Raw genomic sequence first — 57,671 nt, 5'->3', positions numbered from 1 at the left:
CGCTACAGGACAAACAGGAGCCACAGGACAAACAGGTGCAACAGGACAGACAGGAGCTACGGGACAGACAGGAGCGACGGGTCAAACAGGTGCAACAGGACAAACAGGAGCGACGGGTCAAACAGGTGCTACAGGACAAACCGGAGCTACAGGACAAACTGGTGCTACGGGTCAGACAGGAGCGACAGGTCAAACTGGAGCCACCGGACAAACAGGTGCTACAGGACAGACAGGAGCGACTGGTCAAACAGGCGCTACAGGACAAACCGGAGCGACTGGACAGACTGGCGCGACGGGTCAAACCGGAGCGACTGGACAGACTGGCGCTACAGGACAAACTGGTGCGACGGGTCAAACCGGAGCCACAGGACAAACAGGAGCCACAGGTCAAACCGGAGCTACGGGTCAGACAGGCGCTACCGGACAGACTGGCGCTACAGGACAAACAGGAGCGACGGGACAAACTGGAGCCACAGGTCAAACAGGTGCGACTGGACAGACTGGTGCTACGGGTCAAACTGGAGCTACAGGACAAACAGGTGCGACAGGACAGACTGGTGCGACAGGACAAACTGGAGCGACAGGTCAAACTGGTGCAACAGGACAGACTGGTGCTACAGGACAGACAGGAGCGACGGGTCAAACAGGCGCTACAGGACAAACAGGAGCCACAGGACAAACAGGTGCAACAGGACAGACAGGAGCCACTGGACAGACAGGAGCGACGGGTCAAACAGGTGCAACAGGACAAACAGGAGCGACGGGTCAAACAGGTGCTACAGGACAAACCGGAGCTACAGGTCAAACAGGAGCTACAGGTCAGACTGGAGCCACAGGACAAACAGGAGCAACAGGACAAACAGGAGCAACAGGACAAACCGGAGCTACGGGTCAGACAGGCGCTACCGGACAGACTGGCGCTACAGGACAAACAGGAGCGACGGGACAAACTGGTGCTACGGGTCAGACAGGAGCGACAGGTCAAACTGGTGCAACAGGACAAACAGGTGCGACGGGTCAAACTGGTGCAACAGGACAAACAGGTGCGACAGGACAGACTGGTGCTACAGGACAGACTGGTGCTACAGGACAGACTGGTGCTACAGGACAAACTGGTGCTACGGGTCAGACAGGAGCGACAGGTCAAACTGGTGCAACAGGACAAACAGGAGCCACTGGACAGACTGGTGCGACGGGTCAAACAGGTGCTACAGGACAAACCGGAGCTACAGGTCAAACAGGTGCGACAGGACAGACAGGTGCTACAGGACAAACTGGAGCCACCGGACAAACAGGAGCTACAGGACAAACCGGAGCTACCGGACAAACAGGAGCTACAGGTCAAACCGGAGCTACGGGTCAGACAGGAGCTACCGGACAAACAGGAGCGACCGGACAGACAGGCGCTACAGGACAAACCGGAGCTACGGGTCAGACAGGAGCTACCGGACAAACAGGTGCGACGGGTCAAACTGGTGCCACTGGACAAACAGGTGCGACAGGACAGACTGGTGCTACAGGACAAACAGGAGCTACAGGACAGACTGGCGCTACGGGTCAAACCGGAGCTACAGGTCAAACCGGAGCTACGGGTCAAACTGGTGCTACGGGTCAGACAGGAGCGACAGGTCAAACTGGTGCAACAGGACAAACAGGAGCCACTGGACAGACTGGTGCGACGGGTCAAACAGGTGCTACAGGACAAACCGGAGCTACAGGTCAAACAGGTGCGACAGGACAAACTGGAGCCACCGGACAAACAGGAGCTACAGGACAAACCGGAGCTACAGGACAGACTGGTGCTACAGGACAGACTGGTGCTACAGGACAAACTGGAGCCACCGGACAAACCGGTGCGACTGGACAGACTGGTGCTACGGGTCAAACTGGAGCTACAGGACAAACAGGTGCGACAGGACAGACAGGTGCTACAGGACAAACCGGAGCTACAGGACAAACTGGTGCAACAGGACAAACCGGAGCTACAGGACAAACCGGAGCTACAGGACAAACTGGTGCTACGGGTCAAACCGGAGCTACGGGTCAAACTGGTGCGACGGGTCAAACAGGTGCTACAGGACAAACCGGAGCGACAGGACAAACTGGCGCTACAGGACAAACCGGAGCTACAGGACAAACTGGTGCTACAGGACAAACCGGAGCTACAGGACAAACAGGAGCCACTGGACAAACAGGAGCAACAGGACAAACTGGTGCTACGGGTCAGACAGGAGCGACAGGTCAAACTGGTGCAACAGGACAAACAGGTGCGACGGGTCAAACAGGTGCGACGGGACAGACTGGAGCCACCGGACAAACAGGTGCTACGGGTCAGACAGGAGCGACAGGTCAAACTGGTGCAACAGGACAAACAGGAGCCATTGGACAGACTGGTGCGACGGGTCAGACAGGAGCTACAGGACAAACAGGTGCTACAGGACAAACTGGTGCTACAGGACAAACAGGTGCGACAGGACAGACTGGCGCTACAGGACAAACAGGTGCGACAGGACAAACTGGAGCCACCGGACAAACAGGTGCGACAGGACAAACAGGTGCGACAGGACAGACTGGCGCTATAGGACAAACAGGAGCTACAGGACAAACCGGAGCTACAGGTCAAACAGGAGCTACAGGTCAAACCGGAGCTACAGGTCAAACAGGAGCCACAGGACAAACCGGAGCTACAGGTCAAACAGGAGCCACAGGACAAACCGGAGCTACAGGTCAAACCGGAGCTACAGGTCAAACAGGAGCTACAGGTCAAACCGGAGCTACAGGTCAAACAGGAGCGACTGGACAGACAGGTGCTACAGGACAAACAGGTGCGACAGGACAGACTGGCGCTACAGGACAAACAGGAGCCACTGGACAGACTGGCGCTACGGGTCAAACTGGTGCCACTGGACAAACAGGAGCTACAGGTCAAACAGGTGCGACAGGTCAAACCGGAGCTACGGGTCAGACAGGAGCTACCGGACAAACAGGTGCCACTGGACAAACAGGAGCTACAGGACAGACTGGCGCTACGGGTCAAACAGGAGCTACAGGTCAGACTGGAGCTACAGGACAAACCGGTGCGACTGGTCAGACTGGAGCGACAGGTGCTACAGGACCAACAGGACCTACTTATATAGAAAGCGTAACAAATACTATTGCTGGTAATAGAATCGCTACAGTGAACCTATTTGATGGAAGCACAGTAGATATTGATGAGACAATAACAACATTATCTCAAAATGACGCTAGTGCGACAGGAGAAATCACTTATACTAATGAAGCTGGAACGGCAACTACAGCACAAGTAGTAAGTGCAGATACAGATAACGAAATCTCATCAGGAACTGATGGTGGGGCATTCTTTGTTAGCCCTGTAAAAGCAATGGGTAAAGTCGCTGGCAATGGAGTAGCAGTAGCTGGAAAAATAACTGGTGCCACTGTTTCAAGAATTGATGAAGGGGATTATCAAATATCATTCCCTGTCGGATCACCAATGCCAGACGCAAATTACATTATCCAGCTTTCAATACTAGATTGTGGTGGTGATTGCCCTGGTAATACTGGTCAAGACTATGATGATCCTGGTATTACATACTATGATCAAACGACTACAGGATTTAAAGTTAATATTGGTGATAGTGATAATGGAGCGAATCAAAAAGATGATATAGATTTAGAGTTTATGTTTACTGTTCTTGACTTTTAAAAAAGTACGTATATTGAACTTAACATATGGAACACCTTTAAGAAAGTAAGATAGTTCAAAAGCAAATAATATTGAAAATGAAAAAATTACCCCTATACATATTATTTATAGCATTGATGAATCAAGCCTATTCACAAATAGGTCCAAATGATGCAAATGCATTAATGGGGTTACCAACGGCTACAGATTTAACAGAAATAAATGCTATACTTAATCCACAAATTGGTTCTGTAGTATTTAACTTGGCCGATGAAGAAATCTATAGATATACAGGTCTTGCTAATGGTTGGCAAATAGCAACAGATGATCAAACAGATGCTGAAGTAAGTTTAACAACACCTATCGATGTAGATGAAGCTGGTGCCACATCGACAACAAACGAGACCAATCTCCAGGAAGTGATTGAAGCTATTGCTCCAATAACTTCTGGTGCTGCTAGAGTGTTCTACCCGCCTTCAATTGCTATTGATGCTACCTCAACCGGGGCTAAAACACCTATTGATTTATATCAACTTTATGTGGATCAGTTTGGAACACCTATTGCAGCCAGCGATCCTGTTAATGCTCCTACGATACCCGTCTATAATAGAAACGAATTGTATTATTATGTAACCTTTGCAGATGAGAATGTCTTTGGAAACCCCACAACCATTTCCCTTGATAGTAATGGAAACATGAGCTATAGTATTGTAAACCTTCCAACCGATTTTAACACGATCATTAATGTAGTTTTTGTAGTTAGATAACATAACATATGAAATCTAAACACTACATATCATATTTTTTATTCATCCTACTAATATTAGTATCGTATGGCAATTCTTATGCCCAAGATACGTATGCCGATAATTTTGGTACTGTAGCGTATACTAATAATGATGGAAACCAAAATTGGGCTAATAATTGGACAGAAGCCAACGATGATAACAGCGCCAATAGTGGTTTCATTCAAATTACAGGTGGAAGGCTTTTCTTTGATTTTTTATTTTTCGAAAATATTAGACGTACTGCTGATTTATCGGCAGCAACTTCTGCCACATTATCCTTTGATTGGGAAACTGTAAGTCTCGATGGAACAGAGGCATTATCTTTGTTTATTTCAGATGGAACAGGGTTTACACAAATCATCGCTTTTACAGGAACACAAACTGGAACCTTCACGCAAGATATTTCAGCATTTATATCAGCAACAACTATAATTGCATTTGGCCGTTCTGGAGGATTTTGGGAAGGAGATGATTCGGCATTTATAGACAATGTTCTAATTTCGGCAACAGGAGCAACACCTGAACTATCAATTACTGATGTTACAGTTAACGAGAATGCAGGTACAGCAGATCTAACTGTAAGTCATACAGGTGCTAATACTACAGGCGGTTTTACAGTAGAATATTCTACAGCGAACAATACAGCTTTAGCGGGCCCTACGAATGATTATATAAATCCCGCTCCCCCTACTCCTACAATTAGCTTTTCTGGAACAAGTCCAGAAAATCAAACGCTAACCGTACCCATTACCATTGTAGACGATAATTTTGCCGAAGCCACAGAATCATTTTTTGTAAATCTTGCTAATGTTAGTGACCCTTCAGTAACCATTACTGATGGGCAAGGAGAAATAACTATTACAGATAATGATCCAGCTTCTATTGCTATTAACGATATAACAGTTAATGAAGCAGCTGGTACAGCAACATTTACCGTTACATTATCTGGCGCAAGTGTTTCTGGTGGTTTTTCAGTACCCTTTACTTTTGCAGACGGTACTGCCACAGATCCTGCAGATTATATTTCTGCAACCGCGACCGGCTCCCCTATTAATTTTGCCGGAACCATTAATGAAACACAACAAATAACGGTTTCGATAGTAGACGATAATGATATTGAAGGAGATCATAACTTCTTTGTGAACCTAGGCGCTCCAAGTAACACATTAGTAACTGTAAGCGATGCAACTGGCGAAGCTACAATAGAAGATAATGATGCCGCTCTTAGTATAAATAATGTATCTGTTAATGAAAATGCAGGTACAATTACATTTACAGTAACTCATATAGGGCCAGATACTTCAGGAAGCTTTACCGTAGACTATGCTACGGCAGATAATACAGCTACAGCTGGTGTAGGTAACGATTATACCGCAGATAGTAACACGTTGAATTTCACAGGAACTAGCGGAGATACAGAAACGATCACGATCACAATACTAGATGATATTGTAGTAGAAGGGGATGAAACATTTTTTATTAACTTCTCTAACGTAAGTGATGCCTCTGTAGATATAACTGATCAAGGTATCGGAACTATAATCGATGTCGAAATAGAGAATCCAAGACCTTATGAAGAAAGAATAACCCTTAATGTTAGGGGTAATTTTGATATGATTGGCAACACAAATCTTATTTGTACTGCCAATTGCCCGGGAACACCTGTATCCAATAACCCAACTGTAGTTATGGGATATGCTAATATTGATGTAACCCGAACAAATTCTAGTAGTGCAGATCTTACACTCCCCGTAGGAGCAACAGTTGCTTGGGCCGGCTTATATTGGGGAGGTTCTTATAATTCAACATTTGGTGGTATTACCAACCCAAATCCTGCACTAAGCCTACAACAAGTACAATTTAGAGAAGCTGGAGCTGGCACATACACTACTGTAAATGCAGGTTTAACTAATATTGAAACAGGTTCATTTGCCGGTTGGAATACATTCATGTCTTATGCCGATGTTACTTCATTAGTACAAGCAGCTGGATCTGGGACATATACTGTAGCGGACATCCCTCTAATTACCGGAAGTGCGTTCACAGGGCCTTTTGGAGGTTGGACAATGGTAATAATTTACGAAAACCCCGCGGATATAACTCGAAGTGTTAGTATTTGGGATGGTTTTGATTTTTTTGGATTTGGAGCCAATGATAATTTTACAGTAACTGGATTACTTACCCCATCAACTGGTGCTTTCGATACCGATGCAGGATATTTTGGGTTTGATGGTGATTCTGGAGGGTTTACCGGAGATTTTGTTGCCATAAACGGAACAGCACTTTCTAATGGATTAAACCCCGCCAATAATACTTTAAATAGTACAATATCCAAATTTGGCGTTGATGTTGGTGGACGAAACCCTAATCAAAGTTTTAATTGGGGAATTGATATCGATATTTTTGATGCCACTGGTTTTGTACCTAATAATGCGACAACCTTAGCCGTAGATCTTGGTAGTGCAAGTGAAGGGATTTGGGGAGGAGTATTTGCCGTTTCTACAGAGGTAGCCTTTCCTGCCGTAGCTAGTAAAAACTTTTCTCCAACATCAATTGGATATGGAGAAGAATCTACAGTAACGATTGTATTAGATAACCCTTCAACTGGTGTAGATTTAACAAACTTATCCTTGACAGATAACCTACCAACCGGGATGAATATTTCGATAACACCCAATGCCACCTCTTCCTGCGGAGGAACTATAGCCGCCGTTGCTGGTAGTGATAATTTCACTATTTCTGGTGTAAATTTACTTGCTGGAAATAGTTGTACCTTTACATTTGATGTTATCGGAACCGCTGTTGGAGATATAGATAACACGGTTTCATCAGGTGATATCACTAATGATCAAGGTATTCCTTTAGCCGGTACTACAACGGGTACACTAAATGTATTTATTAGAACTGTAGTTACCAATAGAAAAATAACCTATAGAGTGAACTCAAACTAACATGATTAAAAGATTCTACATACTCGCCCTGGTAGTGCTTCTTTCCTCTTTTGGTTTGAATGCCCAAACCCTATTCTGTAACTTTGGTACTGTGCAAATACATGATCAAGGGCAAGTTGGTTTTCATATTGATGTTGTCAATAATGGAACTTTTGATCAAAATCTGGGATTGGTTGGTTTTTATAACCCAAATGGAGGTTTAAATGTCTCTGGTAGTAACCGCCCTGTATTTTATGATTTGGATATCGATGTACGAGATGAGCTTTTCCTCGATGTTGCTGTTGGTGTAACTAATTTTCAGGAATTCATTAACGGACGTGTTGAAACCCCAAGAGATAGACCTAATGTATCTTTAGATTATATTAACGACACACCCTATTTAGGAGAAAATGATGATCGTTTTGTTGATGGGTATGCTACGATTACTGGTCTTTTGGATTTTACCTTCCCAATAGGCGATGATTTTAGATTAAGGCCCATGAGTATTCAAAGTCAGGCCGCTGTTAACACTGCAAGAGGTGCCTATTTCTTTGAAGACCCAAATGCTCCAAACTTTTTCTCAGAAAATTTTAATACCGATATATTTTCAAACACCTTGTTTGGGGTAAGTCAATTCGAATTCTGGGATCTCGATGGAGATATAGAAACCCGAGTAACGCTAACCTGGGATGATAATAGTAATATCCCAACTTTGGTAGATGACCTAGAAGATCTTAGAGTAGTAGGATGGGATCCGACTCTAGAGCAGTGGGTTAACCTAGGTAATTTTGCAGCATCGGGAGATTTAAATAATGGTGCTATCACTTCAGAACTCTTTATCCCAGATAATTATGTCATCATCACTTTTGGAACTTCTGATCTTATACTCGATGGTGATCTTGAAATCTTTACTGCCGTATCACCAAATGGAGACGGATTTAATGACACTTTTATTATTCAGGGTATAGCACAATTTCCCAATAACGAGCTCTCCATTTTTAATCGATGGGGTGTAGAGATCTATAATAAAAAAGGATATGATAACTCTTGGGGCGGTATTTCTGAAGGTCGAGCTACCATTGCCAAAGGAGAAGAATTACCCGTAGGTACGTATTATTACGTTTTAAAAATTGAAGGTCAAAAAGATCGCGCCGGATATCTTTATATCAATAGATAACCTCATTCTACACTAATATTATTGTTTTTAGATATGTAAAACTATCTATAATGACATGAAAACACCCTTCAAAAATCATTTTACAGGATATAAAAGTCAAAAATAATACTATTTACCCCTTACGCAAAAAACATTATTTTTTGAAATAATCCCTGTAATTACGGTTTCCCTCAACGGTAATGACAATATATTTATTTATCTTTGAACCATAGTTGATACCTAATCGTCAAAATTGTAGTCAACAGAAATTCTTACTTACTAATTACCCCTATATTATTTAAAAATACATTAGAAAACGTGCTTTTCTATACCTTACTACTATGCATATCATCCAACCATATGTAATAGTATTGGCTATAGCAAAAGGTGCGATACAAATTGCTATACAATGTTTAGTACAAAAAGTTATATAGGGAGTATATCTAGAAAAAAAGGTCTTGTTCTGGTTCTTTTACTATTTCCTATTTTTCAAATATACTCTCAAACAGCCACCGTAAGTATAGAAGTTACATGGCCCAATTTTGCTGAAGAAAATGCTGCTCAAATTCGAAGTATAGACAATGCTACAATTTTTTATACCGATTGTGTCGGAGGGCTTGGAGCCCCAACATGTAATCAAACTACGAATCAAGATCTTTCGTATACCAATACAGGCTCTGTAGTCCTAAATTATGGAGGGTATAACTTAATTCTTTTTGATTCTTTTAACGATGGATGGAATGGAGCATCGAGTATACGCGTATTTGTAGATGGAGTTTTGGTTGTCGATGAGGATTTAGCAAATGGCGCAAGTCCAAGATTAATAGGGTTTTCGGTTTTTGACACCTCTGTGACCCAAAATCCTCCACTCACCATATTTGATCAATTTAACGGGTACTATGATTATGCAGTCTCTGGCGGAACTTTAAGAACTAGTGATACCGACCCTTGTGCAATCACTACGGCTTCATCAAATACATTAACAACTCCAATTCCTGCAGGTGCCACCATTGAAAAAGCATACTTATTCTGGGCACATTCCAACTATACTGTAGATACTAACGTTACTTTTGAAGGGCAAAATGTAACCGCAGACGTAGTTAATCAATATGCTGTGAGTCAAATATCATTTTTTGGAATGGTGAGTGATGTAACCTCGATCATACAAGGTATTCCCGATCCTTCTGCGAATACATACAACTTTAGCGATTTAAATGTGGACAACACAAACAATACAGGTTTCTTTTGTGGCTCTACTACACTAGGCGGATGGAGCCTGATGATATTTTATACAGAACCGTCACTCCCGGCTTCCCGAATTAATTTATATAACGGATTTAACGGGTTGCAAAATGCAAATACTAGTTTTACCATAGATAACTTCTTTGCTATTAGTAGTGCCGGGGCTAAAACATCTGTGCTAAGTTGGGAAGGAGATCAAGCTTTTTCTGGAGGTGAAGATATATCTATAACCACCAGTTTAAATCCAACTCCCGTTTCTTTAAAAGGTGATGGAGACAATATTGGTCTTACAGAAAATCCGTTTAATTCTACCATTTTTGACAATACCACAGGAACTACAGTAAATAACACAACTTCTTATGGTTTAGATTTAGATACTTATAATATTGCTTCTCTTATTGCAGTAGGAGATACAAGTGTAACTACAAATGTTGATGTAGGCGGTGATATTGTTATACTTAACGCTGTAGCGATAAAAGTTACCAGTAATTTGATTGTGGGCAATGTCTATGAAGATGTTAACTACCCAGGAGGATCAGGACGCGATCTTGCAACCTCTTCGGGTGCTCCTATAGAAAATGCCACAGTAGAATTATATGATAGTTCTGGAAACCTTGAGTTAATTGCTACCACAGATAGTACTGGAGAGTATGTTTTTGCTGGAATGGCCGATGGTGATTATACCGTTAGAGTAGTCAACAACACCGTTAGATCAACAAGAGGAGGAGGAACAGCTTGTACAACCTGTTTACCCATACAAACTTTTAGAAGAAATTACACAGCCAGCACATTAAGTGATGTAGCCAATGAAGTGGGTGGAGCAAACCCTTTAAATGAAGATCCCGGAGCAGTAACAACTATAGGGGACCCCTTACCTGCAGGAGCGCAAACCCTTTCTTCTGTTTCTATTAGTGGAGAAGGTGCCGTGGATTTGGATTTTGGTTTTAATTTCAACACGATCGTTAACACCAATGAAGACGGACAAGGATCACTAGAACAATTCATTCTCAATGCTAACAATCTAGATGAAACAGGATTGGATATTGAAGCACACCCAAATGATATCACCCTGGATCCTAATGCTGGAGAAGACACCTCAATATTTATGATTCCGACAAATACCGATCCTTTAGGAAGAACAACAGACCCCAGATACAATACTACCGATGGTTATTTTGATATCTTAACAACTATAAATTTATCTGCAATAACAGGTGCCAATACCAAAATAGATGGAAGAACACAGACTGCATATTCTGGAAACACAAATACTGGAACCATTGGTTCTGGCGGCACTACCGTAGGTACTACATCGGTTACTTTGCCAGCCTATGATTTACCCGAAATACAGGTACAACGAGATGGAAATGGGTATGCTATTGATATACAAGCCAACAATGCCACCGTAAGAAACATAGCAGCATTTGCCAATGGAAATAGTGGAGATGGGATACGGGTAACCTCGGGAACTGGCATAACCGTACAGGCCAATATAGTGGGCACAAATGCAATTGGTACCCTTGTAGGAAATACAAGAAATGGAATTCGAATAAATGGCGGAACTTCTACCATTACCGAAAATTATATTGCTCAAACTAGACTTAGGGGGATTAGAGTAAATAACAACGATACCCCAACCAGTTCTATAACATTAAATCATCTAACAGCTAATGGTAGTAACACATGCAATAATAGCAGCAATATTCGAGTAAGCGGTGGCACTCTGATTGAAATACAAAATAACTTAATCGAAAATGCCGGGGCTTTCGGCATTAATCACACCGCCGGAACTGTTACTATTACAGATAATACCATAACGACGTCTGGTCAAAATGCAGGATGCAATAATGATTCTGGTATTAGATTAAATGCAAGTAACTCCTCTGTTTCTAGCAATATAATTAATACCAACAATGGATCAGGAATTGTAATCACTGGTGGAACAACCTCTGGTAACTTGATCTCTCAAAATTCGATTTATAATAATGGATCGGCAACTAATTTATCGTTAGGAATTGATATTAATGATGATGGTGTTACTATAAATGACAGTGGCGATGGAGATACTGGTCCGAATGGCCGTCTCAATTTTCCGATTATAGAATCTGCCGCCGTTGCTGGAGGTAGGATACGAGTTATAGGATGGGTTGGTGCAGGTGCAATCGTTGAGTTTTTCTTAACCGATATTGATCAAGGAACAGCCGTTGCCGGAAATAATCAAATTGGGGGAGTTTCTCGAGATTATGGCGAGGGGCAAGTATTTATTGGGTCTGCAATAGAAGGATCTGGTGCAGATAATAGTGCCGCATCTTCGACATATAACGATGTTGATGGAAACACAGATACCACTAATAGGTTTGATTTCATGATTACATTACCTTCTGCAATACCAGCAGGTAGTATCATAACGGCCACAGCAACTGTATCTAATACTACTTCAGAATTTGGAAGCATCTATGCCGTTAGAGCAGGTAGTATCGTTACCAATAGAAATATTACGTTTCGGGTAAAATCAAATTAATTGAAGAACTAAAGCTTCTTCACAAAATGATGCGCCCATATTTCGTAACCTTCATTTAAATAAAATTTATGAGAAGGATAATTAGAAACATAACTATTTAATTCTGAAGTTTCGCAACCTTTACTCTTTGCATACTCATATATCCATGCAAATACCTTCTTCCCTATACCCTTTCCTTGGTAAGTATCATCGATATACACATGATCAGGCTCGCAAGAACGACCTACATAGTGCCTTGTCATAAACCATAAACCAAATATTCCAATCTGTTTTTCGTCTAGATACACTCCCCAACATTCATAATTCTGATCAAACATTTCGGCAAACCGCTCCATTAAAACTTCATCTGAAAATTGATTGTTCATTAGTTTTTGAATTAACGGAAGAGATACAGGAAAGTCCTCTTTTAAAATTTTGTGAAATGCTAAATCCATATGATGCTTTTCTGCAAAAATAATTATACATTTATCTCAAAGATGTAAAGAATTCTTAAAAAAATATAAAATCATAAGAATGAAAGAAAAATCAGGAAAAATACAGGATCTGATCGATAAAAAATTTTTAGAAGAGCGTAGTGTATTCCTTTGGGGTCAGGTAGATGATAAATCGGCGAAGCATGTTATTGACAGGCTCATGTACCTGGATATGATAAGTGATAAAGAAATTAAACTGTACATCAATAGTCCTGGTGGATATGTTACGTCTGGATTTGCGATGTATGACACCATAAAAAGCTTAAAAAGCCCCGTATCTACTATATGTACGGGACTAGCAGCTTCTATGGGGTCTATCCTTCTTAGTGTAGGCGAAAAAGGACGTAGGTTTATACAACCGCATGCTAAAGTAATGATTCATCAACCTAGTGGTGGTGCCAGAGGTCAGGCTTCGAATATTGAGATTCAGGCAGCCGAAATTCTTAAAACCAAAGAATTGAGCGCGCAGATTCTTGCAGACAACTGTGGACTGGATATGGAGAAAGTATTAAAAGATTTCAATCGTGATTATTGGATGGATGCAGATGAATCACTAGCATATGGTATTGTTGATGGAATCTTAAAATAAGATTTCGCTACCAAAAATATATTTTTAATCAAAACTTTATGTTGAGACGAGATTTCATGGAAATTAGTGCTTTGGGAGTTCTAGGACTTTCATTATCCTCATTTTCTATATCACAATCAGAATTCTCAAAAGAAGATTTAATGGGTAAAGGAAATCCCTTGCTATACGGTGAGGGATTCAAACTCAGAAAAGAAGCGTATGATGCCTTTTTAAGAATGAAAGCAGAAGCTTCGAAAAGTGGATTTAAAATAAAAGTGGTTTCGAGCTATAGAAATTATGCTCATCAAAATCGAATTTGGGAACGTAAATACAAAAAATTCACCACAGAAGGATTATCTCCTATTGACGCCATTAAAAAAATCATAGAATATTCCACAATTCCAGGGACATCAAGACATCATTGGGGTACCGATATCGATATCGTAGATGGCAATGCACCCCAACCCAAAGGGTTACTTCTTGCAGAAAATTTTGAAGGTAATGGACCATTCTGTAAATTCAAGGAATGGATGGATGTACATGCCAATTCATTTGGGTTTAAACTAGTCTATACAGACAAAAAAGATAGGAAAGGTTTTAAGTATGAACCTTGGCATTACTCCTATGCCCCACTCTCTATCCCTATGCTCAAAGCCTATCAAAAACTTGATATTACCAATGAACTCAAAGAAGTTAACTTATTAGGAAGTGATTTTTTTACCAAAGATTTCATTGATTTATACATTAAAGAAAACATTTCTGATATTAATCCAGAATTATTGTAATCTAAATACTAAAATAATTCTATTTTAGTTATATAATCGAAAACCCCATGATAATGAAAACTACTTTAACACACTATTTATGCATTTTTGTGCTATCCATTATTACATTTTCTTGTTCAAATGATGATGCACAGCCGATAATACCACAAGGCAATACCGACCAACCCGTTGATACACCGAGTGAAGTTTCTATTACCGATGAAATATTCACGTTAGTTAATGTACATCGATTAAGCCAAGGCCTACCTGTTTTAGAAAAAAATAATACTGCAGATGCATTAGCTGCAGAACATTCACGATATATGATTGGCCAAGGTCGTATTAGTCATGATAATCGTGACTCAAAATTCGCAACATTACAAGAAAATGAAAATGCCACGAGATTTGCAGAAAATGTTGCTGCAGGACAAACATCTGCACAATCGGTAATGACTGCATGGCTTAATAGTACTGGACATAGAGAAAATATTGAAGGTGATTATACACATATAGGTATTGCTGCCATAAAAGATCAAAATGGAAGTTATTACTATACACAAATTTTTTATCGCTAAACTATGCAAACTCAACTATGCTAGTTAGCACTAATTTCGTTCGATAATTAAGAACGACACCTCTAGTAGTTGCTTACTAAAAAGTGTTTTAAACATTTTATTAGTAAGCAACTTTTTTATTTCTTAACTTTAAATATTAATCCTAATTATATTTTCATGAGACGTGGTGGCTTAAAAATCCGGATATTAATTGGTTTAGCAATCGTGGCTTTTGCATTTTTTAAAAAATGCAACAATAAAACCTTGAATCCGTATACAGATCGGGTACAAAATATTAATATGACCAGTGATCAAGAAATTGCAATTGGATTGCAAAGTGCCCCACAAATGGCGCAACAACATGGAGGCCTTTACCCCGATCAAAAATTACAAAGCTATATTGATATGATCGGAAATAAGCTAGTAAATTCGAGCATGGCTAAACAGACGCCATATAAATATGAGTTTCATCTACTTGCAGATCCCAATACAATTAATGCTTTTGCATTGCCTGGCGGACAAATATTTATCACCTATGCGCTTTTATCTAAACTAGAAAACGAAGATCAGGTTGCTGGTGTATTAGGGCATGAAATTGGTCATGTTTTAGGTAGGCATTCTGCCGAAAGAATTGCCGAGCACGATTTCTGGAAAACAATATCTACGGGGGCTTCTGTAGGTGCAGATGCAGGAGGAATTGTAAACAGTATCGGGCAAAACGTTCTATTAGGGAATGGTCGCGATGATGAATTAGAGAGTGATAAACTGGGCGTGTTGTTTATGATTAATTCAGGATATAACCCAAAGGAAATGATAGGTGTGATGAAAATTTTAAAAGCTGCCGCCGGACCCAATCGTACTCCAGAATTTCAGAGTACACATCCTGATCCAGAAAATCGAATTGAAAAAATTAACGAAGCCATCAGAGAATATAGTAAATAAAAAAGCCTGATTGCTTACACAACCAGGCTTTGCGAATATAAGCTCTATATAGGGCTATCTATTACGATAATTCTTCTAGAAGTGCTATAGCTTCTTTAGCATTGGATAATTTTGCAAATTTCATTGCATTATACCCTTTGCTATCCTTAGTTTTGATATTAGCACCTTTTTCTACAAGTAGCTTAATAATATCTACACGATTATATCGTGCCGCGAACATTAAAGGAGTCATCCCATTGGATTTCTTATTAACATCGCTACCTAAATCGATTAATTTTTTAACAGTTTCTGTATCTCCTTTTACAATAGCCATACAAAATGGACTGGTTTGTACAGTGACAAGATCGTAATTGTGATTATCATAATTCACATTACTAGTTTCTGTAGCGAAGCTTACCGATGAAATAAGAACAACCGCTAGGGTAAATAACAAAGTTTTTTTCATGATGAATGAATTTAAAAATTAATTAACTTATTAGTTCATATTAAATAAGACCCATGAATCATCTGTTTTGTTACACTTAAAGACTCAAATAACAGAACTTTAACCTTTATATAACAAAATTTTTAACCAAAAACACTTCGTTAAACAGCTGATTCATTAGGAATTAAATCACTACACTTCGTATTGGCTTTTTTTTCCGTATTTTTTTACATCACAAATAAATTACATTATTCATAAAAATTACTGCGAAATCATAAGGATAACCTATTCTTAAACTTCCATACACAAATTCGTTAATAGTTTCATAAAAACCGCGTACTAATAAACTTAAGAAAACACATATACAACAGAGGAATAACCTCTCTTTTTTGCCAGCTTATTCTCGAAGTTGTAACTTTGCGCCTTATCTCATTTTGAGATTATTTTTATTAAACAACAACCAACCAAAAACTCTAATTAAGAACATTTTATGAATAAGAAAGTAATCTTGATGATCCTGGATGGATGGGGTATGTCTCCAGATCCTAAAGTCTCTGCCATAGATAATGCAAAAACTCCTTTTGTCGACAGTTTATATACCAAATATCCCAATGCTTCCTTGCGAACAGATGGTTTACATGTAGGGTTACCCGATGGGCAAATGGGAAATAGTGAAGTTGGACATATGAACCTTGGTGCCGGTAGGATTGTATATCAGGATTTGGCTAAGATTAATTTAGCTATTAAAAATGATACGCTAAAAGATGAATCTGCACTTATTGATGCATTTCAATACGCTAAAAAAAATAGTAAAAATGTTCATCTTCTTGGTTTAGTAAGTGATGGTGGTGTTCATTCGCATATCAATCATATCAAAGGGTTACTTAGCGCGGCAAATTCTGAAGGGCTAGAAAACATATTTCTTCATGCATTTACCGATGGGCGCGATGTGGACCCTAAATCTGGTAAAAAGCATATCAAAGACATCCAGGAACATATGTCAAAAACCACTGGTAAACTAGCTTCAGTTATTGGTCGATATTATGCAATGGATAGAGATAAAAGGTGGGAACGTGTAAAACTCGCATACGACCTCTTGGTTAACGGAATCGGAGAAACTACAGAAAATGCACTAGACAGTATTCAGAAAAGTTATGATGATAATGTAACCGATGAGTTTATTAAACCTCTACTACTACAAGAAAATAATACTCCGGTAGCTACCATACAGGAAGATGACGTTGTTATCTTCTTTAATTTCAGAACAGATCGTGGAAGAGAGCTTACCGAAATGCTATCACAAAACGATATGCACGAATACAATACGCACAAACTACCATTATATTATGTAACGATGACTAACTATGATGACACTTTTAAAGGCATCAAAGTGGTATATGATAAAGAAAATATAACCGAAACACTAGGAGAAGTATTATCTAAAGCCGGAAAAAAACAAATTCGTATTGCAGAAACCGAAAAATATCCGCACGTTACCTTTTTCTTTTCTGGTGGACAAGAAGAACCTTTTGAAGGTGAAACAAGAATTCTACGAAATTCTCCAAAAGTTGCCACTTACGATCTAAAACCAGAGATGAGTGCATACGAACTAAGAGATGCTTTGGTTCCTGAATTACAAAAAGGCGAGGTAGATTTTGTTTGCCTTAATTTTGCTAATGGTGATATGGTAGGACATACCGGAGTAATGGAAGCTGCCATAAAAGCATGTGAAGCTGTTGATGTTTGCGTACATGATGTAGTGAGCACAGGACTTGCAAATGGTTATTCTACTTTGTTGATTGCAGATCACGGTAATTGTGAAACTATGATTAATCCAGATGGCACTTCGCATACTGCACATACTACCAACCCTGTTCCTTTTATCTTCATAGACCATGATCAAATTAATATAAAAGATGGTGTTTTAGGAGATATTGCACCTACAATTTTAGAATTAATAGGGGTTGATAAACCAGATGCGATGACACAGGAGTCACTACTAAAAAACTAATTTTGTTAAACTACTTTTAAAGTACTACAGTTGGCTTAGTCTTTGTACTATATTCGTTTAAAAGCTATCTTTTACTGCAATGAAAAAAGTACTTTTAATTTTTGTTTCTTTGTTATTAAATGCCTTTATAAGTGCTTCGTTCACTGTAAACACTGATGGTTCTACAGAAAAAACTAATAATGAAGCTCAAGAAAAGGACTCAAATGGTGAAATAGAACAGTCAAAACCCGATATTTTGGTAGGAAAACATGACAGAAAGACTTTAGAACAAGAACCGTTTGGAAGCTGGTTTAATTCAAACTATAAAGAGTATATAGTAGATACAGAAACTGTAGAAAAAATATCGCCATATCTTAAAAATGTATCAATCAAAGCTTTTATGGGTACCTGGTGCGCAGATAGCAAAAGAGAAACTCCTGCTTTTTATAAGATTCTGGATGATGCAAAATTCGAATATCAAAACCTTGAGTTAATAACAGTAAGCAGAGCAAAAAAAACTCCCGAAAGGTTCGAAAAAGGCTTAGATATTAAACATGTACCTACATTTATATTCTACAAGGATGGGAAAGAAATAGGCCGTTATGTTGAATTTGCCAGAGAAACTCTCGAAAAAGATATGCTCGCTATTATATCAGGAACACTGTACAAACATTCGTACGAGGATTAAATTATATATCTTAATATTCTTTGTAAATTTGCCAACCTTATAATTAGGATTTTATGATCATTGTAAAGACACGTGAAGAAATAGAATTGATGCGAGAAAGTGCATTAGTTGTTTCCAAAACTTTAGGAATGTTAGCTTCTGAGGTTAAGCCAGGAGTTACTACCTTACATTTAGATAAACTTGCTGAAGAATTTATAAGAGATCATGGTGCTATCCCAGGATTTTTAGGACTGTATGATTTTCCAAACACATTATGCATGAGCCCTAACGCACAAGTGGTTCATGGGATCCCTAATAATACTCCATTAGAAGAAGGCGACATTATATCTATTGATTGTGGTGCTATCAAAAATGAATTTTACGGGGACCATGCGTATACTTTTCCAGTAGGAGAAGTATCTGAAGAAGTAGAACGTTTACTTCGTATTACCAAAGAGTCCTTATATGTAGGTATCGCTGAATTAAAAGTTGGAAAACGAGTTGGTGATGTGGGCTATGCTATCCAGAAATTTACTGAAGAAGCAGGCTATGGAGTTGTTAGAGAACTTGTTGGTCATGGTTTAGGTCGTAAAATGCATGAAGATCCAGAAATGCCTAATTATGGACGTCGCGGTAGAGGAAAAAAACTTATCGAAGGTATGGTCGTTGCTATAGAACCTATGACTAATATGGGCACGCATCGCATCAAACAATTGCGTGATGGATGGACCATTCTTACTGCCGATGGTAAACCTAGTGCACATTTTGAACACGATGTAGCTATTGTAGATGGTAAACCAGAGATTCTTTCTACTTTTAAATATATCTACCAGGCTCTGGGTATCGAATCTGATGAAGAAGATGCGTTTAGACAAGAAGCATTAACGGTTTAGTGATTTGTCATAGAATACCTCGTGTAACTTCAGATCATGAAAAAACTTTTTAAATTTATATTAAACACCATTCCCAGGCCATTATTAATTCGATTGAGTTATGTAGCCAGACCTATTATTTCTCTGTTTTTAAGAGGAAACACCTATACAGACCCCATAGACGGAAAAAGTTTTTCTAAATTCTTACCTTATGGATATGGTCAACAAAGAGACAATGTATTGTCACCTTCTACTCTATCCCTAGAACGACATCGATTACTTTGGTTATATCTAAAAGGGGAAACTAATTTTTTTATAACCCCCGCAAAGGTATTGCACTTTGCCCCAGAGCAGGCTTTTTATAAACGATTTAGAAAGCTAAAACATCTCGATTACACGACTACAGATCTTAATTCGCCTTTGGCAGATGTAAAAGCAGATATCTGTAACCTCCCATTTGAAGATGATCAATACGATATCATTTTTTGTAACCATGTGCTAGAACATATCCCAGACGATACTAAGGCTATGCAAGAGCTATTTAGAGTCTTAAAACCTGGCGGAATGGCAATTTTACAGATTCCACAGGACCTAAATCGTGAAACCACTTTTGAAGATGATTCGATTACCGACCGTGCTGAACGGGCAAAGATTTTTGGGCAATACGATCATGTAAGAGTATATGGTAGAGATTATTTCGAAAAGCTAAGATCAATAGGTTTTAAAGTTGAAGAAGTCGATTACACGAATACACTAAAGGAAGAAGAAGTAACAAAATATTGTCTCGCTCCCGGAGAAATCTTACCAGTTTGTTATAAACCTTGATTGCTCTTTTTTATCTTATTTTAAATTTACAAAAGTACCTATAACAGTTAATTTTAGTATTACCTTATCTTTTTTAGTTTCTTTGTTAGTATTTTTAATAAAAATTTTACAACTATTTATCTAGTTAAATAATGCAACTACATACAAATCTTCTATCAGTAAAAACAATAATTACAATATCATTGATTTTACTATTTAATCCCCTACAAGCTCAAACAATAAAAGATACGATATTAGCATCTCAATACTACAAAAAGGGAGATTCAATTTATAGTCTGGGAAAATACTTTGAAGCTATCGAAGACTATAAAAAAGCGATAGTTATATATCAAAAAGCTCGTGTTTGGGAAAAAGTTGCATTTGGTTACAATAGTATATCCTATGCTCAATTTTCAACTTCAGAATATAAAAAAGCCCTATCAAATGCACAAAAAGCTCTAAGAATCAGTACCACATCCATCCCTAAAAGTAATAAAGAAGAAGCTACTGCATACGATAATATAGGACGCTATTATATGTTTATCGTTTCTGATTACGATACTGCACAGCAAAAGTTTGAAAAAGCACTATCTATTAGAAAAAAAACACTTCCCAAAAACGATTATAGCTTTAAAAGGTCATATTATCACCTAGGGCACCTTTACCTGAAAAAGGCCATGTATAATAAAGCATTAAAATATTTTAAAGAAGTTTTATCTTTAGAAATACGCAATGGGAAAAGCCAAATACAAATTGCAGAGTCTTATGTAAATATTAGCAGAATTTATTATGCTATAAGTGAATATGATAAATTTCGATATTATTCAGAAAAGGTCTTAAACATTCGAATCAATACCTTAGGAAAAAATCATATAGAAGTTGGTTATGCCTATGGTAATATGGGGCTTGCTAATCATGTAGAAGGTAATTATGAAAAAGCCTTATATTATTATGAAAAAAGTTTTGCTATAGAGGTTAAATCTTCTGGAGAGAATAGTATTCAAGCAATTAATCATTACATAAATACTGGAACTCTTTATAAACGAACTGGAAATTATGATAAAGCACTGCAATATGCAAAAAAAGCACTAGCTACCAGGATCAACATACTAGGGAAAGATCATATTGATGTTGCTCAATCTTATGGACAAGTTGGAGAAATTCTTCATAAAAAAGGATTAAACAGCGATGCATTAAATTATTTCGAAAAAGGGTTAGCAATATATATCAATGCTTTTGGGAATAATCATCCAGAAATTACAGACACATATATTAGATTTGGAAATGTTTACCAAGCCCAAAAACAATATCACAAAGCATTAGAGTATTATGAAAAAGCCTTAACAATTGAAACTAACACTATTGATGTAGTCGATTTTAATATTGCAAACTTGTATAATGACATAGGCCAAGTTTATCTATTACAAAAACAATATAACAAAGCGTTAACATATTATACAAAATCCTTGGATATAAGATTAAAGATGACCTATCATGATTCTAATCTTGTGTTAAACTATAATTCTACTGGAGAAGTTTTTGAAAAGAAAAAAGCTTATAACAAGGCTTTGTTTCATTACAAAAAAGCCTTATTAGCAAATTTAAAGACTAATGCAGGTACTGTTAAAAAAAACACTTTAGATCCTAACCGATATAAAGATTTAAATTTGCTTTTAAGCACTCATAAACTAAAAGCAAGAACATTAATTAGTAAATATCAGGATAGTAAAAATCAGAATGATCTTACAACAGCAATTACAACATATCAATATGCAGATTCTTTAATCAATATAATGCGGCAAACAATAGATTATTATGAGGACAAAATAATATTTGCAAAAGAAAGTCAGGAAATTTATAGTGATGCTATAAATACAAATCTTTTAATGCATAAAACAACGCAAGACGATAAATTTCTTAACAAAGCTTTTTACTATGCCGAGAAAAATAAATCCAATACATTAAAAGAACTATTAATACAATCCAATGCCAAAAACTTTTCTGAATTTTCTACCGACATTATTACATTAGAGAAGGACCTAAAAACCAATCGTGCCTTTTACCAATCTAAAATAAGTGAAGAACAATTTAAGCAACCTTTGGATACTATAAAAATCCTAAAATATGAAAACAAATTATTTGATATAGGCAGAAGACAAGACTCTGTAAATCAAATTATAGAAAAAAACAATCCCAAGTATCATCAATTAAAACATAAAAACAATATCATATCGGTTGCAGAAATTCAAGAAAAACTTGATAAACACACTACAATGATAGAGTTTTTTACAACTGATAGCATTACCTATGCTTTTACTATTTCAAAAATTGCCATCACTGTAAATAAGTTACAAATCCCTCAGTTAGCTAAAAAAACACAGCAATTACATAATGCAATCACCTTAACAAATACAAAGGAATACAAAAGATTAGCTTATCTGTTGTACAAAGAACTTATAGCACCAATCTCTAATAAATTTATTGGAAACCAGTTGATAATTATACCAGATGGATCTCTTTGGCATCTTAATTTTGATCTATTGCTTAGTCAAAATGATACGACTGACAATGCGAAAGAGTTTTCTTATTTACTAAAAGATTATGCAATATCTTATGCTAATTCTGCTCATCTTTTGTATACTTCTTTCAAAAGCAAACAACAGGAATCAAAAATAGCAGAAGAATGTCTTGCTTTTTCTTTTTCAGATAGTACAGCTATGACAGCTACAAATGCACTTAGGCTCTCAACTCTAAGAAATTTGGCTGACGACCTACCTGGAACCCGTAAAGAAATCAAAGCAATCTCAGAGATTATAGATGGACAATATTATTTTGGATCTCAGGCGATAGAAGCCAATTTTAAAAAAAATGCATCTCAATATAACATTCTTCATTTAGCTCTACATGGGGAGTTAGACAATGAACATCCAGAGAATTCTAAACTTTTATTTAATAAAATTCAAGACTCAATAGAGGATAATTATCTATACAGCCATGAACTTTTTGCCTTGGATATCCCTGCAGAACTCACAGTACTAAGCGCATGTAATACAGGATCTGGAAAAATAGCAAAAGGAGAAGGTATTATGAGTTTAGGTAATGCTTTTCAATATGCTGGAACCAAAAGTTTGTTACTTACCAGTTGGGAAATATCAGATCGAACAACACCTGAACTGATGACCTATTTCTATACAAATCTTAAAAAAGGAATGACTAAAAGCAAAGCTTTGCAACAAGCAAAACTAAAATACATTAATACTGCTGACAGTTTTCTTTCTGCGCCTTTTTACTGGGGCGGATTTTATTTGGTTGGAGATGCTTCGCCTATTCAATTTAAAAGTAATGCTAATTTATATTGGACAATAGGATTATTTATTCTGGGAATACTAGTATTAAGTCTACTTATATATACGCGTAAATGGAAAAAGAATTAGTAAAATACTGTCTAGCACCAGGAGAAATCTTACCGGTTTGTTGTAAACCTTGACCACACTTATCTCCAAACCATAAACAATTAGTATTCTGCTTTTTAATACCTTTGCCGGTAAGAAAAGATCCTATACACAAGTTATCGTTGTACCAATTACACTAAAGAATGAAGCCAATCTTAAATAGTATGTTAGCAAAAGTAGTAGCAACCTTTTTATTACTATTTTTGTGGGAATCTACAAGTGCACAACAAACCATTGATACATTGGTAGCTTACCAAAATTACAAGATGGCAGATTCTCTTTTAGAGGCAGGTAAGTATAAACCCTCTATTACGTTCCTGAAAATTGCTCTACCAACCTACAAAAAAGCTAAAAACTGGAAAATGGTATCGAATTGCCATAGTGACCTATCATCGTGTTACTGGAGAACTTCCGATTTAAAAAAAGCTTTATATCATGCCCAAAGCGCCTTAAAAACGGCTACCCTTCACCTTAACAAAAACAGTATAGAAGAAGCTAATGCTTATGATAACCTTGGGAATTATTATGAAAATACAACGGAGTATGACAAAGTTTTTGAAAATTACAAAAAGGCCTTAACCATAAAACAACAAATATTACCCAAAAACCATCCTGAAATTGGACATTCTTACAATAATTTGGGTGTTTTTTACTTAAAAAAAGATGATCTTCAAGAGTCACTGGAATATTTAGAAAAAGCTCTTGCTATTTATTTAAAGTTTTATGGTCCGGATCATCCTAAAACAGGTACCTCATATAATAACATTGGAGTAATCTACGATGATCTTGGGAAATACAGAAAAGCGCTAGAATACTATAAGAAAGATTTATCTATAAGCCTTAAAACCCCTGAAGAAAATCCTCTCCAAATAGGATACGGTTATATCAATGTAGGTGGAATCTACTACACCCTTAAAGAATATGATAAAGCCTTGGATTATTACGAAAAAGCTTTGAAAATATGTATTAATGAAAATAATCTGTACGGAATAATCGGGGCATATACCAATTTAGGCTTATTATGGGACGATAAAGGAGAATACGATAAATCTTTAAACTACCACAAAAAAAGTTTGGAATTACAGTTTCAGCTTTATGGCAATGAACACCACGAAATACCAATAGGTTATCTCAATATTGGTCTGGGTTACTACAACAAAGGTGACTTTGAGAAAGCGAAAGAATATTACAATCAAGCTTTGCAAATGACCAGAACTTTAAATGGAGAAAACACTAGTGAGGTGGTCAATATATATCAACATTTCGGTAACCTTAATACCCAAATCAAAGAGTATGATATCGCTATGGAATATTATAAAAAAAGCTTAACCATAGATCAGAGTGTTATAAAAAAAGATAGCCCTGATATCCCATGGTCATATATAGGAATTGGGCAAGTTTATTTTGAGAAAGCAATGTACACAAAAGCATTATATTATGCTCGAAAAGGCTTAAAAGCAATCCAAAACGCTCATGGTGAACAACAGATTGAAGCTATTAGTTCTTATAATAGTATTGCGGCAATTTATAGCAAGCTAGGAAAATATGAAGAAGCCTTAAAACATTTAGACCAAGCATTGTCAATTAATACCAAAAAGAAATTCATCAATACTTCAGAAGCCACATTCAACCTGAATAAATATATAGACCGCAATGCGTTATTAGAGACCCTTCATTGTAAAGCAAACACACTACAATCTTTATATAAAGAAACTCAAGAAAAGGAATACTTTGATAACAGTATAGCCACCTATAAAAATGCAGGTATTCTAATTGATAAGACACGACAATCTTATCAAAATCACCTGGACAAAGTGACTTTTGCAAAACGCTCAAAAGAAATATATACTGATTTTATAGAAACTCTTTTGCTAGCAAAAGATGCTTTAGACCAGAAAAAGGCATTTCTTTATGCTGAAAAAAGTAGAGCCAATACTCTAAACGAACTCCTTATTGATTCTAAGGCAAAAAAAATCGCAAGGATTCCTGTAAAATTATTGGAATTGGAAAAAAAGTTAAAAACCAATCGAGCTTTTTTTCAATCTCAAATAGTTGATGAGTGGTCTTACAGTAAGACAGACACCATAAAAATTAGGGAATATGAAAATGAGCTTTTTGAAATTAACAAGAAACAAGACTCTCTATTTTTGGTACTCGAAAAAGACTATCCAAAATACTATCGCCTTAAACATCAAAATGATGTTATCTCTATATCAGAAATTCAACAACAGCTTTCTAAAAACACAACCTTACTTGAGTTTTTCACTTCAGACAGTATTACCTACGCCTTTACCATCTCAAAAAACGACATCACTATAAAGAAGCTAAAAACTCCTGGACTAACCCAACAAATTGAGCAACTTAATCAAGCTATTGTTGCCAAACAAAAGGTAGGTTTTCAAAAGAAATCTTATGCCCTTTATGAACAACTTATCGCTCCTATTGAAAATCAATTAACAGGAGATGAACTTATTATCGTTCCTGATGGCGCTTTATGGCATCTTAATTTTGAATTATTACTTACCAAAAACACCTCTTCAAAATCGATTAAAAACCTACCTTTTCTTCTTAAAAAGCATGCCATAAGCTATGCTAATTCAGCTACGCTTTTATTTAAACCGCCAAAAGATGACACAAAAAAATCAGAACTTTTAAAAGAGTGCTTAGCTTTTTCTTTTTCAGATTCTATAAACATCTCTAAAGGACAAACCCTATCACTTGCGACATTAAGAAACAGCAATATAGATCTTCCCGGCACTCGTAAAGAAATCAATGCCATCGCCAATATTATTGATGGTGAATACTACTATGGGAATCAAGCCATTGAAACTAACTTCAAACAGAACGCTAACCGATACAATATAATTCACCTCGCTTTACATGGAGAGGTAGATCATAAACATCCTGAAAACTCTAAACTTTATTTTACAAAAAGTAAAGATTCTATAGAAGATAACATCTTGTATAGTCATGAATTGTTTGCTTTAGATATTCCTGCCGAATTAACTGTACTTAGTGCTTGCAATACTGGTTCGGGTAAAATCGCAAAAGGCGAAGGAATTATGAGTTTAGGTAACGCTTTTCAATATGCAGGAACTAAAAGTTTATTGCTTACAGGTTGGGAAGTGTATGATGAAACTACACCAAAACTAATGGAGTATTTTTATATTAATCTTAAAAAAGGAATGAACAAAAGTAAAGCCTTACAACAAGCTAAACTTAAATACTTAAAAGACTCAGATAACTTCCTTGCGGCCCCGGTTTATTGGGGTGGGTTTTATTTGGTTGGAGATCCTTCACCAATTCAATTTAAAAGTAATGCTAATTTATATTGGGTAATAGGATTATTTATTCTGGGAATACTAGTATTAAGCCTACTTTTATATACACGTAAATTGAAAAAGAACCATTAAAATACTGTCTCGCTACCGGAGAAATCTAACCGGTTTGTTTTAAGTCCTAAAAAAAGTATTATACAGGGTAACATTTTGATCCCTTGTTACATTAAACATAGTTATTAATATAAATTTTTAAGCTATATAATTATGAAGTTAACAAGTTTAAAACAGTTCAAGCAACTAAATTCAAGTGAATTGAAACAATTAAAAGGTGGGGTTACCAGAAAAGAATACTGCAAAACTTTAATGACAATTATCGATAACAAAGAAACGTTCCATGAAGGAGAAGTTATCTCTTTTAGTCGAGCTTTAGCTGCAAATTGCTAGTATACTTTTTTCAATCCAGACATTTACGTTGTTCTAAAAGTCTGGAAATTGATTTACTGATAACGTCTTTAATTCTTTATTCTGATTTTCATAAATAAAAAACACCTTTAGCTCTGGATGTGTTTTTAAAAATTGCTTCGATTTCTCTAAACCCATCGACATCAATGCTGTGGCATAGGCATCGGCTTCTATACACGTATCGGTTAATACAGAAACACTTAGCAAGTTAGATTTATGAGGGTACCCCGTTTGGGTATCAATAATATGTGCGTAGCGATTTCCTTTTTCATCAATTTTATACTTTCGGTAACTTCCCGAAGTAGCCATAGCTTCATTGGTTAATGAGATCACCTTACTATACGATTGTTCTTCATCAAAATTAGGGTCTTCGACTCCTATGCGCCAAGGTTTTTGTTTTATAATATTGCTACCCTTTCCTCTTATTTCGCCTCCGATTTCTACCAGGTAATTTTCAAAACCATTATGTTCAAGAAACTCAGCAAATACATCTACAGCATACCCTTTAGCCAGGGCATTAAAGTCGATAAATGTGTTTGGATTACTTTTTACAATTTTATCGCCTTTCAAAATAATTTTATCCAGACCCACCGAAAGCAATAAACTATCTATTTTAAGGCTATCTAACGCCATTATTTTTCCTTCTGGGCCAAAATCCCATGCGTTTACCAAAACACCAATAGTAGGATCAAAAGCACCTTTAGTTTCTTTGTATGTCTTTTTTGAAGTGGTCATTACGTTTTTAAAATGATCATCAATAACCACTGTCGTATCTCCTTGGTTAATTTTAGAGATATCAGAATCTTTTATGTAGGTTGACATTGATCGATTAATCACAGTCACAAGGCTATCATAGGACTTTGAGAAATCCACCTCTTTTTCATCAATAAATTGAATAGAAAATGTAGTTCCAAAAGCTTCTCCATTCGTAAAGTTTAATTGTGGTTCTGGCTCCTTTTTGCAAGAAACCAAAAATCCAACTAGAACTATTAGAATAAATTTCTTAAACATATACTTTAATTAAGATGCGTTTCAATACTCTGCAATCCTGCGTACTCTAAAATATAATCCTCGTTTAATAGCAATGGTTTATTTGGATTTTCTACATTTTGAAGTCCCACTCCTGCATAAAACACCTTGGCCTCTTGTTCTCTAGCGTGTTTTTTGAACGATTCCATCCAAATCATATCATAATTATGAGGATTATCTGGATATGAAATAACCTTTACCAAAACAAAATAGCGTTGATTAGTTTTATCGACACAAACAAACTGTGGATGTTTACCCAGTTTGCTGTTAATGGCAATAAATTCGAAACCTTTTTTCTCTAATTCTTCACCAACAATATTCATTGCCAGGTTATGTAATTCTTGTTTAGTAAGTGTCCTTGTCATAGCGTTGCAAAGATATTATTTTGAAAGTTATAATTCAGAAAAACATAAGTAGTAAAAGTGGATTACGGCCTACGCAAGAATGGCAAAACAGATTTAGTTTTTTAAATCATTTAAATCGTATAAAACGCGCCTCATCAAAATAATAACTTGGAGTGTATACCGGTTGATTTTCTTCAAATGTATACCATGGTGAAATCGAAGTATCATCGAAATTTTTGAGAAGACACACGCTTTGCGCAGGAGTATTTCCTTGAGCCAACAAAAACATCTTATCCCCTTTTTCATTTACAACCTCATCTACAATAATCTCTATATGCCCGGGAGAACCTGGTTTAACCAGCATATCACCTATTTGTACATCATCCAATGGTATTTTTTGAAGCTCATTATGCATTGACAAGGTACCTGCATAGGTATAAATCAGATTCAGGTATTTATAAAAGTTGGTTTTAGAATGGTTTGGCGACGCTGTTTTATGAAAAGTGACTTTGTTTCCTTTTATTTTTGGGCGGTATCCTTCAGCATATTTGGTCCATGAACAGTAGTGACCCGAGGTAAAATTAAACCCAATTTCATCTTTTCTATTATGCTTCCATAAGTATTCAGATCGTATTCTCATCAAGGCATCGGCGCATTGTTGTAGCCCATTTGAAGGTACAGACACTTCTAAGATTGCTTCGTGCCAATCTTGTGCAAAATACTCGCTATCATCATAATTAATAATTTTACTTCCGTAGGGTTTTAATGGATACTGGCGCAAGTATTCCTGAAAAGAATTTGCATCATAAGCTACTCTTTTATACTCCTTTGGGACAAGTACTCTTGTAACTATAGAATCACCTTCAACACTTATATAATCAGGCTTTGTAATAATGGTAGCAACTACACCTTTAACATGATTTACAACCATTTTCCCGCTACTCATGTTTTTTAATATCAAAAATAGAAGTGCGGCTATACTAAGCGATAGAATATACTTTTTCATGCTACTAAAATAGTAATACTAAAAAGACATTACTAACTATAGCCAGTAAGTCTTCATTATTTATTTAACAAAGCATTAACAAACAACAGGATTTTACAAGTAGTCTTTTAAAACAAATCATTAATAAAATCTTAAAATGAAATTTATGAATTTAAAAACAACGTATTCACTCTTAATTCTCTTAGTCGCATTTTCAATCACCGCCTACTCTCAAGAAGACACAAGTTATGGCTTTGATAAAGGCGATTTCTACTTTTCGGGAGCTTTTAAATACAGTAGTTTAATAAGTGATCTATCCTCCCCTGACAATGAATTATTTGTAGAACCATCTGTAGGATACTTTATATCTGATAATATTTCCTTGGGAGTTCAATCAGAATTTTTATTAAGTAATACTGATAACTTCGACGGGTTTGGAGTAGGTGTTAATGGGCGCTATTTCTTTATGCCCAAAAAAAGGTTTAATGTCTTCACCGAGCTTGCTCTGGATTACTCTAGTGCTAAAACTAATTTTAGTTTTTTTAATGAAGAAACAGATGCATTTAGTGCAACTTTTTCTATGGGTTTAAACTACTTTATTACAAAGAACCTATCGTTATTTACAAAGTTTGAAATTCTGGACTATAGCTATTCTCAAACCGATACTCGCTCAGGTGGTTTCCTCCCAAACCAAGGAAATTTTGATAGGCATACAGGTAGAATAGGGCCTGAAAATCTACACCTTGGAGTGATCTACAAATTTTAATACTCCCCGGTATTCAACAAAAAACCGATACAAGTACTTGTATCGGTTTTTTTTAGTGTATTTAAATGAAGGTTATTTTTTAACCTCCAAAGTCATCAAATCTGATATTTTCATCCGGAATACCAAAATCTTCGCCCATCTTTTGAACAGCTTTATTCATTAATGGTGGTCCACAGAAGTATAGTTCGATATCTTCTGGAGATTCGTGATGATTTAAGTAGTTATCAATTACACAATTGTGTATAAATCCAACAAATCCATCACCTTCGGCATCAATATCACTTTTTACTTTCCAGTTATCTTCCTCTAATGGCTCTGATAATGCAAGGTAAAATTTGAAGTTAGGGAAGTTCTTTTCTAAGTCGTAGAAATGATCCAGATAGAACAACTCACGCTTAGAACGACCACCATACCAGTATGTAACTTTACGACCCGTTTGCAAGGTTCTGAATAAGTGATATAAGTGAGAACGCATTGGTGCCATACCTGCTCCACCACCTACATAAAGCATTTCTGCTTCAGACTCATTGATAAAGAATTCACCGTAAGGACCAGAAATTACTACTTTATCTCCTGGTTTTTGAGCAAATATATAAGATGAAGCCACCCCTGGGTTCACATCCATCCATCCATTCTTTGACCTATCCCATGGCGGAGTAGCAATACGTACATTAAGCATGATTTCTCTTCCTTCTGCAGGGTAAGAAGCCATAGAATATGCGCGCTCTACCGTTTCGGTATTTTTCATTACTAATGGCCATAGACCAAACTTATCCCATTCTGCCTGAAACTTATCTGGAGTGTCATGTTCCTCTGGGTGCGCAGTAATGTCTATATCAGAATATTTTATCTCACATTGTGGGATTTCGATCTGAATATACCCTCCTGCTTTATACCCCATATCTTCAGGGATACGCACTACAAACTCTTTAATAAAAGAAGCTACATTGTAGTTACGTACAACTTCAGCTTCCCATTTCTTGATACCAAATACCTCTTCGGGGATTTCGATATTCATGTCTTGTTTTACCTTTACCTGGCAAGCTAAACGAGCCCCGTGTTGTAATTCTTTACGAGAAAAGTGTGGAGTCTCTGTAGGCAATGCTTCTCCTCCACCTTCTAATACGTGGCACTCGCATTGTATACAGGTTCCACCGCCACCACAAGCAGAGGGTAAAAATATTTTTTCATTTCCTAAAGTGGATAATAATGTACTTCCGGAAGCTACTTCTATTTCTTTTTCACCATTAATTGTGATTTTTACAGGTCCTGAAGGCAGTAATTTATCTTTTGCAAATAATAAAATCCCTACCAAAACCAAAGTTAAAACCAAAAATGAAATAATGGTAATAGCGATTGTTCCAATTGTTGACGCTAAAAATATCATATTATTTAAGTATTGTAACGTTAGTATTTTCGGCTACTTCTTTTGTAGTCTTTTCTTCTTCAATCTGAGCAGCTTGTGTTTCTTTTTTCTCTTCTTCTTCACCACCGGTCAACATACCTCCAAAACTCATAAAACCAATCGCCATTAATCCCGTAAGGATAAATGTGATTCCTAATCCTCTCAACGGAGCAGGTACATTAGAGTATCTGATTTTTTCTCGAATAGCAGCTATCGCTAAAATGGCTAAGAACCATCCTATCCCAGATCCAATACCATAAACAGCAGCATGAGAAATCGTAGCGAACTCTTTTTGTTGCATGAATAATGACCCTCCTAAAATTGCACAGTTTACAGCAATTAATGGTAAGAAAATACCCAAAGAGTTATACAATGCGGGAGAAAATTTCTCTACAACAATTTCTACCAATTGCACCATAGTTGCAATCGTAGCAATAAAAAGTATAAACGTTAAGAAGCTTAAGTCATAATCTGCATATTCTGGGCCTAACCACACTAAAGCTCCTTCTCTAAGGATATACTTATCTAATAAGAAGTTTAGCGGAACTGTGATAGCCAATACGAATATTACTGCAGCTCCCAGACCTACCGCAGTAGATACTTTTTTGGATACTGCAAGGTATGAACACATTCCTAAAAAGAATGCGAACACCATGTTATCTATAAAGATCGATTTTAAAAATAATTCTAAATATTCCATGTTTCTTTATTTTAATGATCTTCGATTAATGCTTTATTTCTACTTCTTTGGATCCAAATAATAATCCCTACAGTAATTAAGGCCATTGGCGCTAATACCATGAAACCATTATTTTCGTATCCAATAGCATACAATCCCGTTTTTTCTATGGGATCTCCTAATACTTTAGCTCCAAATAGTGTTCCTGATCCAAGTAGTTCTCTAAAAAATGCTACAATGATCAATAACACTCCATATCCTGCTGCATTTCCTACACCATCTAAGAATGATTTCCAAGGACCGTTACCTAAAGCAAAGGCTTCAAAACGTCCCATGATAATACAGTTTGTAATGATCAGACCAATAAATACAGAAAGTTCTTTACTCAGTGTATATGCAAATGCTTTTAATACCTGATCTACTACAATTACCAGAGCAGCTACTACTACTAACTGTACAATAATTCTAATTTTAGAAGGAATAATATTTCTCATTAAAGAGATGACCACATTCCCTATTCCTAAAACAAAAATTACTGAGATTGCCATTACTATTGATGGCTTTAATTGTGCTGTAATCGCTAATGCAGAACAAATACCCAATACCTGAATAGTAATAGGGTTATTATCGGCAAGAGGATCTGTAAGTAATTTCTTGTTTTTCTTCGAAAACAAAGGCTCTTTAGGCTCTTTTACTTTCACTTTTTCTTCTGTTACTTCAGCCATCTGTTATTTTTTTAAAGTTTCGAAATAAGGTTGGTACATTTTTATTCCTTTCTTTACCATTGCAGTAACACCGTCTCCGGTAATTGTTGCTCCGGCCATCGCATCAACCTCGTTATCACTTTTATCTACATTTTTAGGATCTGCATTTCCTTTTTTTACTGTAATTCCTTTATAGTTTCCTGATGCATCTAATATGCTTTCACCTATAAAGTCATCTCTAAAGTATGCTTCCTTGATATTCGCTCCTAATCCTGGAGTTTCTCCTTTATGGTCAAAAAATGCTCCTTTTACCGTCTTGAATTCTTTATCTAAAGAAACATATCCCCAGATTGCATCCCAAAGACCGTTACCTCTCATAGGCACAACATAGTATTCTTGGCCATCTTTTTTACCAATAAACAATGGTAATTTTCTGGTATAGTTAGCATCTTGCTTTACCTTATCATTTTCTTTTTTAACTTCGATATTAAAAGCATCTGCGGTTTTCTCTGCAGTACTTCCTGTGATTATATATTGCTCATCACCCACATATTGATCAAATAACTCTTGTGCTTTTTCTGCAGGTACGAACTCATTAGGATCTTCGGTATCGGCAATACCCATTGCAAAAAGGATATTCTGTTGTTTTTCTGTACGTTTGTTTGCAGAAATTCTCTCTTTTAAAGAAGATGCAGTAAACGCTAACAATGAACCAACCACTACTACCATTGCTATGGCAAATATGATGGTATATGAATTTTTATCTGTGTTAATTGCCATGATCTACGCCGTTTTTAGTTTTAAACGTTTCATTCTTTTCTTGATATTTCCTTGAACCACATAGTGATCAATTGTTGGAGCAAATACGTTCATTAATAGAATAGCAAGCATTACTCCTTCTGGATATGCCGGGTTGAATACTCGAATTAATATTGATATAAATCCAATTAGGAATCCATACACCCATTTTCCTTTATTCGTTTGAGAAGCTGTTACAGGATCTGTAGCCATAAATACAACTCCAAATGCAAAACCACCAATAATTAGATGATGCCAGAATTCTGTACTCATCAGGCTGTAAAACTTACTACCTTGATTAATCCATTCTGCGCTTACAACACCATTAAAGATGAGTCCCATAGCTAAAGCTCCAAGAGCTGCACTTGCCATAATTCTCCAGCTTCCTATCTTAGTAAAGATTAAGAATAATGCTCCTAATATGATTAATAATGTAGAAGTTTCACCTACAGAACCAGGAATAAATCCTAAAAACATATCTGAAACGCTATAGCTAAGTTTATCAAGTTGTGCTCCTTGTGCTAAACTACCTAAAACAGTTTCTCCCGATATAGCATCTAGTTTCGCTCCTTCGGCGATTTCATTTGCTCTTTCGACTGCACCATGAACCCATACTTTATCTCCTGACATCCAGGTTGGGTATGCAAAGAATAAAAATGCTCTAATAGTAAGTGCAGGGTTAAGGATATTCATCCCCGTTCCTCCGAACACTTCTTTACCAATCACAACTCCAAAAATAACTGCAATTGCTAACATCCATAGCGGAGTATCTATTGGTACTATTAAAGGAACTAACATTCCTGTCACTAAATACCCTTCTTCTACTTCGTGTCCTTTGATTACTGCGAATAGAAATTCTACACCTAATCCAACTCCATAAGAAATGACTACCAGTGGTAATACTTTCCAAAGTCCTATAATAAGATTATCTAAAGACCAGAATCCAGCACTAAAAAACCCATTAGCAACTGCTTCAATTTCTCCTGCCGCAAGATGATGTTGATATCCTGCATTAAACATTCCGAATATTAAACATGGCAATAAAGCCATGATCACAGTATTCATGGTACGTTTTAAATCATCTGCTCCTCGAACATGAGCACCAGAATGTGTAGTTTCATTAGGTAAATACAGAAAAGTATGGATTGCATTAAATGCAGGAGCCATCTTTTTACCTTTGTATTTAAGTTTTAGTTTATGTAATTTTTGTTTTAATCCCATAGCACTATCCTATTTCTTTTAACATTAAGTCTAACCCTTCTCTTATGATTTCTTGATGTGGTTGTTTAGAAACACATATAAATTCTGTGAGGGCAAAATCTTCGGGAGCTATCTCATACATTCCCAACTGCTCCATTGCATCTAAGTCATTTACCGCACAAGCTTTAAGCAGTTGCAGTGGGTAAATATCAAAAGGAAATACACTCTCAAAATTACCAGTAACTACAAAGGCTCTATGTTCTCCATTTGTATTGGTATTAAGATCATATTTCTTTTTCGGGAATAGCCATGAAAATGTTAAGGCTCTTGAAGGTGAAATCTTATTAAAAATAGGCTTATTCCAACCAAAGAGTTCGTAGTCATCTCCTTCAGGAATTACCGTAATACTACTGTGATAGTATCCTAAATTACCATCAGGCTTTACATTTTCTCCTGTTAGTACATTTCCGCTAATCACTCTAATATTTCCTTCATCATTTACTCCAGAATCATAAACCATAGATGATACTTCAGCACCAATAGTAGTTTTATAATATTTAGGATTTTTAACTGAAGAACCCGTCAAAGCGATTGTTCTTTCTGCATTAAATTTTCCTGTCAATAGCAATTCGCCCATGATAACTAAATCTTGTGGATTTACTACCCAAACTACTTCTCCTTTATTGATAGGATCTATTTTTGCGATCTGCACACTTACATTTCCTGCCGGATGTGGGCCAGAAACAGTATGTTTCGAAATATTATTAAGACCAGACAAAGGAGAGTTACTGTTCTTACCAACAGAAACGTGTACCTCACCATCGGTTAATTTGCTTAACGCTGTTACTGCAGCCTGAAGTTCATTTTCTTTACCTTCTAATAGATAATCATAATCTGCAGCGAGCGGTGCTGTAGCATATCCTGAAACAAATATTGCCTTTGGGGCCACATCTGGATTGGCAATTACATCATAAGGTCGTTGCTTTATAAAAGGCCAACAACCCGATGCTAAAAGATGGCTTTTAATATCATCGCCATTCATTGCATTTACATCTTTTGCTCCAAAATCTGCATATTGCTGCTCTTTATCTGCAAGTATTTTGAAAGATAAAATCTTTCTTTTGGCACCACGTACAATCTCTACTACTTCTCCGCTAACTGGAGAAGGAAAAAGTATTTTTTCATTAGATTTTGAGTGAAAAAGTGGTTCGCCGGCTTTTACTTCTGTACCCTGCTTAGCAATAACTTTTGGTACTATACCGTGAAAATCGTCAGGCTTAATTGCAAAAACATTACTTCTGATGGCGTTTACAGTATTTTTTTCTGCTTCGCCAACAAGCTTAATGTCTAAGCCCTTTCTGATACGAATGTCTTTTGACATATTTGTAGTCTATGTTAATTAACTAAAAAAATCGTGCAAATTTACTAATTAAAACACGTAAGTGAAAGAGGCTTGCATTATAAAGTTTTATTAATAATGATTCTAAATAATGATTTAAACCTAAAAAAACAACTATTGTTCTTTAGGCACACTTTTTGCTTATATTTACGTCCATAACAATCCACACAATGTTTAAAAGAGGTAAACAATTCCTATTATTTTCTTTTCTTAGTATTCCAAGTGTTTTTTTTTCGCAAACTCTTATCAGTGATACTTTTCAGGCCGACCATATTAGAACGGTTCAATTGATTTCAGATTCAGAATTTGCAGGAACTCCAATACTCAAACTCGGCCAACCATTGCGGATCAATTTTGATGACATTAATGGAGATGAGGCAGATTATTATTATAGAATAACACATCATGATTTTGACTGGACACCATCTTCATTATATAAAAACGAGTATTTAGATGGTTTTGACGAAGTTAGAATCGTCAATTATGAGAATTCATTCAACACATTACAAATGTATAGTAATTATACATTGAGTATTCCTAACGAAGATACCAGAAGACTAAAGGTAAGTGGAAATTATACGATAGAAATCTATGACGATGATGATGAGATTGTAATATCAAGAAAGTTCATCGTTATCGAAAACCTGGCAACCGTAAAGGTGTACACTAAGAGATCCCGTGATTTAAATTATATCAACTCTAAACAATCTGTACAATTTGAGATAAACTCTTCTAACGAAATTTTAAGAAATCCTAAGAAAACAGTAAAAACTCTCGTAATACAGAATAATGATATAAAGCAAAGCATTACGAATCTTGCCCCTCAATTTACGATTGCAAATACACTGATGTACAAATACGATCAAGAATCTAGTTTCTGGGGAGGAAATGAATATCTATCGTTTGACAGCAAAGACATTAGAGCTTCGACAGTAAGCACGCGAAGCATTGAATTAAAAGACATCTACCACAATTATCTTTATACCAATGCAGTACGAGCGAATAGGAGATACACCTACAATCCCGACATTAATGGTAATTATGTTATTAGAAATCTTGGTGCAGAAAATAATGCTACCGAAGCAGATTATGTTTGGATGCATTTTTACTTAGAGTGTTATGAACCTTTGGATGGTGGTGAAATTCATATCTATGGTAATTTTAATAATTACACCTTAGATGATTCTACACGAATGCAATATGACAAAGAAAACGCCATATACTACACCAAAAGATTATTTAAGCAAGGGTTCTACAATTATAAATATGTTCTTTTGCGATCAGACGGAACAATGGATCCAGGATTCATAAGTGGTAATTTCGACGAAACCGAAAATGAATACACGGTAATACCTTACTACCGAGCCCCAGGCGCTCGTTATGATAGAGCTATTGGCAAAGGAACAAACAATTCTGCCAATATTACAAACTAAAAAGTGAGGTTATTAACCTCACTTTTCAAACTTCACCTTGCCCTAAAACAAATTAATTCAATTGATTTTTTAATGGCTATCCAACCTCTATTTGCAGTCTCAAAAGGAAACAAATAGTACTTTATCTTGAAGGAGGGTACTTATAAAACCCTTGATTGTAATAATACGGATTCTCTTTACAAGTATATAGGTCTGAAGTCTGGTTAAATCCATTAGTACTCAAAATAATATTACTACATTGTTTTGAAGGTATTTTTGCAGCATACCAGTCATTCCCTAGATCTGTCATCTGAATTCCTGGCCAATTGCCAAAGATCTCATTAGTACCATCCCAGGCGTATAAATGCGTATAGCCTTTTGTCACAACAAACAACTCATTTTCTTCTGAAGCCGAAGGAATCACAGAATACCAACGAGCATCATAGAAAAAAGGATACTCTTTATTTACTATAAGATCTTCTGTTTGCCCTGCACCGTTATTGCTAAAAATAATATTAGTTTCTTGTTTTCCGCCGTAAAAAGTTACATCTACCATACCCCAATTGGCACTTGTACTAAAGGCATTCAAATCGGGTGTATACGCTTCTAGATTTACTCCGGGCCATGGAGCAGGATTGGCATTACCTTCATCCCAGGTGTATACCTTATTATATTTTTGCAAATCATAGGCATACACCTGCAAATTATCATTTGGCAAAGGGGTTGGCACATTAGGATACATAATATTCGCTACTTCTATATCTGTTGCAGAAAGCTCAATCCTATTTACTGTATAAGTACTACCATCTTTTTTTGTTATTGTAGGTTCACCGTTTTTTGAGAAAAAGTAAGGCCCATACATCATGATTGAATTGAAATCCATAGCTTCAGAATAATCAAATCCATCTCTATTTCTCTCGATATATGTCATAAAATTATGAGCATATCCACTTCTAATATTGTCGAAATGAATAGTAACATAATCATCTCTATTACTTCTGCTTTGTTCGTGCCACAACCCTATAGCATGTCCGATCTCATGAATTACAGTTCCGGCACTACAACCATTTGCCAATGTAATTGATTGTCGCCCACCTGTCATCCCAACATACGAAGAACAACCACTTCCGAATCTAAAATACACATAGTTAGGTTGATTAGTTCTGGGAACAAAACGCAGGTTCGTATAGGTCTCCCAATGTGCAATGCCATCAAAAATACGTTGCTTATTAGACAAATCTTCTTGAATTTCGTAATACACTGTACTATTGGTCCAGAAATTTTGCGTAATTCCAACACCCTTGCCCGGCGTATCTGATAATTGCGACTTATTAAATACAATATCCCCTTCAAGGACATATTGACCGTCTTTTTCTTCTAAATATAACTCCTGATCACCATAATACTTCTTCACCACTCCACTAGACTCAATACCACTAGGAAGTGAATTTTCAGATTCATCTTTCTCACAAGAAACATTTAGCAGAACAGCTAATGCTAATACTAACAACCTATCAATTTTCATTATTACTTTAATTAAATTTTCACTTCTTTGAATACACAATTTTACATTTTTCAGGACTATAAAATCCTACACAACAAATGTAAAGAGTCTATCTAATAAAAACCGTGGTTACCGAGAAAGACACAAAATCCTACAAAAGACTTAAAAATTTGAAAACCAGAATTTTAGCCATTAATAAAACGATAGAGTTTGTTTCTTTTTTTTCGATCAAAAACCAATAAAAAAGTTTAAAATCATTATTTGCAACTTCAAATTGTCTTCGCAAATACCTCTCTCTAAAAATCATCTAACGTTTGAGAAAAATAAGTTCCTTGTATGAAGTATAAAAAGTTAACAATACTACCAACATCATACACTAAAAAAAAACCCCATTCATTTTGGATTACAACAAACTCCTTCTATTTTAGCAAGCAATACGACTAAACTATCTGTACTGGATGAAAGATAAGGGAAGATTCCTAAAACAATATAGAGGAAATGAATGCCTTAATTGTGGTGTTCCTTTGGATACAATTGATCGCTTTTGCCACAATTGCGGCCAAGCCAACACTACGAAAAAGTTATCCTTCAAAGATTTCTTTAATGAGTTTTTTGCTAGTATTTTTTCTTATGATTCTCGACTAAGACACACTATTGTTGCTTTACTATTTAGTCCGGGAAAAATCTCTAAACATTATATTGAAGGCAAGCGAGTTAGATATGCCAACCCTTTTCGGTTTTACCTAAGTGTTTCTATCATATTCTTCATTATTTATGGGTTATTTATTGATTTTGATGGATTTAGTGCAAAAATTGAGGATGATGTTTCTAAAGGAAAAGTAGCGTATGGCGAAATAAAAGAAAACATCTCGATGGATGATTCTTTAAAACACAAAATCAGCAATCAAATATCGGCAACTAAAGGTATTTCTAAATCGAATAAAGAAAAAATCAATCAAGAAATCCAAAAAGTAAATGGGCTTGACTTTCTGGATAAAAAAGAAAATATACCCGAAGAAATTATTTATTATTCGCAATCACAGATCGATACCATGAATGTTATTGACAAAACAATAAAGCTATGGTTTATGTACGGTGATTACTACAACAAAACAGATCAGAAATCTACTTACCATGCATTAACAGATCTAAAGCACAAAAAAAATAGATTTAATAAATACATTTATCATAGAGCTATAAAAACAAGTAGTATTGATGATAATTATGGACAAGAATTATTAGAATTTATCTTCAGTAAATTACCATTTATCATATTCTTCTTCCTTCCTTTCTTTGCCTTAGCAATATGGCTGCTGTATATTAGAAGGTCATATAATTATATGGAGCATTTAGTGTTTATATTCCACACACAAACCATTTTCTTTATATTAATCGGAATTGCAATCTTGTTTGATCAAATTACTCAAAGTACTACTACATTTGGTATTACTATGCTTGTATTTCTATTTTACCTATACAAAGCAATGCGAAAGTTTTATAATCAAGGTAGAGCGAAAACTATTGTTAAATTCCTGCTAGTAAATGTTTTATTTTTTATATTAGCAATTATAGGTTCTGTAATTACGATTGCAGGTTCAATTTTCATATTTTAAGATGGTTCAACAAATTACCCGTGGCATAAAGATTTCGGTGGATACCACCTTCGAAGGCACGTTCTACAAGAACTATAAGATACATTTTGCCTTTGGTTATCGAATTACTATAGAAAATCAAAGTAAAGACTCTGTACAACTTACCTCCCGCTATTGGGAGATCAAAGATTCATTAAACCATACAGAAATTGTTGAAGGAGAAGGTGTCATTGGCAAAAAACCTGTTTTAAAACCTGGAGAATCACACACCTATAATAGCGGATGCCTACTAAGTTCACCATTTGGATCAATGAAAGGGCATTATAACATGGTTAATTTCACTTCAACTCGAAAATTTAAAGTATTAATCCCCGGATTTAAACTAAGTGCTCCTTTTGCACTTAACTAGTAATTCTCTTTACAAGATCAAATCTTATCCTCTTTCCGTTTTGCTCTACGTGACAATATTTGCAATTTGAGTCATACACAAAGTAATGTTTTTCAGACATACTAAACGAATGCTCTTTTACCTCGAATAATCCTCTAAAATCCTCTTCTCCATATTCGGTATACCTTATTATTTCGTACAAGTTTTCTTCTAAGGATTTACGCAAGGTAAAATATGCACTGCTGCCGATACCTGAAAGAAAATGTGCATTTTTCAAGAAATCTAGTGCCACATTTTTTTTCTTTTCCTCTTGTACTGGTATTCTTTTATCAAAATAATTAGTAAGATTTTCTCTGAAGACAGAATTAGGATACTCTACAAGAACTCCTTTTTCTACCTGATATATTTTATTCTTCATAGATCCTTTTTCAACATTTCCTAAAGGACTCGGAGTAAATAATTTATTTCTCAATAAAGGTGTTCTAATTCTAGAATTATCTGTACTGTTTAAAATGGTATCTGTAACTATTCTTGAGCAATTACTACCTTCTTTTCTAAAAGTAGAGTATGGAATGCTTCCTCTATTCTGTATTTCTAGAACATATTGCTTTGCTCTATCGTAGAAAATATAATCACATACAGATGCCACCAATCGACCGCTACCATGAGTTTTTTCGGGATGTTTCTCTAACCACAACAAAAATTCATTAATGTTAGCCAATTTTCCGTCTGATGTAAACGTAGCGTTAAAAGGTATTTCTAACTCCACATCTGTAACTGCACTTCTAACCCTCCCTTTACCCTGAGGGGTTATATATCGCCCAAAATCATAATATTCTGCAACACCCGTTTTATTTTCGATAAGTACAAATGCGGCATGCCCTGCTTTTATAACTCCATTCTTACCCAAGCCAAATAATTGCAATAAACTTGAAGCGTTTTTTTCATCAGAAAAACGAACAAAAGTATCTGGAAACGCAAGCGAAATTATTTTACCTGTGTAATTCAAACCATAAAATTTAATTATGATACTTTTAGGCAGTTATAGCCTCAAAAATAACTGAACTCACTTCTTTATTTTGAAGATTCTCATATCGCATCGTAAGCTCTTCTTCATTTTTAACAATCTGAGTAATACTTATTGTTTTTAGAAACCCACGATCTATTTGCAAGTCTACATCTTTATCCCCTATACCTGCATTCTTATGAAAATTCAGCAGTGCATCAGAAGTTAAAGTGTTTTTATTTTCAAAATCGGCAAACCATTCTTCGCGCACATTCTTCATCTTTTTAGTATAAAGTGTGGATGATGACCAAATATGTGTTTCTTTCTCTAAAGAACGAAGATGTTTTTGTTGTCCGTCCCAAACAAATTCAAAAAGTAAAAGATCAGACTGCCAATTAGCAGCCACAATAGTAAATGGCTCTATACCTTTACAATCATACAACTCTATAGCTTTTTCTAATTGATCTGCTTCTAATAAATCTTTAACTACAACCCCCCTGCTTTGTCTATAAGACACTAATCTTTCATGAATTTCAAAACCTCCATTAAGCAAACAGATCATAGTACTTTTATCACTTACACCAATCCAGGTTCCTCCGGCTAATGCATCTTTAGGAAACAACATTCTGGTTTTATTTACTTCATAAAACTCTGGAAGTAGTGTTTTTCTATTAATAGCCTCATCGCGATTAGAGGTAAGAATGAAATTATTTTCTTGAGTTGGGATTAAGGTAACTGTACACATAAATTCTGGGTCGGCTAAATATGTCACAACTTACAAAAAAAAATACATACCCCGCAATGTTTATAAAAGGTTAAAATAAACATTACCCTTTTTAATTTTCTATCTTTGCAAACCTAAATGACTAACTCATTAGACAAACACATCTTACTAATTTAAATAACACATTACATTATGGGAAAAGGTTTTTTTCAAGTTCCTACAGCAATAAATGAACCTGTAAAGTCATATGCTCCCGGAACACCTGAAAGAGAAGAAGTTCTGGCAACATATAAACAAATGTACAACAGCAAAGTTGATGTTCCTTTATATATTAATGGTGAAGAAATCAGAACGGGAGATACAGCTACAATGGCACCTCCTCATGATCACAAACATGTTTTAGGAACCTACCACAAAGCTGAAAAACAGCATATTCAAAAAGCAATTGACACTGCTATTGAAGCTCGTAAAAAATGGGCTGACCTAGCCTGGGAACAACGTGCTGCTGTATTCTTGAGAGCTGCAGAACTTATTGCAGGACCATACCGTGCAAAAATCAATGCAGCTACTATGCTGGCGCAATCTAAAAACATATTCCAAGCAGAAATTGATGCTGCCTGTGAGTTCATAGATTTCTTACGATTTAATGTAGAATTTATGACCCAGATCTATGAAGATCAACCAGATTCTACATCTGATGCATGGAATAGATTAGAATACCGACCATTAGAAGGTTTTGTATATGCTATCACTCCGTTTAACTTTACTGCAATCTCTGGAAATTTACCTGCCAGTGCTGCCCTTATGGGAAATACTGTAGTTTGGAAACCAAGTGACAGCCAGATCTATTCTGCAAAAGTTATTGTTGATATCTTTAGAGAAGCTGGAGTACCAGATGGAGTAATCAATGTAGTATACGGAGATCCGGTAATGATTACAGATACCGTTTTAGCCAGTCCTGATTTTGCAGGAATCCATTTTACAGGAAGCACACACGTGTTTAAAGATATTTGGGCTAAAATTGGAACCAATATTCATAACTACAAAACCTACCCAAGAATTGTTGGAGAAACCGGAGGTAAAGATTTTATTGTTGCACATCCTAGTGCCAATGCTAAGCAAGTAGCAACAGGAATTTCTCGAGGAGCATTTGAGTTTCAAGGGCAAAAATGTAGTGCAGCATCAAGAGCCTATATTCCAAAAAGTATATGGGCAGATGTAGAAAAATATCTGAAAGAGGATGTTAAATCGTTCAAGATGGGATCTCCAGAGGATATGAGCAATTTTATCACTGCAGTAATTCATGAAGGATCGTTTGACAAGTTGGCAAAATACATAGACCAAGCCAAGAACGATAAAGACGCAGAAATCATTGCTGGTGGAGGCTACGATAAATCCAAAGGGTATTTTATTGAGCCCACTGTGATCGTTGCTAAAGACCCAAAATACACTACAATGTGTACAGAATTATTTGGTCCCGTGATCACCATTTATGTATATGATGATAATCAATGGAACGAAACTTTAGCATTAGTTGACGGAACCAGTGAATATGCATTAACTGGTGCAATATTTTCTACAGATCGTTATGCAGCAGCAGAAGCCACTAAGGCGTTAGAAAATTGTGCAGGAAACTTTTATATCAATGACAAATGCACAGGAGCCGTTGTTGGGCAACAGCCGTTTGGAGGCGCCAGAGCATCCGGAACCAATGATAAAGCCGGATCATACCTCAACTTATTACGTTGGGTATCTCCTCGTATGATCAAAGAAACTTTTGTTTCACCAAAAGATTACAGATACCCATTCTTGGGAGAATAGTTTTAAATATATAATTTTAAAAAGCGCCAATAGGCGCTTTTTTTAACCTTAATAATTAATCATGAAAATCACCACTCGTTCTGCAAAAAAAGAAGACCTACCCACACTTCTTGATTTTGAGCAAGAAATCATTGAAGCCGAACGCCCCATGGATCCAACACTTAAAACTGAAGAAAGAATAAGTTATTATGATATAGGAGAATATATCACTTCTGGCCATACCGAGGTTGTTGTTGCCGAAATTGACAATGAAATTGTAGGCAGTGGTTATGGGCAAATTAGAGATAGACTAGACTATTTTAAACAAAAACAATTGGGATATATTGGTTTTATGTATGTAAAAGAGGCCCATCGTGGTAAAGGGGTCAGCCAAAAAATAATCCAGTATCTATATGATTGGTTTAAAACTAAAGATCTCGAAGAAGTTCGCCTTACGGTATACGAAAAAAACCCAAGAGCCATAAGAGCTTACGAAAAAGTAGGCTTTGAAAAGCACCTGATCGAGATGCGGATAAATTTAAAAGACTAAGACTTATATTTTAAAGGCAAATACACCAATTTCTTAGTTTCGAAAAACTCTCCTTCAAAACAATCAGAGAGATTATGTTGTATCGCTTTCGGAAACAAAATCAGTTCTTCAGTTAAATCACCTCCTTTTAGGTACAGAATACCGTTTCGAAGATCATGATTGCTTTTCTTAGCTATATTTTTACGCACCCATTTCACAAAATCAGGCATATTGGTAACTGCACGGCTTACTATAAAATCAAAACGATCGTCAAAAGTTCCCGCTCTGCGCTGTTCTGCTTTTATATTTTTAAGTCCTAATGCTTTAGCAACCTCATTTACCACTTTAATTTTTTTAGCAATAACATCTACTAGATAAAACTGCGTTTCTGGAAATAGAATTGCCAAAGGAATTCCAGGAAACCCGCCTCCTGTACCCACATCTAACACATGTGTACCCGGCTTAAACTGGATAATCTTTGCAATACCCAATGAATGCAAGACATGCCGCTCATATAAAGATTCTATATCTTTACGAGAAATTACATTGATTTTAGCATTCCATTCTTCATATAGTTCTCCTAGCTGAGAAAACTGGTCTTGCTGCTCTTCGGTTATATCCTGAAAATACTTACTTATAATTGTCACACTTTTATCTTTTTGTTATTATACTAATACGCTTTGAACTTTCTTGATTCTGGCGAAAAATAATATTTTTTTAATCAATTGAGGTGTTTTTTCGCGCTTCATAGGGATGCAATAAGAAAAAGGCAAAAATTGAATAAAAAAGAGCATTTCTATAATGAATAGAAAAAAATAAACCAATTTGATAAACCCAATATGAATTAAAACGCAAAAATATACGTTAAGTTTATATATTTTAGTTTTTTAAGAACTTAAAAAAATATAAATACCTAACTTTACCAACAACATAATCAGGAAAGTCCCTGATTGATAGAAAGAGATTTATGACAACACCCCATGTAAGATTTAGTACCGCTGATTCTGCAAAGTTTTTCAGAACATTGAACAAACGTGTTAATCAGTACTTTAAAGAAAATAATATTAACAAAACAGGAAACTGGCGATTACATTTAAAAACAATCGTAATGTTTTCTCTTTTTTTAACTCCATACTTTTTAATTCTAACCCTAAACATCTCTCAATGGTGGATGTTATTATTAACCATAATAATGGGTGTAGGGATGGCCGGTGTAGGGATGAATGTGATGCACGATGGTAATCACGGTTCTTATTCTTCAAAAAAATGGATTAATAAGCTTATGGGAAATACCATTTATATACTTGCAGGTAATGTATATAATTGGCAAGTACAACATAATGTTTTGCATCATACATATACCAATATTCATGGTCATGATGAAGACATGGATGCCGGAAGAATTATTCGTTTTACAAAACATGCAGAATGGAAGCGTTTTCATAAGTTTCAACATTATTATTCTGTGTTCTTATATGGTTTACTAACATTTAACTGGGCATTAACCACTGATTTTAAGCAAACCAAAGACTATTTGGCTCGCAAACTATCTTATGGTAAACTACCAAGCCCATTAAAACAATGGAGTACCGTAGTTATTACTAAAACGATATACGTTTTAATTTGGATTGTGATCCCAATGGTATTTATGTCTATTGCTTGGTGGAAGATCCTATTAGGCTTTTTTATCATGCACTATGTCGCTGGGTTAATATTAAGTATTGTATTTCAATTGGCCCATATGGTAGAAGGAGCTGAAATGCCTATGCCAGATAAAACAGGAAACATGAAAAACACCTGGGCAATTCATCAATTGTTCACAACAGTTAATTTTTCAACCAAGAATAGATTAGTCAATTGGTTTACTGGTGGTTTAAATCACCAGGTGGAACACCACATTTTTCCACACATAAGCCATATCCATTACACTAAAATTTCAAAAATTGTAAAACAAACGGCTTTAGAGTTTAATTTACCTTATAACGAATACAAAACCACACGTAAGGCAATTATCTCTCATTTCAAACACCTAAAGGAGATGGGAATGAAGCCTGCCGTAATACAATCATAACTTTTATTTACCAATTAAAAATGAGTACACAAGTATCGGAAATGAGTGCACAACTATCAGACAGAATTAATGCACTTGAGGCATCGGCTACATTGGCAATGGCTGCAAAAGCTCGAGAGCTAAGAGCAGAAGGAAAAGACATTATCGGTCTTAGTTTAGGAGAACCAGATTTTAACACTCCTGATTTTATTAAAGATGCGGCTATACAGGCCATAAATGATAATTATAATTCATACACTCCAGTTGATGGATATGTAGAATTAAAAGATGCGATCATCACCAAATTTAAACGAGATAATAGTCTCACTTACGATCGTTCACAAATTGTTGTATCTACTGGTGCAAAACAAGCGTTATACAATATAGCACAAGTATATCTAAATCCAGGAGACGAAGTGATTTTACCATGCCCATATTGGGTAAGTTACAGCGATATCATAAAACTATCCGGAGGGGTACCGGTTGAGGTAAAAACTTCTATCAAAACTGATTTCAAAATGACTGCCGAAGAATTAGAAGCAGCAATCACCCCTAAAACCAAAATGTTATGGTATAGTTCTCCTTGCAATCCTAGTGGATCAATATACAGCAAAGAGGAGCTAAGAGCTTTAGCAGATGTATTACAAAAACATCCCGATATCGTAGTAGTGAGCGACGAAATCTATGAGCATATCAACTATGTAGGAGGTCATACTTCTATGGCTCAATTTGAGGATATGTACAATAGAACTATCACTGTAAATGGTGTTGCCAAGGCTTTTGCTATGACCGGATGGCGAATTGGATACATAGGTGCTCCTACTGCAATTGCTAGGGCGTGTAATAAAATACAAGGACAGGTTACCAGTGGTGCAAATTGTATTGCACAACGAGCTGTAATCACTGCTCTTGAAGCACCGGCAAGTAAAATTCAATACATGGTCGATGAATTTAAGGAGCGAAGAAAATTAATACTGAATTTGTTATCAGATATTCCTGGTTTTGAATGTAACGAGCCCGAAGGTGCATTTTATGTTTTCCCAGATATATCTTACTATTTCGGTAAAACTATACAAGGTCATACTATTGCAAACGCAACCGATTTTTCGATGTTTTTATTAGAAAAAGCTAATGTTGCTACCGTGACAGGTGTTGCTTTTGGCAATAACAACTGCATAAGAATATCATATGCTGCTAGTACAGAACAAATTACAGAGGCCGTAAAAAGAATTAAAGACGCTGTAAGCTAGCTAGTTTAAAAAAAACTAAATACATAACGATCGATTACAGCTAACAGTTTGTAATCGATCGTTGTTTTTATAAATGTTAAAATCTTTTATTTTTTTATGCTTTTTTTTACAAATCATTTTACTGGCATGACTAATAAATAAACTACATTTATACATCCTATAACACCCCTATATTGTTTTTCTACACCTGAAAAACATTTTTTTTGATTGCGAATTGGCTTTTTCCGTTCATAGCATAATTAAATTATATTTATGAATATTGTAGAAAAAGAACGTATTGTTAAAAAAAATATACTCGAAATTTTCAAAGAAAATTTTGATGTATCTAAAGCCGATCATGAAATCCTGAATATATGGCCAGAAAAAGAATATGAAACCGACTATATTTCATATTACGAATCTATACTGGATATATTTTTAATTGATCATGAGCATCTAGAGGGTATTACCGGAAAGGTAAAAGATACCATTAAAAAAGTAGTCGAATTATGGACTATTACTTCATATTCATCACCTCCGTGGAGAACAGAATAAGCTCATAATAGGGTTAAACAGAGAAGCTATCTATTACGCCAGAAAAACGGGGTGAGAAGTATTAAAACAGTAAAGAGCTCTAATCTTCCTATTAACATCAAAAAGCAACACCACCATTTCCCTATAGCAGGAAGTACATCAAAATTATTTACAGGACTTAGTTTTCCAAAAGCTGGTCCTACATTTCCAAGAGATGAAGCTGCACCTCCAACAGCGGTTTCAAAATCTAATCCTAATGCACCTAAAACCACCGAACCAATTATAAAAGATAGCATATAGAGGATAAAAAATGCTAATATATTAAACACAATCTCTTTTGATACCGCTCTGCTATTATATCGTACAGGTAATACGGCTCTAGGATGCAATGTTCTTTTAAACTCTAAAATACCATTTCGTATAGTAATTAAATGCCTCACAACCTTCATCCCTCCAGAAGTTGATCCTGCTGACCCCCCTAGAAACATCAAACCGAAGAAAAAGATAGTTAAGAAAGGAGTCCACATCGTAAAATCTGCACTTACAAAACCAGTCGTAGTTATGGTTGCCAATACCTGAAATAGCGCATGTCGAAAAGCACTTTCTGCCTCTCCCCAAACCATAGGATGATCGATAGAAGAGATAGACGCGTTGGCTGTATAGTATATAACCAAGGTGGCTATAATCGTAAATGAGATGACAAAGAATGAATATAATTTAAATTCTTCGTCTTTTATGATTTTTTGAATCTTTCCTTTAAACCCAAAATAGCTAAGCACAAAATTCGTCCCTGCTAGAAACATAAACAACATAATAATATATTGTATGACCGGTTGATCATTCCAATACGCAACGCTTGCATTTTTCGTTGAAAAACCACCAGTAGAAAGCGTACTTAATGCATGATTTATGGCGTCGAAAAAATTCATACCTGCTAGTTTCAACAAAATTGTTTCTGCTGCGGTATATCCAAAATAAATCAACCATAAACGTTTTGCCGTGTCTGTTATCCTTGGATGTAATTTATCAGCACTAGGCCCAGGTGCTTCAGCCGCAAATAACTGCATCCCTCCTATTCCTAATAATGGTAAAATGGCGACTGCTAGTACTATAATCCCCATTCCTCCGATCCAATGTGTTAAGCTACGCCAAAACAAAATTCCTTTAGGGATTATTTCAATTTCATTAAGAATAGATGCACCTGTTGTTGTATATCCAGACATCGTTTCAAAAAATGCATTGGTAAAATCAGGTATTGCACCAGAGAATATATAGGGTAGCGTACCACTGAGTGACATAAATATCCAACCAAAAGTTACGACAACATACCCTTCTCTTTTATTGAGTTCTTTTTGATGTTCTCGGGTAAGAAACATTAAGGCAATCCCAACGAATAAGGTAGCAAAAGATGCCATCATAATCTCTAAAGTGACCCCATCTTCATAAATAAAACTAATAATAGTAGCGATAAGCATGAAGCAGCCGTTACAAAGTAACAGAAGCCCCATGATGTGTGAGATAATTTTATAGTTTAATCTATACATCTTAAAGGAACAGCTTTTCTATTTTCTTAATAGATTTCGGCAAACAGCACACCACTACGCGGTCCCCTGCTTTTATGTAAAAATCTCCCAGAGGTATCATCCCTACTCCATCTCTAATAACACCCGCAATTATTGCTGACCGCGGAAAATCTAAATCCTTTATCAAATTATCACTTACTTCGGATGTTGGTTTAACAATAAACTCCAAGAGCTCTGCATTCATATTATTGAGCTTGGTCATTGCTACCACCTCACCTTTTCTAATAAATCTAAATATATTATTAGCAGCAAGAAGTTTTTTATTGATTAATGTATCAATTCCTATAGAATGAGATAATTGAAAATAGTCCATATTTTCAACTAAGGCGATTGTTTTTCTTACTCCTTTTGATTTAGCCACCAGGCATGACATGATATTGGTTTCAGAATTACCCGTTACCGCAATAAAAGCATCCATATCACTAATTCCCTCTTCTCCTAACAACTCTACATTGCGTCCGTCTCCATTAATTATTAGGGCATTCGGCAAGTCGTCTGCCAGATCAAAAGCCTTATCTTTATCTTTCTCGATAAGTTTTACTCTAAATTTATGATCACATAAATCGCAAGACGTTTTAAAACCAATCTTACTACCACCAAGAATCATCACATTTTTAATCTGCTCTTTTACTTTTCCGGTAAGTTTGTACAGCTCTTCTACTCCTCCTTGAGAAGTTATAAAATACACTTGATCTCCTTCTTTAAATTTTGTATCTCCTCTAGGTATTATGGTATACTGCGTTCCTGATCGCTGAATAGCAATTGGCATAAAATGCAATTCTGGAAATACTTCGGCCGCTTCTCTTACTGTTTTTCCAATAAACAAAGCCTCACCAGACAATGTTGTCCCCACCATTGTTAGCGCACCATCCTCAAACTCATAACTATCATGAAATGCAGATTGATTAAGAAGAAGTTCTATTTCACTAGCGGCTAGAGCCTCGGGAGAAATTAACTCATCAATTCCAAATTTTATAAAACCAACTTCCTCCTTATTTTCTATAAATTCTGTATTGGATATTCTCGCAATAGTACGTTTGGCCCCCATTTGTTTAGCCAATACACATACAGTAATATTGGTAGTCTCACTAGACGTAACACTGATTACCATATCCACGTTTTCTACTCTTGCTTCTTTTAATATAGCAATTGAAGTAGAGTCTCCTTTAATAACTCTAATATCTAAGTGAGTATCTGCATAATTAAGACATTCTTTATCGGTATCGATAAGCGTAATGTCTTGAGACTCAAATGAGAGTAACTTTGCCAAATGAAATCCTACTTCACCAGCTCCGGCAATAATGATTTTCATTGGTTTTGTTTATTGTTTTCCATCTAAAGATAAAATCAAACTAAGACATAATTTACTAACATTCGTAAACTATAAATATATCTTAGAATATAAAAGCGTACAAAGATAATGTAAATTGACTAACTGGTAAAATTTCATAATGCACAACTTAATCTAAATCTATTCTAACTATAACTATCAAAAATGTATATTTGCCTAAATTTTTTTGAATGTCAGGAAAAATAACTCCATACAAAGACAAAACTAGATCTAAAAAAGAACAGGTTACCGAGATGTTTGATACCATTTCGGGAAACTACGATGGGCTTAATCGTGTTATTTCTTTTGGTATTGATATAAAATGGCGTAAAAAAGTTGTAAAACTTGTTAGCAAAACAAATCCAAAAAGAATCTTGGATGTAGCCACGGGAACAGGAGATCTTGCTATTAACCTTTCTAAAACAGGAGCTTCAGAAATTATTGGACTTGATATTTCTGCAGGCATGTTAGCAGTTGGGAAAGATAAAATCAAAGCAAAAAAATTAGATACCATTATCACTATGGTACAAGGGGATAGTGAAAATTTACCCTACGAAGAAAATTATTTTGATGCGATTACCGTAGCTTTTGGTGTTCGAAATTTTGAAAATTTAGAAAAAGGGCTTTCAGAAATTTTTAGAGTCCTTAAACCTGGCGGGATTTTTATAGTTTTAGAAACTTCTATCCCTACTAAAACTCCTTTTAAACAGGGGTATAAATTCTATTCGACAAAGATTTTACCACTTATCGGAAGAATGTTTTCTAAAGACAGATCTGCATATTCTTACTTAAGTGAAAGTGCCGCTGCTTTTCCTTATGGTGAGGCGTTCAACAATATTTTGAAAAAAATTGGGTTTATAGATGTTGAAGATAAACCACAAACTTTTGGTGTTGCTACAATATATACAGCTACAAAATAATATAAAAGCCCATAATGGGCGTTAAAAAATAACTAATACCAATCGAAATAAACTATAGTTTTAACTATTTGATTGGTAAATTTTTATTTGGATGAAAAAACTTTTTATCGCAATTGCTCTTTTAGTATTCACTCAAAATATGAGTGCACAATTATTTTCTAAAGAAAAAGTTCAAAACCTTCAAAACTTTGACAAACCAAGGTTTAGTTGGGGATATATTCTTGGGTTTAATTTATATGATTTTAATTTTGATTATACGGCAGACAGGGAAGACCCAGATATATTACATAATGAATCTTTGGGCTTTAGCGTAGGGCTTTTAGGGAATATGAGAATAAATGATTATTTAGACCTTAGATTAGAACCTATGGTTACATTTAACACAAGAACCCTTACTTTTAACAACCCATTATTTTCTTCAAATTTTGAAACTGCTAGAGAAGTAAAATCCACATACGTACATGTACCTTTATTACTAAAAGTATCTACCAAAAGAATCAACAACATCAAACCTTTTATTATCGGAGGAATTTCAACTTCAATAAATCTATCCAGTAATGAAGATAATCCAGATGACAATAGTGCCGGGGAGTTTAGAATGAAAACCAACACGAGTTACTATGAAATAGGTTTTGGTATAGATTTATATCTATATTATTTTAAATTCACCCCATCTATTAGAGGCGTCTTTGCTATGAGCGATGAATTGGTTCCCGATAATGATCCTAATAGTCCCTGGACGTCAACTATAGACAAAATGTCTACCCGAGGAGTCTTTATCAATTTCACCTTTCAGTAGTAACATCAATCACAAGAAGATCGTTTAAACTCGCTAAGAATAATTGCTGTAGCAGTTGCTACATTTAGACTTTCGGTTTTTTGAATTTGACCAAATTGTGGTATCGCCACCTTTTGGTTTACAAGATTTTTAATAGCAGTAGAAATCCCATTAGCCTCATTACCCATTACTATAATTCCTTTTTCTGGTAATTTTAATGAGAATATATTTTCACCATCCATAAACGTTCCAAATATCTTCGAATTCGAGCTTTCTGTCTTTATATATTGTTGAAGATCTTTATAGGTTATATTAACTCTTGTTATAGATCCCATAGTAGCCTGAATCACCTTTGGGTTATAACAATCTACTGTTTGCAAGGAGCAAACCAACTCTTTTACACCAAACCAATCACACAAACGAATTATAGTACCTAAATTACCTGGATCGCGAATATCATCTAATGCCAACACCAAGCCATCATTATCATTTTCTTTATATTCCGGAATATAAAAAATCGCTAATGCAACTTGCGGAGTAGTTAAAAAACTAATCTGTTTTAGCTCTTCTTCAGAAACATTATACACCAATGTTTCAGGAATATCAAAAATATTCGAATTTAAAGTAAAAAGCGAATGAAGCCTTAAATTAGCCTCGAGCAGCTCTTTTATTACTTTTTTACCCTCTGCAACAAATAATCCATGTTGTTTTCGGTACTTTTTTTGATATAAACTTTTTATTAGTTTCTTTTGATTTTTGCTAACCATACAAATAATGTATTTTTGAATCAATAATAAACACGGATTGAAACACTTTCTGACAAAAATATTATTTATTACTCTAACCACAATCTTTTTAATTTCGTGTAGCGCAGTAAAAAGAGTTCCGGAGAGTGAATACCTATTAGAAAATCATAAAATTTTTATAGACAGTGTAAAAACCAATGATCCTAAATTATACAACCAATTATACCAAAAGCCTAACACTAAACTTTTAGGGATACCGATAAGGCTTCATATTTATAATGCAGCTACTGTAGACCAAGACTCTTCATATCAAGCTTGGTTGACCCGGAAACCAAATCGAGAAAAAAGAATGAACAGTTTTTTCTCTAAAAAACAGGTAGATAGGTTAGGTGTAGGATTGACAGGGATTAACGAATGGTTAAAAAAAACCGGAGAATCTCCCTTCATCATCGATGAATCTAAAACAAAACGCTCCACAAAACGATTACAAGCGTATTATTGGAATAATGGATGGTTTAACAATAAGGTCTCGTATAAAATAAATAAAAACAACAACAAAAGAGCGACCATTGATTATCACATAAACCCTGGCCAAGCTTATGTAATAGATTCTCTAAATACAAGAGTAGAATCTAAAGTAGCTGACTCTATTTACCAGCTCAACAAAGAAAACTCAACCATTATCCCAGGAAAACAATATAAAACCCTAGATATAGAAGCCGAAAGAGAAAGACTTACCTCTTTGTACAGAAACTCCGGGTTATTTCATTTTGAAAAAGAATTTATAAAATTCGATGCAGATACAATAAATACGGGGCACAAAGTAAATCTAAACCTTTTAATAAAAAACCGATCTGTTACTTTTGGAGATTCTACAGCGCGAATTCCTTTTAAAGTTCACAAAATAAGTAAAGTCAATGTTTTTACAGATTACTCCTTCGAAAATAGAAATAAAAAGCCCACAGATAGCATGTTCTATAAGGGGTATAACATTTATGGTTTTGATGAGATAAAATATACGCGTAAAGCAATCACGAATTCGATTTTGATAAACCCCGGTGAAATTTTTAGAGATAGAGATCGAGTATTCACGTATAGTCAGATAAATAATTTAAAAACATTCAAATATCCGAACATAAGCTATGATGTTGACCCTAGTGATCCAAATGGAGAAAACCTCATAGCAAATATTGCACTCACTCCAAGAAAAAAATATAGCTTTAATACAGAGTTTGATGTATCTACCTCGAGCATACAAGCCTTTGGTATTGGTTTTGGAGGATCTCTTTTAATTCGAAATGTTTTTAAAGGCGCAGAGATTTTAGAAATTTCTGCACGAGGTAGTGTTGGATCATCAAGCGATGCAGTCGATGGAGGCGAAAAGTTCTTCAATATTTCTGAAATTTCTACTGATGTAAAATTAACGTTCCCAAAAATATTATTCCCGTTTAGAACCAATAAAATCATCCCAAAACGCATGTCCCCTACCACCAATATTATATTCGGAATGAATGTGCAACAAAACATTGGTCTAGACAAAACAAATGCATCGGGGATATTTAATTACCAATGGAAACCGAACATCACGATAAGCAATCAACTTGACCTTATTAACGTACAATATGTCCGGAATCTAAATCCCGACAATTACTTTAACGTCTATGAAACCTCTTTTAGTGAATTAAATACTATAGCAACACAAGTTTTAGAACCAGACTCTCCTTTGTTTAATCCAGACATTGAAGATGCTATATTAAGCATCCCCGCAGGTGCCGACGGATTCATAGAACAATCGTTAGGTGCAGAACCTGATCCAGACTTAACCACCGAGCAATTACAAGAAATTCAGAATATCAATGAGCGAAAAATAAGATTAACAGAGGATAACCTTATTTTTGCTTCGAGTTATACCTATACAAAAAACAATAGAGAAAATCTTTATGATGAAGATTTCTCAAGGTTTAGAGCCAAAATTGAACTTGCCGGAAACACTTTAAGTACAATTGCGAATATCGCAGGGCTGAAAAAAAATTCAAATGAACGTTTTCAAATATTTGGTGTTGAATTTTCTCAATACGCTAAAACAGAACTAGATTATATAAAACACTGGGATTTGGGAAGAAAGAACATCATTGCATGTAGAGCTTTTGGAGGAATCGCAATCCCATATGGTAATGCAAACAGTATTCCTTTTGCGCGTAGTTTCTTTGGAGGAGGACCAAATGACAATAGAGCCTGGCTTGCCTATGATCTGGGTCCGGGGAGCACCGGTGGTAGGAACGAATTTAATGAAGCTAACCTTAAAATAGCATTAAATGCCGAGTATAGATACAATATTTTAGGGTCATTAAAAGGAGCTTTATTTATAGATGCAGGAAATATCTGGAACGTTCTTGATAACGTAGAAGAAGAGGAAGCCGTATTTTCTAGATTAGATGACATACAAGAGATTGCTGTAGGTAGTGGCTTTGGATTTAGATATGATTTTGATTTTTTCGTTATCCGACTGGATATAGGGTTCAAAACTTTTAATCCAGCTAGCGACAGAGATCAAAGGTGGTTTAAAGGATATAATTTTTCTGAAGCAGTCTATAACTTCGGTATTAATTATCCGTTCTAAAAAAAGCAAATGCTAACCGGGAATTCATCGTGTTTTTTTTGA

The 57,671-nt window shown here is 35.7% G+C and carries 45 protein-coding genes (1 of these 45 cut by a window edge); 27 read left to right on the top strand and 18 right to left on the bottom strand.

Annotated features, from left to right (window positions below; translation table 11 throughout):
- From ABW637_RS10625 to ABW637_RS10605, 5 genes are all read left to right on the top strand, one after another.
- Positions 1–3,706, top strand: partial view of a beta strand repeat-containing protein gene (locus tag ABW637_RS10625; protein WP_367584664.1) — the 3' portion only. Its footprint begins 2,309 nt before the window's first position; 3,706 of the gene's 6,015 nt are visible here — the last part of the coding sequence; its start codon lies beyond the left edge, outside the window; it ends in the stop codon at positions 3,704–3,706.
- A 77-nt stretch (positions 3,707–3,783) separates the two neighbouring features.
- A complete protein-coding gene (locus ABW637_RS10620; RefSeq protein ID WP_367584663.1) occupies positions 3,784–4,452 on the top strand; it encodes a hypothetical protein in 669 nt (222 codons plus the stop codon).
- 8 nt (positions 4,453–4,460) lie between these two features.
- On the top strand, positions 4,461–7,424 hold the full coding sequence (locus tag ABW637_RS10615; protein WP_367584662.1) for a Calx-beta domain-containing protein: 2,964 nt from the start codon (positions 4,461–4,463) through the stop codon (positions 7,422–7,424).
- Position 7,425: 1 nt separating this feature from the next.
- Positions 7,426–8,580, top strand: coding sequence for a T9SS type B sorting domain-containing protein (locus ABW637_RS10610; RefSeq protein ID WP_367584661.1), 1,155 nt, complete (start codon positions 7,426–7,428; stop codon positions 8,578–8,580).
- Positions 8,581–8,968: 388 nt separating this feature from the next.
- Positions 8,969–12,322, top strand: a complete 3,354-nt coding sequence (locus tag ABW637_RS10605; protein ID WP_367584660.1) for a beta strand repeat-containing protein — start codon at positions 8,969–8,971, stop codon at positions 12,320–12,322.
- Between the two features lie 8 nt (positions 12,323–12,330).
- On the opposite strand, the gene ABW637_RS10600 is transcribed toward ABW637_RS10605, so the two are convergent.
- Complete coding sequence (locus ABW637_RS10600; protein ID WP_367584659.1) at positions 12,331–12,756, bottom strand: GNAT family N-acetyltransferase; 426 nt, start codon at positions 12,754–12,756, stop codon at positions 12,331–12,333.
- Positions 12,757–12,835: 79 nt separating this feature from the next.
- On the opposite strand from ABW637_RS10600, the gene ABW637_RS10595 reads away from it, so the two are divergent.
- From ABW637_RS10595 to ABW637_RS10580, 4 genes are all read left to right on the top strand, one after another.
- Positions 12,836–13,384: a ClpP family protease gene (locus ABW637_RS10595; RefSeq protein ID WP_367584658.1), complete on the top strand. Its 549-nt coding sequence runs from the start codon at positions 12,836–12,838 to the stop codon at positions 13,382–13,384.
- Positions 13,385–13,422: 38 nt separating this feature from the next.
- Complete coding sequence (locus ABW637_RS10590) at positions 13,423–14,148, top strand: M15 family metallopeptidase (protein WP_367584657.1); 726 nt, start codon at positions 13,423–13,425, stop codon at positions 14,146–14,148.
- Between the two features lie 53 nt (positions 14,149–14,201).
- Positions 14,202–14,702: a CAP domain-containing protein gene (locus tag ABW637_RS10585; protein ID WP_367584656.1), complete on the top strand. Its 501-nt coding sequence runs from the start codon at positions 14,202–14,204 to the stop codon at positions 14,700–14,702.
- Between the two features lie 156 nt (positions 14,703–14,858).
- Positions 14,859–15,623, top strand: coding sequence for a M48 family metalloprotease (locus ABW637_RS10580; RefSeq protein WP_367584655.1), 765 nt, complete (start codon positions 14,859–14,861; stop codon positions 15,621–15,623).
- A gap of 61 nt (positions 15,624–15,684) precedes the next feature.
- On the opposite strand, the gene ABW637_RS10575 is transcribed toward ABW637_RS10580, so the two are convergent.
- Positions 15,685–16,068 (bottom strand): ankyrin repeat domain-containing protein, encoded by a 384-nt coding sequence (locus ABW637_RS10575; RefSeq protein WP_367584654.1) that lies wholly within the window; start codon positions 16,066–16,068, stop codon positions 15,685–15,687.
- A 469-nt stretch (positions 16,069–16,537) separates the two neighbouring features.
- On the opposite strand from ABW637_RS10575, the gene gpmI reads away from it, so the two are divergent.
- The 6 genes from gpmI to ABW637_RS10545 all read left to right on the top strand — a co-directional run bounded on the left by gpmI (position 16,538) and on the right by ABW637_RS10545 (position 27,245).
- Entirely contained in the window at positions 16,538–18,058 is a 1,521-nt protein-coding gene (gpmI, locus tag ABW637_RS10570) for a 2,3-bisphosphoglycerate-independent phosphoglycerate mutase (RefSeq protein ID WP_367584653.1), read from the top strand.
- 79 nt (positions 18,059–18,137) lie between these two features.
- Entirely contained in the window at positions 18,138–18,725 is a 588-nt protein-coding gene (locus ABW637_RS10565) for a TlpA family protein disulfide reductase (protein WP_367584652.1), read from the top strand.
- Between the two features lie 53 nt (positions 18,726–18,778).
- Positions 18,779–19,597, top strand: a complete 819-nt coding sequence (gene map, locus ABW637_RS10560) for a type I methionyl aminopeptidase (RefSeq protein WP_367584651.1) — start codon at positions 18,779–18,781, stop codon at positions 19,595–19,597.
- A 36-nt stretch (positions 19,598–19,633) separates the two neighbouring features.
- On the top strand, positions 19,634–20,401 hold the full coding sequence (locus tag ABW637_RS10555; protein ID WP_367584650.1) for a class I SAM-dependent methyltransferase: 768 nt from the start codon (positions 19,634–19,636) through the stop codon (positions 20,399–20,401).
- A 131-nt stretch (positions 20,402–20,532) separates the two neighbouring features.
- Positions 20,533–23,814, top strand: coding sequence for a CHAT domain-containing protein (locus ABW637_RS10550; protein WP_367584649.1), 3,282 nt, complete (start codon positions 20,533–20,535; stop codon positions 23,812–23,814).
- A gap of 161 nt (positions 23,815–23,975) precedes the next feature.
- Positions 23,976–27,245: a tetratricopeptide repeat protein gene (locus tag ABW637_RS10545; protein ID WP_367584648.1), complete on the top strand. Its 3,270-nt coding sequence runs from the start codon at positions 23,976–23,978 to the stop codon at positions 27,243–27,245.
- A 345-nt stretch (positions 27,246–27,590) separates the two neighbouring features.
- Here ABW637_RS10545 and ABW637_RS10540 read toward each other — a convergent pair whose 3' ends face one another.
- The 3 genes from ABW637_RS10540 to ABW637_RS10530 all read right to left on the bottom strand — a co-directional run bounded on the left by ABW637_RS10540 (position 27,591) and on the right by ABW637_RS10530 (position 29,954).
- Positions 27,591–28,586 carry an FAD:protein FMN transferase gene (locus tag ABW637_RS10540; protein WP_367584647.1) on the bottom strand — a complete coding sequence of 332 codons (996 nt, stop codon included), beginning with the start codon at positions 28,584–28,586 and terminating at the stop codon, positions 27,591–27,593.
- Positions 28,587–28,591: 5 nt separating this feature from the next.
- Complete coding sequence (locus tag ABW637_RS10535; RefSeq protein WP_367584646.1) at positions 28,592–28,969, bottom strand: DUF8840 domain-containing protein; 378 nt, start codon at positions 28,967–28,969, stop codon at positions 28,592–28,594.
- Between the two features lie 106 nt (positions 28,970–29,075).
- On the bottom strand, positions 29,076–29,954 hold the full coding sequence (locus tag ABW637_RS10530) for a DUF4846 domain-containing protein (protein ID WP_367584645.1): 879 nt from the start codon (positions 29,952–29,954) through the stop codon (positions 29,076–29,078).
- 145 nt (positions 29,955–30,099) lie between these two features.
- Between ABW637_RS10530 and ABW637_RS10525 the strand changes: the two genes are divergently transcribed.
- Positions 30,100–30,699 carry an outer membrane beta-barrel protein gene (locus ABW637_RS10525; RefSeq protein WP_367584644.1) on the top strand — a complete coding sequence of 200 codons (600 nt, stop codon included), beginning with the start codon at positions 30,100–30,102 and terminating at the stop codon, positions 30,697–30,699.
- A gap of 79 nt (positions 30,700–30,778) precedes the next feature.
- On the opposite strand, the gene nqrF is transcribed toward ABW637_RS10525, so the two are convergent.
- Genes nqrF through ABW637_RS10495 form a run of 6 tightly spaced genes read right to left on the bottom strand, consistent with a single transcriptional unit; the run spans position 30,779 to position 36,866 of the window.
- Positions 30,779–32,086, bottom strand: a complete 1,308-nt coding sequence (nqrF, locus tag ABW637_RS10520) for an NADH:ubiquinone reductase (Na(+)-transporting) subunit F (protein ID WP_367584643.1) — start codon at positions 32,084–32,086, stop codon at positions 30,779–30,781.
- 1 nt (position 32,087) lies between these two features.
- Positions 32,088–32,804, bottom strand: coding sequence for an NADH:ubiquinone reductase (Na(+)-transporting) subunit E (gene nqrE, locus ABW637_RS10515; protein ID WP_367584642.1), 717 nt, complete (start codon positions 32,802–32,804; stop codon positions 32,088–32,090).
- A gap of 11 nt (positions 32,805–32,815) precedes the next feature.
- Entirely contained in the window at positions 32,816–33,508 is a 693-nt protein-coding gene (locus tag ABW637_RS10510) for an NADH:ubiquinone reductase (Na(+)-transporting) subunit D (RefSeq protein WP_367584641.1), read from the bottom strand.
- Between the two features lie 3 nt (positions 33,509–33,511).
- Positions 33,512–34,267: a Na(+)-translocating NADH-quinone reductase subunit C gene (locus ABW637_RS10505; RefSeq protein WP_367584640.1), complete on the bottom strand. Its 756-nt coding sequence runs from the start codon at positions 34,265–34,267 to the stop codon at positions 33,512–33,514.
- 3 nt (positions 34,268–34,270) lie between these two features.
- Complete coding sequence (locus ABW637_RS10500) at positions 34,271–35,506, bottom strand: NADH:ubiquinone reductase (Na(+)-transporting) subunit B (RefSeq protein ID WP_367584639.1); 1,236 nt, start codon at positions 35,504–35,506, stop codon at positions 34,271–34,273.
- A 4-nt stretch (positions 35,507–35,510) separates the two neighbouring features.
- Positions 35,511–36,866 (bottom strand): Na(+)-translocating NADH-quinone reductase subunit A, encoded by a 1,356-nt coding sequence (locus tag ABW637_RS10495; RefSeq protein WP_367584638.1) that lies wholly within the window; start codon positions 36,864–36,866, stop codon positions 35,511–35,513.
- A 188-nt stretch (positions 36,867–37,054) separates the two neighbouring features.
- Here ABW637_RS10495 and ABW637_RS10490 point away from each other — a divergent pair, with 188 nt between their 5' ends.
- Positions 37,055–38,317 carry a type IX secretion system plug protein gene (locus ABW637_RS10490; protein ID WP_367584637.1) on the top strand — a complete coding sequence of 421 codons (1,263 nt, stop codon included), beginning with the start codon at positions 37,055–37,057 and terminating at the stop codon, positions 38,315–38,317.
- Between the two features lie 121 nt (positions 38,318–38,438).
- On the opposite strand, the gene ABW637_RS10485 is transcribed toward ABW637_RS10490, so the two are convergent.
- The gene (locus tag ABW637_RS10485; RefSeq protein ID WP_367584636.1) at positions 38,439–39,821 is read right to left on the bottom strand and encodes a M12 family metallopeptidase; all 1,383 of its coding nucleotides are present in this window, start codon (positions 39,819–39,821) and stop codon (positions 38,439–38,441) included.
- A 437-nt stretch (positions 39,822–40,258) separates the two neighbouring features.
- Here ABW637_RS10485 and ABW637_RS10480 point away from each other — a divergent pair, with 437 nt between their 5' ends.
- Positions 40,259–41,413, top strand: a complete 1,155-nt coding sequence (locus ABW637_RS10480) for a DUF3667 domain-containing protein (protein WP_367584635.1) — start codon at positions 40,259–40,261, stop codon at positions 41,411–41,413.
- 1 nt (position 41,414) lies between these two features.
- Complete coding sequence (gene apaG / locus ABW637_RS10475) at positions 41,415–41,801, top strand: Co2+/Mg2+ efflux facilitator ApaG/CorD (protein ID WP_367584633.1); 387 nt, start codon at positions 41,415–41,417, stop codon at positions 41,799–41,801.
- Here apaG and ABW637_RS10470 read toward each other — a convergent pair.
- Positions 41,794–42,789: a DUF6695 family protein gene (locus tag ABW637_RS10470; RefSeq protein WP_367584632.1), complete on the bottom strand. Its 996-nt coding sequence runs from the start codon at positions 42,787–42,789 to the stop codon at positions 41,794–41,796. The genes apaG and ABW637_RS10470 overlap by 8 nt on opposite strands.
- A gap of 25 nt (positions 42,790–42,814) precedes the next feature.
- A complete protein-coding gene (locus ABW637_RS10465; protein ID WP_367584631.1) occupies positions 42,815–43,558 on the bottom strand; it encodes an NRDE family protein in 744 nt (247 codons plus the stop codon).
- 144 nt (positions 43,559–43,702) lie between these two features.
- Here ABW637_RS10465 and pruA point away from each other — a divergent pair, with 144 nt between their 5' ends.
- Together pruA and ABW637_RS10455 are read left to right on the top strand one after the other, a co-directional pair.
- Positions 43,703–45,331, top strand: a complete 1,629-nt coding sequence (gene pruA / locus ABW637_RS10460; RefSeq protein WP_367584630.1) for an L-glutamate gamma-semialdehyde dehydrogenase — start codon at positions 43,703–43,705, stop codon at positions 45,329–45,331.
- 61 nt (positions 45,332–45,392) lie between these two features.
- Positions 45,393–45,860, top strand: coding sequence for a GNAT family N-acetyltransferase (locus ABW637_RS10455; RefSeq protein ID WP_367584629.1), 468 nt, complete (start codon positions 45,393–45,395; stop codon positions 45,858–45,860).
- On the opposite strand, the gene rsmG is transcribed toward ABW637_RS10455, so the two are convergent.
- Positions 45,857–46,486, bottom strand: a complete 630-nt coding sequence (gene rsmG / locus ABW637_RS10450) for a 16S rRNA (guanine(527)-N(7))-methyltransferase RsmG (RefSeq protein WP_367584628.1) — start codon at positions 46,484–46,486, stop codon at positions 45,857–45,859. The genes ABW637_RS10455 and rsmG overlap by 4 nt on opposite strands.
- A 320-nt stretch (positions 46,487–46,806) precedes the next feature.
- On the opposite strand from rsmG, the gene ABW637_RS10445 reads away from it, so the two are divergent.
- The 3 genes from ABW637_RS10445 to ABW637_RS10435 all read left to right on the top strand — a co-directional run bounded on the left by ABW637_RS10445 (position 46,807) and on the right by ABW637_RS10435 (position 49,673).
- Positions 46,807–47,910, top strand: a complete 1,104-nt coding sequence (locus ABW637_RS10445) for a fatty acid desaturase family protein (protein ID WP_367584627.1) — start codon at positions 46,807–46,809, stop codon at positions 47,908–47,910.
- Between the two features lie 41 nt (positions 47,911–47,951).
- Positions 47,952–49,139 (top strand): pyridoxal phosphate-dependent aminotransferase, encoded by a 1,188-nt coding sequence (locus ABW637_RS10440; RefSeq protein WP_367585293.1) that lies wholly within the window; start codon positions 47,952–47,954, stop codon positions 49,137–49,139.
- A gap of 252 nt (positions 49,140–49,391) precedes the next feature.
- Positions 49,392–49,673 (top strand): hypothetical protein, encoded by a 282-nt coding sequence (locus tag ABW637_RS10435; protein ID WP_367584626.1) that lies wholly within the window; start codon positions 49,392–49,394, stop codon positions 49,671–49,673.
- Positions 49,674–49,699: 26 nt separating this feature from the next.
- Here ABW637_RS10435 and ABW637_RS10430 read toward each other — a convergent pair whose 3' ends face one another.
- Entirely contained in the window at positions 49,700–51,196 is a 1,497-nt protein-coding gene (locus ABW637_RS10430) for a TrkH family potassium uptake protein (protein WP_367584625.1), read from the bottom strand.
- Position 51,197: 1 nt separating this feature from the next.
- The gene (trkA, locus tag ABW637_RS10425; RefSeq protein WP_367584624.1) at positions 51,198–52,547 is read right to left on the bottom strand and encodes a Trk system potassium transporter TrkA; all 1,350 of its coding nucleotides are present in this window, start codon (positions 52,545–52,547) and stop codon (positions 51,198–51,200) included.
- 209 nt (positions 52,548–52,756) lie between these two features.
- Here trkA and ubiE point away from each other — a divergent pair, with 209 nt between their 5' ends.
- On the top strand, positions 52,757–53,485 hold the full coding sequence (gene ubiE, locus ABW637_RS10420) for a bifunctional demethylmenaquinone methyltransferase/2-methoxy-6-polyprenyl-1,4-benzoquinol methylase UbiE (protein WP_367584623.1): 729 nt from the start codon (positions 52,757–52,759) through the stop codon (positions 53,483–53,485).
- A 91-nt stretch (positions 53,486–53,576) separates the two neighbouring features.
- On the top strand, positions 53,577–54,284 hold the full coding sequence (porT, locus tag ABW637_RS10415) for a type IX secretion/gliding motility protein PorT/SprT (RefSeq protein WP_367584622.1): 708 nt from the start codon (positions 53,577–53,579) through the stop codon (positions 54,282–54,284).
- Positions 54,285–54,289: 5 nt separating this feature from the next.
- Here porT and ABW637_RS10410 read toward each other — a convergent pair whose 3' ends face one another.
- Positions 54,290–55,030 carry a TrmH family RNA methyltransferase gene (locus ABW637_RS10410; protein WP_367584621.1) on the bottom strand — a complete coding sequence of 247 codons (741 nt, stop codon included), beginning with the start codon at positions 55,028–55,030 and terminating at the stop codon, positions 54,290–54,292.
- 37 nt (positions 55,031–55,067) lie between these two features.
- Between ABW637_RS10410 and tamL the strand changes: the two genes are divergently transcribed.
- Complete coding sequence (tamL, locus tag ABW637_RS10405) at positions 55,068–57,629, top strand: translocation and assembly module lipoprotein TamL (RefSeq protein WP_367584620.1); 2,562 nt, start codon at positions 55,068–55,070, stop codon at positions 57,627–57,629.
- Positions 57,630–57,671: the final 42 nt, after the last annotated feature.

It is taken from the genome of Aquimarina penaris (assembly GCF_040786285.1).
Taxonomy (GTDB): domain Bacteria; phylum Bacteroidota; class Bacteroidia; order Flavobacteriales; family Flavobacteriaceae; genus Aquimarina.
Note: the sequence above shows the minus strand (reverse complement) of the source record. Positions and strands in the feature narration are given on the sequence as shown.

Bases quoted from the DNA above. Each gene is read 5' to 3' on its own strand.
- ABW637_RS10440 (WP_367585293.1), top strand. From the start codon at position 47,952: ATGAGTGCACAACTATCAGACAGAATTAATGCACTTGAGGCATCGGCT.
- ABW637_RS10410 (WP_367584621.1), bottom strand. From the start codon at position 55,030: ATGGTTAGCAAAAATCAAAAGAAACTAATAAAAAGTTTATATCAAAAA.
- ABW637_RS10575 (WP_367584654.1), bottom strand. From the start codon at position 16,068: ATGAAAAAAACTTTGTTATTTACCCTAGCGGTTGTTCTTATTTCATCG.
- ABW637_RS10495 (WP_367584638.1), bottom strand. From the start codon at position 36,866: ATGTCAAAAGACATTCGTATCAGAAAGGGCTTAGACATTAAGCTTGTT.
- ABW637_RS10555 (WP_367584650.1), top strand. From the start codon at position 19,634: ATGAAAAAACTTTTTAAATTTATATTAAACACCATTCCCAGGCCATTA.
- ABW637_RS10485 (WP_367584636.1), bottom strand. From the start codon at position 39,821: ATGAAAATTGATAGGTTGTTAGTATTAGCATTAGCTGTTCTGCTAAAT.
- ABW637_RS10500 (WP_367584639.1), bottom strand. From the start codon at position 35,506: ATGGGATTAAAACAAAAATTACATAAACTAAAACTTAAATACAAAGGT.
- ABW637_RS10545 (WP_367584648.1), top strand. From the start codon at position 23,976: ATGAAGCCAATCTTAAATAGTATGTTAGCAAAAGTAGTAGCAACCTTT.
- ABW637_RS10435 (WP_367584626.1), top strand. From the start codon at position 49,392: ATGAATATTGTAGAAAAAGAACGTATTGTTAAAAAAAATATACTCGAA.
- ABW637_RS10430 (WP_367584625.1), bottom strand. From the start codon at position 51,196: ATGTATAGATTAAACTATAAAATTATCTCACACATCATGGGGCTTCTG.
- ABW637_RS10590 (WP_367584657.1), top strand. From the start codon at position 13,423: ATGTTGAGACGAGATTTCATGGAAATTAGTGCTTTGGGAGTTCTAGGA.
- ABW637_RS10480 (WP_367584635.1), top strand. From the start codon at position 40,259: ATGAAAGATAAGGGAAGATTCCTAAAACAATATAGAGGAAATGAATGC.
- ABW637_RS10535 (WP_367584646.1), bottom strand. From the start codon at position 28,969: ATGACAAGGACACTTACTAAACAAGAATTACATAACCTGGCAATGAAT.
- ABW637_RS10600 (WP_367584659.1), bottom strand. From the start codon at position 12,756: ATGGATTTAGCATTTCACAAAATTTTAAAAGAGGACTTTCCTGTATCT.
- ABW637_RS10445 (WP_367584627.1), top strand. From the start codon at position 46,807: ATGACAACACCCCATGTAAGATTTAGTACCGCTGATTCTGCAAAGTTT.
- apaG (WP_367584633.1), top strand. From the start codon at position 41,415: ATGGTTCAACAAATTACCCGTGGCATAAAGATTTCGGTGGATACCACC.
- ABW637_RS10540 (WP_367584647.1), bottom strand. From the start codon at position 28,586: ATGTTTAAGAAATTTATTCTAATAGTTCTAGTTGGATTTTTGGTTTCT.
- pruA (WP_367584630.1), top strand. From the start codon at position 43,703: ATGGGAAAAGGTTTTTTTCAAGTTCCTACAGCAATAAATGAACCTGTA.
- gpmI (WP_367584653.1), top strand. From the start codon at position 16,538: ATGAATAAGAAAGTAATCTTGATGATCCTGGATGGATGGGGTATGTCT.
- ABW637_RS10525 (WP_367584644.1), top strand. From the start codon at position 30,100: ATGAATTTAAAAACAACGTATTCACTCTTAATTCTCTTAGTCGCATTT.
- ABW637_RS10505 (WP_367584640.1), bottom strand. From the start codon at position 34,267: ATGGCAATTAACACAGATAAAAATTCATATACCATCATATTTGCCATA.
- map (WP_367584651.1), top strand. From the start codon at position 18,779: ATGATCATTGTAAAGACACGTGAAGAAATAGAATTGATGCGAGAAAGT.
- ABW637_RS10620 (WP_367584663.1), top strand. From the start codon at position 3,784: ATGAAAAAATTACCCCTATACATATTATTTATAGCATTGATGAATCAA.
- ABW637_RS10615 (WP_367584662.1), top strand. From the start codon at position 4,461: ATGAAATCTAAACACTACATATCATATTTTTTATTCATCCTACTAATA.
- ABW637_RS10585 (WP_367584656.1), top strand. From the start codon at position 14,202: ATGAAAACTACTTTAACACACTATTTATGCATTTTTGTGCTATCCATT.
- ABW637_RS10565 (WP_367584652.1), top strand. From the start codon at position 18,138: ATGAAAAAAGTACTTTTAATTTTTGTTTCTTTGTTATTAAATGCCTTT.
- ABW637_RS10550 (WP_367584649.1), top strand. From the start codon at position 20,533: ATGCAACTACATACAAATCTTCTATCAGTAAAAACAATAATTACAATA.
- trkA (WP_367584624.1), bottom strand. From the start codon at position 52,547: ATGAAAATCATTATTGCCGGAGCTGGTGAAGTAGGATTTCATTTGGCA.
- ABW637_RS10580 (WP_367584655.1), top strand. From the start codon at position 14,859: ATGAGACGTGGTGGCTTAAAAATCCGGATATTAATTGGTTTAGCAATC.
- ABW637_RS10605 (WP_367584660.1), top strand. From the start codon at position 8,969: ATGTTTAGTACAAAAAGTTATATAGGGAGTATATCTAGAAAAAAAGGT.
- ABW637_RS10595 (WP_367584658.1), top strand. From the start codon at position 12,836: ATGAAAGAAAAATCAGGAAAAATACAGGATCTGATCGATAAAAAATTT.
- nqrF (WP_367584643.1), bottom strand. From the start codon at position 32,086: ATGATATTTTTAGCGTCAACAATTGGAACAATCGCTATTACCATTATT.
- porT (WP_367584622.1), top strand. From the start codon at position 53,577: ATGAAAAAACTTTTTATCGCAATTGCTCTTTTAGTATTCACTCAAAAT.
- ABW637_RS10610 (WP_367584661.1), top strand. From the start codon at position 7,426: ATGATTAAAAGATTCTACATACTCGCCCTGGTAGTGCTTCTTTCCTCT.
- ABW637_RS10490 (WP_367584637.1), top strand. From the start codon at position 37,055: ATGTTTAAAAGAGGTAAACAATTCCTATTATTTTCTTTTCTTAGTATT.
- ABW637_RS10455 (WP_367584629.1), top strand. From the start codon at position 45,393: ATGAAAATCACCACTCGTTCTGCAAAAAAAGAAGACCTACCCACACTT.
- ABW637_RS10510 (WP_367584641.1), bottom strand. From the start codon at position 33,508: ATGGCTGAAGTAACAGAAGAAAAAGTGAAAGTAAAAGAGCCTAAAGAG.
- nqrE (WP_367584642.1), bottom strand. From the start codon at position 32,804: ATGGAATATTTAGAATTATTTTTAAAATCGATCTTTATAGATAACATG.
- ubiE (WP_367584623.1), top strand. From the start codon at position 52,757: ATGTCAGGAAAAATAACTCCATACAAAGACAAAACTAGATCTAAAAAA.
- ABW637_RS10530 (WP_367584645.1), bottom strand. From the start codon at position 29,954: ATGAAAAAGTATATTCTATCGCTTAGTATAGCCGCACTTCTATTTTTG.